The sequence below is a fragment of the Paraburkholderia lycopersici genome, from assembly GCF_900096975.1.
GTDB classification, from domain to species: domain Bacteria; phylum Pseudomonadota; class Gammaproteobacteria; order Burkholderiales; family Burkholderiaceae; genus Paraburkholderia; species Paraburkholderia lycopersici.
This window is the reverse complement of the sequence record NZ_FMYQ01000001.1, coordinates 569,407-625,713: the sequence shown is the minus strand read 5'-3', so window position 1 is coordinate 625,713 and position 56,307 is coordinate 569,407. Positions and strand designations below refer to the sequence as shown.

Genomic DNA, 56,307 nt, shown 5'->3' with positions numbered 1-56,307 from the left:
TGGCTGCGCCGCGAAAGCGACATCGCCGCGCTCGCCGCCGAACAGCGCCGCATTGCCGACGCGCTGTGGCCGCTGCTCAAGCCCGGCGGCGAGCTGCTCTACGTGACCTGCTCGATCTTCCCCGAGGAAGGCGAGGCGCAGGCGCGCTGGTTTGAAAGCACCCACGCGGATGCGGTACGATTGGACGCCCCGGGGCAACTGCTGCCCACGGCGGACGGCGCGCCGGCCGGGGGGCCAGAATGCGGCGCAGCCAGCGAGGCGCGGCAGGATGCCGAAGTCAAGGCCACAGCGACGGCAAATGCCTGCCCCGTTCCCGATCGCACCGCAGATCACGACGGATTCTTCTACGCGCGCTTTCAGAAACGGTGACCATCAAACGTTTTTTCACGCTGCGGCTCGCGGCCCTGATCTGGCTGGTGCTGGCCATCGTCGGCCTCGTGGCCGCTGCGCCGGCGCGCGCGGATTCGATTTCGGTGCAGCGCGCGTCACTGCAGGCCGACGGCAACGGCTGGAGCCTCGACGCGCGCTTCGACTTCGAGCTCAACAGCAGCCTGGAAGACGCCGTCAACAAGGGCATTCCGCTTTACTTCACCACCGACTTCCAGCTCACGCGTCCGCGCTGGTACTGGTTCGACGAGCAGCCGGTGAGCGTTTCGCAGAGCATTCGCCTGTCGTTCCAGCCGCTCACGCGCGAGTACCGCGTATCGAGCGGCGGCCTGCAGCTCGGTTTCTCCACGCTCGCCGAAGCGCTCGCGGTCATCAAGCACGTTACGTCGTGGCACGTGATCGACCGCAACGACGTGCACCCGGGCGAAACCTACACGGCGTCGGTGCGCATGCAGCTCGACGTCGCGTTGATGCCCAAGCCCTTCCAGATCGACGCGGTCAACAACCGCGACTGGAACCTCGCTTCCGACTGGAAGCGCTTTAACTTCACGGTGACCGAACGTGCTAGATAAAGTACGCCGCGCCACCAGCTTCAGCAGCGTCGTCGTCAAGCTGCTCGTTTCGACCGTCGCGTTCACGGCGACGTTGCTGCTCGTGCTGCTCGCCGCCGCGAGCGCGAACACCGAGTTCTTCGACCGCTACTATGGCTGGCTCTACGCCGCCAATATCGTCGTCGCGCTGATCTTCATGTCGGTGGTCACGGCGCTCGTGATCGTGATCGCCGTGCGCCTGAGGCGCGGCAAGTTCGGCACGCGGCTGCTCGCCAAGCTCGCGTTCTTCTTTGCGCTCGTGGGCGTGGTGCCGGGCGGCATCATCTACATCGTCTCGTATCAGTTCGTGTCGCGCTCGATCGAGTCGTGGTTCGACGTGAACGTGGAAACCGCGCTCACGGCGGGCCTGAACCTCGGGCGCGGCATGCTCGACGCGTCGCTTTCCGACTTGCAGACCAAGGCGCGCCTCATGGCCGAGCAGATCGCAAGCGGCGACGCCGCGGGCACCACGCTCACGCTCCTGCGCGCGCGCGATCAGTTCGGCGTGCAGGACGCGATGATCGTCGAGCCCGTGCGCAGCATGTCGGGCGCGGCGCCGGACATGCACGTGGTGGCGCAGGCATCGAGCAACTTCTCGTCGCTCATGCCCGGCGATATGCCCACGGCGCTCATGCTCGATCAGGCGCGCGGGCGCGGTTTTGCCGCGATCGAAGGCGAGGTCGACGGCGACCCGCATCTGCATGGTCCGAAGGGCGCGCTGCGACTGCGCGTGGTCACGCGCATCCCCGACGCGAACACCACGGACCTGCAACCGGCCGAGCGCTTCCTGCAACTGGAGCAGCCCGTGCCGGCCGCGCTCGCGCGCAACGCCGACGCCGTGCAGCGCGCCTATCGCGAGTATCAGGAGAAGGCGCTCGGCCGCACGGGCCTGCGCAAGATGTATATCGGCACGCTCACGCTCGCGCTCTTTCTCGCCACCTTCGTCGCGATGATGCTGGCGCTCGCGCTCGGCAACCAGCTTGCGAGGCCGCTCTTCCTGCTCGCGCAGGGCACGAAGGAAGTGACCGAGGGCGACTACACGCCCAAGCGCGAGATCAAGTCGCGCGACGAGCTGGGCTTTCTCACGCAGTCGTTCAACGCGATGACGCGCCAGCTTTCGGAAGCGCGTCAGGCCGTGGAGAAGAACCGCATCGCGCTCGAGCATTCGAAGGCGTATCTGGAGAGCATTCTCGCGAACCTCACGGCGGGCGTGTTCGTGTTCGACCGGCAGTTCCGGCTCACGACGGCGAACCCCGGCGCGGAACGCATTTTCCGTCAGCCGTTCCAGACCCAGCTTGGCGTGTCGCTCGATCACATCGGCGCGCTCACGGAGTTCGGCGCGATGGTGCGCAAGGCGTTCGCCGACCAGGAAGCGTCGCGTGGCGACGGCGACCACGATCGCGGCCACTGGCAGCAGCAGTTCTCGGTGCCGATGCCCGGCGAGACCGAACCGCTCACGCTGCTCGTGCGCGGCGCGCGTCTCGTTTCCGACACGGGCCGCGACGCGGGCGACATGCAGACGTCGGGCTACGTGGTCGTGTTCGACGACATCTCCGACGTGATCTCGGCGCAGCGCTCGGTGGCGTGGGGCGAGGTCGCGCGGCGACTCGCGCACGAGATCAAGAATCCGCTCACGCCGATCCAGCTCTCGGCCGAACGCCTGCAGATGAAGCTCACCGACAAGCTCGCGCCTTCCGACGCCGAAGTGCTCAAGCGCGGCGCGACGACCATCGTGAACCAGGTCGCGGCGATGAAGCAGATGGTCGACGACTTCCGCGACTACGCGCGCACGCCGCCCGCGGTGCTCGCCAGTCTGCAGCTCAACGATCTCGTGAGCGAAGTGCTCACGCTCTATGGCGCGGAAGAAGGCAAGAGCGCGATCAAGGTCGAGCTCTCCGATTTGCCGGTGATACGCGGTGACGCCACGCAACTGCGTCAGGTGATCCACAACCTGCTGCAGAACGCGCAGGACGCGGTGGCCGACACGGAGAATCCCCGCGTGACGCTCGAAACGCGCGCCGTAGAATACGGAGACCCCGACGCGCAGGGCCGCACGCGCGTGGCGGTGCGTCTCACGGTGTCGGACAACGGTCCGGGGTTCCCGGCGCGCATCCTCACGCGCGCGTTCGAACCCTATGTGACGACCAAAGCCAAAGGAACAGGGCTCGGGCTTGCGATGGTCAAGAAGATCGTCGACGAGCACGGCGCGCGCATCGACATCCGCAATCGACTGAGAGCCGGCGATGTGATAGAAGGCGCGCAGATCTCGATTCTCTTTCTCCAGCTGGCGGGTGACGCCACCCCGGATGCCGCCGCTCCCGGAGCCGGCACATCGGGCGACGGGCATGCGCGCGCCGCAGCCGGGCGGGGATCAAAAGCAACAGTGCAGACAAGGGCAGCGTAAATGGCAACCATCCTGGTGGTAGATGATGAAATGGGCATCCGGGAATTGCTCTCGGAGATCCTGAGCGACGAGGGACACGTCGTGGAGCTGGCAGAAGATGCGCAGCAGGCGCGCGACTTCCGGCAGCGCCAGGTGCCCGACCTCGTGCTGCTCGATATCTGGATGCCGGACACCGATGGCGTGACGCTGCTCAAGGAGTGGGCGGCGCTCGGTCAGCTCACGATGCCGGTCATCATGATGTCGGGGCACGCGACCATCGACACCGCCGTCGAGGCGACCAAGATCGGCGCGCTCAACTTCCTCGAAAAGCCGATCGCGATGCAGAAGCTGCTCAAGGCGGTCGAACAGGGGCTCGCCCGCGGTACGGCCGCGCCGGTCACGCCGGCTGCATCCGCGAAACCCCCGGCGGGCGGACCGGCCGTGGTGGCTTCGGCGGCGGCGCTGCCCGTGCTGGGCGCCGACGGCGTGCACGGCATGCCGGGCGGCACACTGGCGGCGCAAACGGCTTCCATCTCGTTCGACATTCCGCTGCGCGACGCTCGCGACGCGTTCGAGCGCGCCTACTTCGAGTACCACCTCGCGCGCGAGAACGGCAGCATGACGCGTGTGGCGGAGAAAACGGGACTTGAGCGCACGCACCTGTACCGCAAGCTCAAGCAGCTCGGCGTGGATCTCGGCAAGAGCAAGGGCGAGTAAAGACGAACGAAGCGGACGAACGAAGCGCGGTCGCATCCAGTTTTTGCGAAAGCCACTTGCGCAAGTCCGTTATGCCCGCTATAATCTTCTTTCTTCGTTGGCCCGGTAGCTCAGTTGGTAGAGCAGCGGATTGAAAATCCGCGTGTCGGTGGTTCGATTCCGCCCCAGGCCACCAGAATGCAGCCCCAGGAGATCGTTCGATTCCTGGGGCTTTTTCGTTGTCTTGCGGATGCACTCAAGCGCGCAAGCCTGGTGTCGGCGCAGACCTCGGCGGTATCCAGGGTATAAGGCCGGCGCCGTGTCCGCACAGGGCCCCCGGCCTATACTGCATGAGTCGGCGCGCGGGTTGTCCGCGCCGGTCCGCCTGGGCGTGTCGAGCAGCGAAAGCGTCCGCGCGGAAACCTCATTCACGGAGTTTCACGGTGACTCGAACAGAAGCCAAGGGCGCGCTCGTGTTGTTTTCCGGCGGCCAGGACTCGGCCACGTGCCTCGCATGGGCACTCGACCGCTACGAGAGCGTCGAGACGCTCGGCTTCGATTACGGCCAGCGTCATCGCGTCGAGCTGGAGTGCCGCGAGAGCTTTCGCGCGGCGATCGCGCGCACGTTCCCCGCATGGGGCGAGCGTCTAGGCGACGATCACATGATCGACCTCTCGGTGCTCGGCTCGATCAGCGACACGGCCATGACGCGCGAGATCGAGATCGAAACGGCCGCGAGCGGCCTGCCGAACACGTTCGTGCCTGGCCGCAATCTGATGTTCATGCAGATCGCTGCGGCGATCGCCTATCGTCGCGGGCTCAAGGTGCTCGTCGGCGGCATGTGCGAAACCGACTTCTCGGGCTACCCCGACTGCCGCGACGACACCATGAAGGCGCTGCAGGTCGCGCTCAATCTCGGCATGGACACGCGCTTCCTGCTGGAAACGCCGCTCATGTGGCTCGACAAGGCCGACACGTGGCGGCTCGCGGAAAAACTGGGCGGCGAGGCGCTGGTGGACATGGTGCGCGTCGAAACGCACACCTGCTACGTGGGCGAGCGCGCGGAGCTTCACGCATGGGGCTTCGGCTGCGGCGGGTGTCCGGCCTGCAAGTTGCGCAAGCGTGGCTATGAAGCGTATCTCGCGGGCGAGAACGTGACGGAAGCGCCGCTCTGAGCAGGCTGGCCACAGTGACGATCGTCGGGACCGCGCACGGGCGGCGCGCCCCGCTGGGACGATGAATCCGCGCCCGGGACCAACCGGCTTTCCATGAGCCAAAATCAGGCAGCAGCATGACTTACGCGGTTAAGGAAATTTTCTACACGTTGCAGGGCGAGGGCGCGAACGCCGGGCGTCCGGCCGTGTTCTGCCGGTTTGCCGGCTGCAATCTGTGGTCGGGCCGCGAGGAAGATCGCGCCGAGGCCGTCTGCCGCTTCTGCGATACCGACTTCGTCGGCACTGACGGGGAGAACGGCGGAAAGTACCGCACGCCCGAAGAACTCGTCGCGAAGGTCGCGTCGCTGTGGCCCGAAGGCGAGGTCAACCGCTTCGTGGTCTGCACGGGCGGAGAGCCGATGCTGCAGATCGACCCGCCCTTTATCGACGCGCTGCACGCCGCAGGCTTCGAGGTCGCCATCGAAACGAACGGCTCGCTGCCGGTGCCCGAAACCATCGACTGGATCTGCGTGAGCCCGAAGGCCGGCGCGCCGCTCGTCGTCACGAAGGGCAACGAGCTCAAGGTCGTCGTGCCGCAGGAAAACCAGCGTCTTGCCGACTATGCGAAGCTCGATTTCGAGTATTTTCTCGTGCAGCCCATGGACGGCCCGTCGCGGGACCTGAACACGAAACTGGCCATCGACTGGTGCAAGCGCCATCCGCAGTGGCGCCTGTCGATGCAGACCCACAAGTACCTGAACATTCCCTGATTCCGAAGAAGCGCCGTGCTGACGATCACCCGAAAACTCGAATTCGACGCGGGCCACCGCATTCCCGACCACCGCAGCCAGTGCCGCAACCTGCACGGCCATCGCTACGTGCTCGAAATCACGCTGCAAGGCGACCTCGTCGAGACCGAGGGCGCGCCCGACCGCGGCATGGTGATGGACTTCGCGGACGTGAAGTCGCTCGCGAACCAGCACCTCGTCGACCTGTGGGATCACGCGTTCCTCGTGTTCGAGGGCGACACGCAGGTACGCGGTTTTCTCGAAACGCTGCCGGGTCACAAGACGGTCGTGATCGACCGCATCCCGACCGTGGAGAATCTCGCGGCCATCGCGTTCGACATTCTCGCGAACGTGTACGACGCGCATTACGGCGTGAATCTGCGCCTGCACAAGTTGCGCCTTTACGAGACGCCGAACTGCTGGGCCGAAGTCACGCACGACTGACGACTGACGCGCGAAAGACCCGTCACATCCGCCTCACCCTCGCTTCGCCGCACCGCGCAAGACCGGGTTTTCCGTGTCGGCCCGCAAACTTTTGTCGCGGTATGATCGTCCCCGCAAGGTCAGCGCACTCTCGCGCGCGGCCCGACAACTCATAACGGAGCGAGACATGCCGGCTGCCGCGTCGCCGGGCGAAACCGCCCGCGCATCCCGCGCGCGCCCTGCAGCCTCGCCGGGAGCACGGCGATGAGCACCTTCACCAACCCACTCAAGGAACGCCTCAAGGAGGCGGAGCCGCTGTTCGGCCTATGGCTTTCGATGAGCAGCGAAACCGCCGCCGAGGCGCTCGCCCACGCCGGCTTCGACTGGCTGCTGATCGACATGGAGCACACGCCCAACGACGGCGCCGACACCCTCGCGCAACTGCGCGCGATCGCTGCCGCCCATCTGCCCACCGAGCCCGTGGTGCGCATTCCCGACAGCGAGCCCTGGCTCGTCAAGCACGTGCTCGACGCGGGCGCGCGCACCGTGATGTTCCCCAACGTGAGCTCCGCCGAAGAAGCCGCGCGCGCTGTGAGCCTCACGCAGTATCCCGATGCGCGCATGCCGGGCGGCCAGCGCGGCGTGGCCGGCGTGGTGCGGGCGGCGGCTTACGGCATGCGGCGCGACTACCTCCAGAGCGCGAATGCGCAGATCGCGACGATTGTGCAGATCGAATCGGCGGCGGCGCTCGCCGAAGTCGAGAAAATCGCGGCGGTGCCGGGCGTCGATTGCCTCTTCGTGGGGCCCGCCGATCTGGCCGCGAGCCTTGGTCACCTCGGCGACTCGAAGCATCCCGAGGTGCTCGCCGCCGTGCAGCGCATCGTCGCGGCTGCGCGCAACGCGGGCGTCGCGGTGGGCATTTTCGCGATGGATGCAGCCGGCGCGAAGCAGTATCGCGAGATGGGCTTCAGCTTCATCGCGCTCGCCGCCGACGTGATCTGGCTCGTGCGCGCGACACGCCAGGCGCTCCAGGAGGCGAGATCATGAGGCGTTCGAAAGCGCTTTTGGCGCGAGTTCCCGGGCAGGTCGCGCGCGCGGCGGCGGTCGCCTGCCTCGCGGGCGCGGCGCTTTGCGCGAGCGCGGTTGCCGCGGCGACCGGCGCCGGCAGCGCCGCCGCAGGCGCGCAACCGGATCCGCAGACGGCCAACGCCGTCGCCGACTACAACGCCGGCAACCTCGGGGCGGCGCGCTCGGAATTCCAGGCGGCTGCCGAGCGCGGCAACTGCCTGGCGGAATTCAACTACGCGATGATGCTCGTGAACGGCGAGGGCGGTGCCGCCGACGTGGGCGAGGGCCGCAAGTGGCTGCGCAAGGCCGCCGACGCGAACATGTCGCATGCGCAATACGTCTACGGCAAGATGTACGACGATGGCGATTTCGTCGAGCGCGATCCGGTGCAGGCGCACCAGTGGTTTCTCAAGGCGGCGAAGCAGGGCCACGTGCAGGCCGAACTCGCGCTCGCGAACCAGTACCTCGACGGGCGCGGCACCACGCGCGACAACAAGCAGGCGTTCTACTGGTACAAGAAGGCCGCCGAGGGCGGCGACATGACCGCGCAATACGTGACCGGCTCGTTCTACGAGCGCGGCGGCGACGGCGTGCCGAAGAACCTCAACGTCGCGCGCGCGTACTATGCGGCGGCGGCCGCGCAGGGCGATCCGGTGGCGAGGCTCAAATACCAGCAGTTGAGCGCGCAACTGATGAAGTCGGCGCCCACGCAGTGACGGGACACGGCCGCGCAGTGCGGTCCAAAAGCGCAAACGCGCCGGACCATGCCGGCGCGTTTTTCATGGCGCATCGATAAGGGCGGATATCGCCGCCCGGCTGCGTCGCTAACTCTGCATCAGCCGCTTCTGGCGTCCAACGCTCATGATGAGCCCGATCGCCACACCGAGCGTGGTGAGCGCCGTGCCGCCGTAGCTCATGAACGGCAGCGGCACGCCCACCACCGGCAGGATGCCGCTCACCATCCCGATATTGACGAACGCGTAGGTGAAGAACGCCATGGTGAGCGAACCGGCCAGTAATCGCCCGAAGAGCGTCGCGCCGTTCGCGGCGATATACAGGCCGCGCGCGATCAGGCACATGTAGAGCGTGAGCAGCACGAGGCCGCCCGCCATGCCGAACTCCTCGGAGAACACCGCGAAAATGAAGTCGGTGTGCTTCTCGGGGATGAACTCCAGGTGCGACTGCGTGCCCTTGAGCCAGCCCTTGCCAAGCGGACCGCCGGAGCCGATCGCGATCACGGCCTGGATCGTATGGAAACCCTTGCCGAGCGGATCGGAGGTCGGGTCGAGCAGCGTGCAGATGCGGTGCTTCTGGTAGTCGTGCATGAGCGGCCAGTTCACCTGCGGCTGGCAGATCTTGTCCTGGAACGCCGCGATCGACGCCACCGCGATCACGCCCGCGATCAGCACGGGCACGATCAGCTTGAACGAGAGCCCCGCGAAATAGATCACGAAGAGCCCGGACGCGAACACGAGCACGGCGGTGCCGAGATCGGGCTGCTTGGCGATCAGGCCCACCGGCACGAGCAGGATCACGAAGCCCACGACGAAGTCGTACCAGCGCATCACGCCTTCGCGGCGCTGGTAGTACCACGCGAGCATGAGCGGCGTGGCGATCTTGAGAATTTCCGAAGGCTGGATCACGACGCCCACGTTGATCCAGCGCTTCGCGCCCTTGCGCGTGAGGCCGAACAGCGCCACGGCAACGAGCAATGCGATGCCGAAGGTATAGACCGGTACCGCGAAACGCATGAGCGTGTTGGGCGGCACATTGGCGAGCCCCCACATCAGCACGAAGGTGAGCATGATGTTGCGCAACTGGTCTTCCACGCGGCCCGGCACGTCGAGGCTTGCGCTGTACAGCGTGACGATACCCACGCACAGCAGCAGGAACACCGTGAGCGCGAGCGGGCGGTCGAAGCCTAGAAACATCTTGCGCAGCGTGTCGAGTACCGCGCGCTTGTCGATCTTGTCGAACTGGAAGAAAGGCATGGTGGATCCTTACTCGTCGATGCCGCCTGTTGCGGGCCTGGGCGGCGGCGCGAGCGTGGCCGCATCGGGCGCGCTCGCGGGCCGACGCGGACGATGGGGGCCCGGGCCGAAGTGGCGGGGCACGGAGGCGGGGGCCGGGCGGGCGGCGCCCGTGTCGGGCGCGCCGGCCGTGCTGGCGGCGGCGCCGTTCACGGCGTCGGTGCGGGCGGGTGCTTCGGAACCGGCCGGCTGGCGGCGCGGCTCGCTGGCCGTTGCATGGGGCGCGGCGGGCGCAGCGGCGCTCGCGGGCGCGGGCCGGACGGCTGTGCCGGCAACTGGCGCGGCCGCGGAGGCCGCGGTCGCCGCCGCCGCGCCCGACGTACCCGAAGCTGCCGCCGAGGCAGCCGAAGCCGCCTCGGCGGCCAGTGCCGCGCCGGGAACCGGCAGCGGCGTGAAGCCCGCGGCGACCCGCACTGGCTGCGCGGCGGCCGTGCCCGATGCCGTCAGCGGGGCCGGCGCGCCGATGACCGGCGCGGAAGCGTCTTCCGTCGCCGACGCCGCAGCGCTCACGGCCGCTTGTTCGACGCCCGGCTTGAGCCGGTCGGTGAGGTAGTAATCGAGCACGCGGCGCGCGATCGGGCCCGCGGCCTGTGCGCCCCAGCCGCCGTTTTCGACGATCAGCGCGAGCGCGATCTGCGGCTTCTCGGCAGGCGCGAACGCGATGAAGAGCGCGTGGTCGCGCAGATTCTCGGCCAGCGCGTGCGCCTTGTACTTGCCGCCCTGCAGCGAGAAGACCTGCGCCGTGCCGGTCTTGCCCGCCGACGTGTAGGGCGCGTTGCGGAACACCTGATACGCCGTGCCCGACGGATTCATCGTCACGTTTTCCATGCCGCGCTTCACGACGTCGATGTCGGACTGCGACACGTTCAGGCGGCCGCTTTCGCTCGGCACCGTCAGGCGCTCCTGCTTCGTGATCGGGTTTTCGATTTCCTTCACGAGGTGCGGCTTCATGAGCACGCCGTTGTCGGCGAGCGTGGCGGTGGCGTGCGCGAGCTGCAGGATCGTGAACGAGTTGTAGCCCTGGCCGATGCCGAGGCTGATCGTCTCGCCCTCGTACCAGCGCTGCTGCTCGGGCTTGCGGTAGGCCTTGCGCTTCCATTCCGTGGACGGCAGGATGCCGCGCGCCTCGCCCGCGATGTCGATGCCGGTGATCTGGCCGAAGCCGAGCGGCTTCATGAAGCCCGCGATGGCGTCCACGCCGAGGTCGTGCGCGAGCATGAAGAAGTAGGTGTCGTTGGACACCATGATCGCGCGGTTCATGTCGATCCAGCCCTGGCCCGAGCGCACGTCGTTGTTGAAGCGGTGGCCGCCGAACATGTAGTAGCCGGGGTCCGAGAAGCCCCACTGCGGCGTGCGCTTGTGCAGCGTGAGCGCGGCGAGCGCCATGAACGGCTTGTAGGTCGAGCCCGGCGGATAGGTGCCGTGCAGCGGACGGTTCAGCAGCGGGTGATCGGGCGAGTTGTTGAGGTCGTCCCAGGTTTGCTGGTCGATGCCGTCGACGAATGCGTTCGGGTCGAAGCTCGGCGCCGAAACGAACGCGAGAATGTCGCCCGTGGACGGCTCGATCGCGACGAGCGCGCCGCGCTTGCCCGCGAAGGCCTGCTCCGCGACCTGCTGCAGGCCGATGTCGATCGAGAGCACGAGATTGTTGCCCGGCGTGGCCTGGGTGCGCGAGAGCGTGCGCACGGGCCGCCCGCCCGCCGTGACTTCGACTTCCTCGAAGCCCGTCAGGCCATGCAGCTCGGTTTCGTAGCTCTGCTCGACGCCGATCTTGCCGATGTAGTCGGTGCCGTTGTAGTTGTTCGCATCGAGACGCGGATCGTAGTGCTCGGGATCGCTGTCGTTCTGGTCGCTCATGTCGTCGATGCGTTCCTGGTCGCGCTGCGAGATACGGCCGATATAGCCGATCACATGCGCGGCCGTCGGACCGAGCGGGTACTGGCGGAACAGGCGCGCGCGCACCTCCACGCCGGGAAAGCGGAAGCGCTGCGCGGTGAAGCGCGCGACTTCGTCGTCGGTCAGGCGCGTGCGGATCGGCAGGCTCTCGAAATTCTTCGAGTCTTCGAGCAGCTTCTTGAAGCGGCGGCGGTCGCGCTGGTCGATCGGGATCACGGTCGAAAGCGCGTCGATCGTGTTGTCGAGCGTGTCGGTGAGCTTCGAGGGCGTGATTTCGAGCGTGTACGCCGAGTAGTTCTTCGCGAGCACGACACCGTTGCGGTCGGTGATGATGCCGCGGTTCGGTACGATCGGCGCGACCGAAATGCGGTTTTCGTCGGCCTGCAGCGAGTACTTGCTGTGGTTCCAGACCTGCAGGTAGAGGAAGCGGAACGCGATCAGCCCGAAGCAGACGAACACGAACAGCCCCGCCGCCGCGACGCGCAGGCGGAATTTCGAGAGCTGCTGCTGGGTGTCCTTGAATTCGGTCATGCTGTCAGACCCCGGCCCGTTCACGAGGAACGGGCGGCCGGGGTGCGTAAGAAGGAACAGGCGGCGTAGTCAAGCGAGTCTTCCAGCGACGGGCGGCGCGCGCCGCTCAAATGGGCCGGGTGTCGTCGGGATCGACGGGGCGCCGCTGCGGCAGCAGCAGCAGCACGGTCGCGACCGGCCAGAGAATGGTCTCGACGAAGCCGCCGATGAGATAACCCCAGCCGGGAAACGAAGCGCCCATCAGCAGGCGGATCACGAACGGCACGACCTGCGCGCCGACCAGCATCGGCATGACGGCGAACATCTGCAGCCCGATCGACATCCACAGCACGCGGCGGTGAATGGTGATCGCGCCGTACGAGAGCAGCGTGTACGCGAGCGCGTGCTCGCCGAGCAGGTTCGCGTTGTGGACGTCCATGAGGAGCCCGAGAAAGAACGCGACGCCCATGCCGACCTTGCGCGGCTGGTGAATGTTCCAGAACAGCAGCACGAGCGCGACGAAGTCCGGCACGCCGGGCAGCTTGCCCCAGGGCAGCAGGTTCAGGAGGAACGCCGCCGCGAGACTGAAAACGATGAAGTACGGGTTGACCGGCTGCAGGATGTATTGCGGACGCGGCATCAATGGCCCCCTTGCTCGACGGCCTTCGCCGCCTCTTCCCGAAGGCTCTCCCTGGCCTTTTTCCCGGGCTGCTTTTTATCCGCCGCCGGAGTTTGTTGGGCCGCTGCCGGCGGGTTCGCAGCCGGTTTCGCCTGTGCAGGAGCCGCCGCCGCTGACGCCGGGGCGCCCGCCGGCTTCGCTTTCGCGTCGTCGGCTTTTTTGTCGCCCTTCTTTTCGGCGCCCCTGGCGGGCTTCTTCTTCGCGTCCTTCGCTTCGGCCGCCGCCGCGGCCTCTTCCGCCGCGACCGGGTTGGGCGGCACCTGCGCGACATAGTGCAGCACGAGCACCTGGCGCGCGCCGCGCACCGCCGCGAGCGGCAGACACACCACGCGCGCAAAGGCCGTGTCGGCCTGCTTGTCCACGCGCAGCACCTTCGCGACCGGCAGCCCTTGCGGATAGACGCCGTCGAGCCCGCTCGTCACGAGTTCGTCGCCGGCCTGCACGTCGGCGCTGATCGGCACGAAGCGCAGGTCGAGCAGGTCGCCTTTCGCGGTGCCATAGATCACGCTGCGCAGGCCGGTGCGCACGACTTCGACCGGCACGGCCTGGTCCTTGTCGGTGACGAGCGTGACTTCGGACTGCATGGGAAAGACACGGGTGACCTGGCCGATCACGCCGTCCTCGCTCAGCACCGGCGAGCCGTTCTGAATGCCCTGCTGCGAGCCGCCGCCGATCACGACCTTCTGCGTAAACGGGTCGCGCGTGTCGTACTCGATGTCGGCGGGCGTGGTCTGCGCGCCGATGCGCTGCGAGAGCTGCAGCAGCGCGCGCAGATGCGCGTTTTCGGCCGCGAGCGAAGCGGCTTCGTTCGCCTGCTGCGAAAGCTGGAGATTGTGCGCGTGCAACTGCGTGTTCTCGGCGCGCAGCGTGGAGCTCGTCACGGCCAGATCGGCGACGCCCATGAAGAAGTCGCGCGGCACGAGGGCCGCCCGTTGCAGCGGATAGAGCCCCGCGCCCAGCACGCCACGCACGACCTCGAGCGTCTTGAAACGCGCGTCGGAGATCAGGAGCGCGAGCGACAGCACGACGAAGAAAATCAGCCGTGCCAGTGCCGACGGGCCTTGCTTAAAGAGGGGCGGCGGACTGTATTCCATGGTCGGCGCCGGGGGCGTGTGCGGTTCGGTGAAACGGAGGGTAAAACTGCGGCGTCCCGAAGGACGCCTTGTTGCGGGCGGCGCGGTGACGCAGGCGCCGCCTTGCCTTCATTGGCGCGCCAGCGCCGAAACCGCGCCGCGCGCGAGCGCCGCGGCGCGCGATGCGCTTACTCGTACGAGAAGATGCTGCCAAGCTTGTCCATGCGCTCGAGCGCCATGCCCGAGCCACGCACGACGCAGGTGAGCGGGTCTTCGGCGACGAGCACCGGCAGGCCGGTTTCTTCGGCGAGCAGGCGGTCGAGGTCGCGCAGCAGCGCGCCGCCGCCCGTGAGCATCATGCCGCGCTCGGCGATGTCGGCGCCCAGTTCCGGCGGCGTTTGTTCGAGCGCGATCTTCACCGACGAGACGATCTGGTTCAGCGGGTCGGTCAGCGCTTCGAGGATTTCGTTGCTGGAGATCGTGAAGCTGCGCGGAATGCCCTCGGAGAGGTTGCGGCCCTTCACTTCCATTTCCTTGACTTCGGAGCCCGGGAACGCCGAGCCGATTTCCTTCTTGATGGCTTCGGCGGTCTGCTCGCCGATCAACATGCCGTAGTTGCGGCGGATGTAGTTGACGATGGCTTCGTCGAACTTGTCGCCGCCCACGCGCACGGAGCCCTTGTAGACGATGCCGCCGAGCGAGATCACGCCCACCTCGGTCGTGCCGCCGCCGATGTCGACGACCATCGAGCCCGTGGCTTCCGACACCGGCAGGCCGGCGCCGATCGCGGCGGCCATCGGCTCTTCGATGAGGTAGACCTGCGAGGCGCCCGCGCCGTGCGCGGCTTCCTTGATCGCGCGGCGCTCGACCTGGGTCGAACCGCACGGCACGCAGATGATGATGCGCGGCGACGGCGAGAACATGCGCGACTCGTGCGCGGTCTTGATGAACTGCTTGATCATCTGCTCGGTGACGGTGAAGTCGGCGATCACGCCGTCCTTCATCGGGCGGATGGCTTCGATGTTGCCCGGCACCTTGCCGAGCATCTGCTTGGCTTCCTTGCCGACCGCCTGAATGGTCTTCTTGCCGTTCGGGCCGCCTTCCTGGCGGATGGAAACCACCGAGGGTTCGTCGAGGACGATGCCCTTGCCTCGCATGTAGATCAGGGTGTTGGCGGTGCCGAGGTCGATCGCGAGGTCGTTGGAGAAGTAGCTACGCAGAAAACCGAACATTCAAAAATCCTGTCTCGCTTGTGGCCGTCCTTCCAGCTTCATGGGCGAGGGCGGCAGCGGAAAAATTAATAACAGCCTCAGGGCGCCAGGCGCCGCCACGAGAGCACTGTGAAGGCGACGCGAGGGGTGCCACAAGGGGCCTGAGACTGCGGGGATGGTTACCGGAGGCAGCCTGGCTGCGCGCCGTCTGGCCGCATCATGTTGCGTACAGAACTGAAAGGCGGGTGCAAGGCGGTCCGGGTTTGGGTCGAACGCGTAATGATACCTTATAATTTTGCCTGTTTTGCAGGATCCGGACGGCAGTTTTTGACCTCGTCGAAGCTTTCCTCCAGAGCCGGATCCGGAGCGATAAACCGCTGTTGCAGCACCGATTTTCCGCACTGCCGCAGCCCCTTTTCCGGTGACCGCATGGCCCTGACCCTGAACGATGTGAAGCGCATCGCGCATCTCGCGCGCCTCGAACTGGCCGACGCCGAAGCCGGCAATACGCTTGACCGCCTGAACGACTTCTTCGGCCTCGTCGAGCAGATGCAGGCCGTGGACACGACCGGCATCGCGCCGCTCGCGCACCCGATCGAGCAGATCGAGGACGTTGCGCTGCGCCTGCGCGCGGACGCCGTGACCGAAATCGTGGACCGCGAGGCGCTGCAGCGGCCCGCGCCCGCGGTGCAGGACGGACTCTACCTCGTACCGCGCGTGATCGAGTAAGCACGCAACTTTTTTCGCCGTTTTCGAAATCCATCCTGTTGTCGGAACTGTTCGAAAAGGCACGGACTCCCGAGTTTTCCGGGTTTTCCGGAGCGCGGCCAACACGTTTGCTAACGTGGATCAAACCGCTTTCCGGATGGCGCATCGATTCGATTTCGACCACGCCGTGACGTTCTTCCAGGAATCACGCAATGCATGACAAAAGCTTGACCGAACTGCGCGCCGCGCTGGCTGCGAAGGAGTGCTCCGCAGTCGAGCTGGCCCAGCACTTTCTGGGCCGGATCGAGGCGCATCGAGACCTGAACGCCTTCGTCGACGTCAATCCCGACTTGACGCTCGCGCAGGCCAAAGCCGCCGACGCGCTCCTGCACTCGGGCCACGCGGGCCCGCTCGCGGGCGTTCCGCTCGCGCACAAGGACGTGTTCGTCACGCGCGGCTGGCGCTCGACCGCTGGTTCGAAGATGCTTGCCGACTACGTGAGCCCGTTCGACGCGACCGTCGTCGAGCGGCTCGAGCGCGCGGGCATGGTCTGCCTCGGCAAGACCAACATGGACGAATTCGCGATGGGTTCGTCCAACGAGAACTCGCATTTCGGCGCCGTGAAGAACCCGTGGGACACGAAGGCCGTGCCGGGCGGCTCGTCGGGCGGCTCGGCCGCGGCCGTCGCCGCGCGCCTCGCGCCCGCCGCCACCGGCACCGACACGGGCGGCTCGATTCGCCAGCCGGCGTCGTTCACCGGCGTGACCGGCATCAAGCCCACGTATGGCCGCGTGTCGCGCTACGGCATGATCGCGTTCGCCTCGTCGCTCGACCAGGGCGGCCCGTTCGCGCAAAACGCGGCCGACTGCGCGCTGCTGCTCAACGGCATGGGCGGTTTCGACGAGCGCGACTCGACGAGCCTCACGCACGAGCACGAGGACTACACGCGCTTTCTCGGCCAGACGTGGAGCGCCGGCGCCGACAAGCCGCTCGCGGGCCTGCGCATCGGCTTGCCGAAGGAATACTTCGGCGCGGGCCTCGCCGACGACGTGCGCGCCGCCATCGACGCCGCGCTCAAGACGTACGAATCGCTCGGCGCGACGCTCGTGGAGGTCACGCTGCCGAAAACCGAGCTGTCGATCCCCGTCTACTACGTGATCGCGCCGGCGGAAGCCTCGTCGAACCTCTCGCGCTTCGACGGCGTGCGCTACGGCCACCGCGCGGCCGAATACCGCGATCTGCTCGACATGTACAAGAAGTCGCGCGCCGAGGGCTTCGGCCCCGAGGTGAAGCGCCGCATTCTGGTGGGCACCTACGTGCTGTCGCACGGCTACTACGACGCGTACTACCTGCAGGCGCAGAAGATTCGCCGCATCATCGCGCAGGACTTCCAGGAGGCGTTCAAGCAGTGCGACGTCATCATGGGCCCGGTGAGCCCGAGCGTGGCGTGGGACCTCGGCGCGAAGGGCGACGATCCGCTGCAGATGTACCTCGCGGACATCTACACGCTCTCGACGAGCCTCGCGGGCCTGCCCGGCATGAGCGTGCCGTGCGGCTTCGGCGCGGGGGCGAACGCGCAACGACCCGTCGGTCTGCAGATCGTCGGCAACTATTTCAACGAGGCCCGCATGCTGCAGGTCGCCGACGCCTTCCAGCGCGCGACCGACTGGCATCGCAAGGCGCCGGCAGGGGTGTAAGGCATGAGCACGCAATGGGAAGTCGTTATCGGTCTCGAAACGCACGCGCAGTTGTCGACGGCGTCGAAGATCTTCTCGGGCGCATCGACGCAGTTCGGCGCGGCCCCGAATACTCAGGCCTGCCCCGTCGATCTCGCGCTGCCCGGCGTGCTGCCGGTGATGAACCGCGGCGCCGTGGAGCGCGCGATCCAGTTCGGCCTCTCCATCAACGCGACGATCGCGCCGCGCAGCATCTTCGCGCGCAAGAACTACTTCTACCCGGACCTGCCGAAGGGCTACCAGATCAGCCAGTACGAGATTCCGGTCGTACAGGGCGGACAGATCACGATCCAGGTTCCCGCCAACGAAAAGGCCGGCAAGGAAGCCTACGAAAAGACCATTAACCTCACGCGCGCGCATCTGGAAGAAGACGCGGGCAAGTCGCTGCACGAAGACTTCGCGGGCATGACGGGCATCGACCTGAACCGCGCGGGCACGCCGCTGCTCGAAATCGTCACGGAACCCGAAATGCGCAGCGCCGCGGAAGCCGTGGCCTACGCGAAGGCGCTGCATACGCTCGTGGTATGGCTCGGCATCTGCGACGGCAACATGCAGGAAGGCTCGTTCCGCTGCGACGCGAACGTGTCGGTGCGTCCGGTCGGCCAGAAGGAATTCGGCACGCGCGCCGAGATCAAGAACCTGAACTCGTTCCGCTTCCTCGAAGAGGCGATCCAGTACGAAGTGCGCCGCCAGATCGAGCTGATCGAGGACGGCGGCACGGTGGTGCAGGAAACGCGCCTCTACGACCCGGACAAGCGCGAGACGCGCTCGATGCGCAGCAAGGAAGACGCGCACGACTACCGCTACTTCCCCGACCCCGACCTCATGCCGCTCGTGATCGACGCCGCGTGGGTCGAGCGCGTGAAGGGCGAGATGCCCGAGCTGCCGGCGACGATGCAAACGCGCTTTGCCGGGCAATACGGCGTGACGCCGTATGACGCGAACGTGCTCACGTCGTCGAAGGCGATGGCCGCGTACTTCGAAGCCGTGGTGGCGAAGGCCGGCGCGGCGCAAGCCAAGGCCGCCGCCAACTGGCTGATGGGCGAAGTCTCGTCGCAACTGAACCGCGAAGGGCTCGACATCGACGCCTCGCCGGTTTCGGCCGCGCAGCTCGCGCTGCTGCTCGCGCGTATCGCCGACGGCACGATCTCGAACAAGATCGCGAAGGAAGTGTTCCAGGCGATGTGGGACGAGAAGGCCGCTGACGAAGGCGCCGCCGACCGCATCGTCGAAGCCCGCGGCCTCAAGCAGATATCGGACACCGGCGCGCTCGAAGCGATCATCGACGAGGTGCTCGCCGCGAACCAGAAGTCGGTGGAGGAATTCCGCGCGGGCAAGGAAAAGGCGTTCAACGCGCTGATCGGTCAGGCGATGAAGGCCACGAAGGGCAAGGCGAACCCGCAGCAGGTCAACGAACTGCTGAAAAAGAAGCTCGGCTGATCCCGCCTGATTCGGGCATGCTTGCGAGGCGGCGTCGTGCGTAGCAGTGCGGCGCCGCCTTGCCGCTTCAGGCGGACGCAACGGCGTTTGCCGCGCGTTGCCGCAGCCGTAACCATGAGAGGAGAACATCGCATGTCCAAACCCCCGAGTCTCGACGATTACCGCGTGCCGTATTTCAGCGAAAAGAAAGCGGAGAAGTTCTCGCTCGACGCGCTCGACCCCGCCGCGAAACCGTTCTCGGCCGGCACCAAGGACGGCGACCGCGACCGGCTCTCGGAGATCGGCAACAAGCTCGACGTGCAACAGGAACGCCTGCATGCGCAGCGCCACCAGCGCGTGCTGCTCGTGCTGCAGGGCATGGACACGAGCGGCAAGGACGGCACCATACGCGGCGTCTTTCACGAGGTCGATCCGCTTGGCCTGCGCATCGTGCCGTTTCGCGCGCCCACGCCCGCCGAGGCCGCGCGCGACTTTCTCTGGCGCGTGCATTTGCAGGTGCCCGGGGCGGGCGAACTGACCATCTTCAACCGCAGCCACTACGAAGACGTGCTCGTGCCGCGCGTAATGGGCCATATCGACCCCGCCGAGTGCGAGCGCCGCTACCGGCAGATCCGCGACTTCGAGCGGCTGCTCGCCGAGAGCGGCACGTCGATCATCAAGTGCATGCTGCACATTTCGAAGGACGAGCAGAGGAGCCGCATCCAGGCGCGCATCGACGACCCCAGCAAGCACTGGAAGTTCGATGTCTCCGATCTGGAAGCGCGCAAGCTCTGGGATGCCTATCAGGCCGCATACCGGGACGCGCTCGCGGCCACCTCGACCGAATATGCGCCGTGGTATGTGATTCCCGCCAATTCGAAGTCGCACCGCAACGTCATGGTGGGCGAACTGCTGCTGCGGCTGATGGAGAGCCTGAAGCTCGAATATCCGCCGGCCAAGGCCGAGCTCAAGGGTCTCAAGATCGAGTGAGACCGACCCTGTCCCTTCGCGCCGCGTCATGCCGCGCCGCGAGGCAACGCAAATCAGGAGGAAAGAAGACATGTTGCGCGTGATCACCGCGAATCTGAATGGCATCCGCTCGGCGGCGAAGAAGGGGTTTTTCGAATGGTTCGGCCGGCAGAATGCCGATGTGCTCTGCGTGCAGGAAATCAAGTGCTCGCAGGACGATATGACGCCCGAATTTCTCGCGCCGCACGACTTCACGGGCTATTTCCAGCACGCGGTGAAGAAGGGCTATAGCGGCGCGGGCGTGTACACGCGCCACGAACCCGACGAGGTCATCATCGGTTTCGGCAGCAAGGAGTTCGATCCGGAAGGCCGCTATGTGGAAACGCGCTATGGCGACCTTTCGGTGGTTTCGGTGTACGTGCCTTCGGGCTCGAGCGGCGACGAGCGCCAGGCCGCGAAGTACCGCTTCATGGACGAATTCATGCCGCACCTCAGGGAACTGAGGCGCGAGCGCGAAGTGATCGTGTGCGGCGACGTGAACATCGTCCACAAGGAAATCGACATCAAGAACTGGAAGGGCAACCAGAAGAACTCGGGTTGCCTGCCCGAGGAGCGCGCGTGGCTCACGAGTCTTTTCGACGACGTGGGCTACGTAGACGTGTTCCGCACGCTCGACCCGCGTCCCGAGCAATACACCTGGTGGAGCAACCGCGGCCAGGCTTATGCGAAGAACGTGGGGTGGCGCATCGACTATCAGATCGCGACGCCCGGCATTGCGCACAAGGCGAAGCGCACGTCGATCTTCAAGGACATCAAGTTCAGCGATCACGCGCCGCTGACCGTCGATTACGACTACGAGGTCAAGAGCTGACGGGTCGGCGCGGCGCGCGCCGGGTGCGGGCTCAAGGTCCGGCCAGCTTGCGCCGCTGCGGCACCGGCATGCCTTCGTAGTCGGGCAGCGCGTCGAGCGGCTTGCCGATGGCCTTGGCGTAGAGCGGCATCATGTCCGCGAGGCGCTTGGCGATATCCGCGCGCCGCGCGGGCGTGTACGGATGCACGTAGATGAAGCCCTGGTCGCGGTCCGCGCGCGTGGCCTGCGCGAGCTTGTCCCAGAGCGTGAGCGCGGCGCGCGGATCGAAGCCCGCGCGAGCGGCGATGTCGCTGCCGATCACGTCGGCTTCGGTTTCGTCGGCGCGGCCGTAGTGCATCTCCACGAGCTGCGAGCCGATGCCGAGCGGAAACACGCCGAGATCCGCGAGCCCGAAAAGCTGCGGCACGCTGCCCGATTCGATCTGCGCCGCCTGCTGCTCGCCAAGGCGCTCGCGCACGTGTTCGCGCACCGCATGCGCGATCTCGTGGCCGAGCAGGATGCCGAACTCGTTGTCGTTGAGCTTCACGCGGTCGAGCAGGCCGCCGTACACGACGATCTTGCCGCCGGGCAGGCAATACATGCGGATGTCGTTCGAGCGGATCACCGCTATTTCCCACTTCCAGTTCTTGACGCGATCGCTCCACTTCACCGAATAAGGCGCGAGCCGGTCGACGAACGCGCGCACGCGCTGCACGTGCGGGTCGCTATCGGCATAGAGGCGGTTCGAGTGCGCCGCGCCGCGCACGATCTCGTTGAATTCGGAGGCGGCCTGCGCTTCGAGCATCGGCGAGGGAATCAGGTTGCGGTACACCGCGGCGTTGCCGAAGCGCACCACGCGGCCCGTGTTCGGCGCAGTGGCCGCCAGGTTGCCGGAGGTGGCGTTCGCGGGCGCGCCGTTGCCTGCCGCACTATTGCCCGCTGCACTATTGCCCGCTGCACTATTGCCCGCTGCATTATTGGCCGCCGCGGCATTGGCGCCGCTGCTTGCGTTTGCGCCGCTGACCGCCGCCGCCGTGGCGCCGCCGGGTTGCGCGAGCGCCGCGCTCGTGGCCGCGGGGCTCTCGGCGCCCCGGGCGTTCCACGCGGGCAAGGCCGCAGCGGCGGCCAGCGCCAGCGCACGAGCACGCACGCCGCTGCGGCGCGCCCGATGCTGCGGCGTGCGCGGGCTTTGCACGTCGATCTCATGCGGGCTCACGACCGGACTCTCCAGGGGGCGATACGAATGAGCAGGAGCATACCCGGTACCGCGAGCAAGGTGCAGACGAAGAAGTAGTCGAACCAGCCGATCCGCGCGACCACATACCCGCTCGCGGCCGAGGCCAGGGTGCGCGGCACGGAGGCGAGGCTCGTGAAGAGCGCGAACTGCGTGGCGGTATAGCGCGGGTCGGTCGTGCTCGCGATATAGGCGGTGAACGCGGCGAGCGTGAGGCCGGTGGCGAAGGTCTCGAAGCCGTACACCAACGCGAGCGCCACGGCGCGCGGATCGAGCGTGAACTGCACGCTCGCGCCGAAGAGGCCCGCGACCGACGCCACCGCGTGGCTCATGGCGAGCACCGCGTCGTAGATCGCCGCGAGCGAGGGCGAACCCGCGCCGAGCTGGGCGAGCCACGCGAAGCCGAGCGTCGAGACCATCTGCAGGAATCCGAAGATCCATAACCCGCGTCCGATGCCGATCTTCACGAGCGCCACGCCGCCGATGATGCCGCCCGCGAGGCTTGCGCCGAACGCCGTCATCTTGGCGATCACGCCGATCTCGGTGCGCGAGTAGCCGATGTCGAGGAAGAACGACGTCGAGAGCGTGGTCGCCATCGTGTCGCCGAGCTTGTAGAGGAAGATGAACGCGAGCACGAACAGCGCGGCGGCGAGGCCGTCGCGGCGCACGAATTCCGCGAACGGCTGCACGATCGCCTCGCGCAGGTTTTTCGGCGGCGCGCCGTGCACCTCGGGCTCGCTCACCACGAGCGTCATGATCATGCCGGGAATCATGAATGCGGCCGTGACGACGAACACGGTGCTCCACGGCAGGTGGTCGGAGAGGATCAGCGCGAGCGAACCGGGCACGAGCGCCGCGATCTTGTAGGCGTTCACGTGGACTGCGTTGCCGAGGCCCTGCTGCGTATCGGTGAGCAGTTCGCGGCGATAGGCGTCGATGGAGATGTCCTGGCTCGCGCCGAAGAACGCCACGAGCGCGGTGAGCGCGGCCACGGTCCAGATCGACTCTTTTGGCGAGACGTAGCCGAGCGTGCCGATGGCGAGCGCGACCAGGATCTGCGTGACGAGCATCCAGCCGCGGCGGCGCCCCGGACGCCAGCCCGGCAGGCGCGGCACATAGCGGTCCATCAGCGGCGCCCAGACGAACTTCCACGTATAGGGGAACTGGATCAGCGCGAAGAGGCCGATTTCCTTGAGATTGACGCCCTCGGAGCGTAGCCACGCCTGCACGAGATAGACGAGCGTGAAAAGCGGCAGCCCCGACGTGAAGCCGAGGAACACGCAGATCAGCATGTGCGTATTCAGGTACGCACGCCAGCCGGGATGGGATTCGTGAGCGGTAAGAGCGGGTGCCTCGGGGGGCGGATTCTGCATGTCGTCGTTAGCGGCGGCGGTGTCTGGTGATTCGGTCGGGCAGAAAAACACGCGACGCCGCGCACGGCGTCATTTTTTTCTCACGCGATAGACCGCAAGACTACCACGCCAGTTCACGCCCCAACGCACGGTCTGACCGCCGTGCAGCACGGCGCGGTCGAGAATTTCGATGCCCACTTCGGGCGCGAGCGCCTCGAAGTCCTTCACGGTGAGAACGCGCACGTTCGGCGTGTTGTGCCACTGGTAGGGCAGCGATTTCGACACCGGCATCCGTCCGCGCAGCACCGAGAGCCGGTGCGGCCAGTAGCCGAAGTTCGGGAACGAGACGATGCATTCCTTGCCCACGCGCGCCGTCTCGCGCAGGATCGCGGCGGTTTGATGGATGGTCTGCAAGGTCTGCGAGAGGATCGCGAAGTCGAAGCTCGCGTCCTCGAAAAGGCGCAGGCCGTCTTCCAGGTTCTGCTGGATCACGTTGATGCCGTTCTTCACCGAGGCGAGCACGCCCGCGTCGTTGATCTCGATGCCGTAGCCCGAGCATTCGAGCTCTTCGCAGAGCAGCGCGAGCAGCGCGCCGTCGCCGCAGCCGAGGTCGAGCACGGTCGCGCGCGGCTCGATCCAGCGCGCGATGGTGCGAAAGTCGGGACGGGCGGAAAGACTGTCGAAAGCGCTCTGGTTCATGCGCCCACCTCGCTGGCAATGCGTTCGTAGTAGGCGCGCACGACGTTGTGGTAGCGCGCGTCGTCGAGCAGGAATGCGTCGTGGCCGTGCGGCGCGTCGATTTCGGCGTAGCTCACCTGGCGCTTGTGGTCGAGCAGCGCTTTCACGAGCTCGCGCGAGCGCGCGGGCGCGAAGCGCCAGTCGGTCGTGAAGCTCGCCACGAGGTACTTCGCCTTCGTGTGTGCGAGCGCGCGCGTGAGGTCGCCCTCGTAGGCCTTGGCGGGATCGAAGTAGTCGAGCGCGCGCGTGATGAGCAGGTAGGTGTTCGCGTCGAAGTAGTCGGCGAACTTGTCGCCCTGATAGCGCAGATACGACTCCACTTCGAATTCCACGTCGAAGTTGAAGTTGTATTCGTCGACGGCGCCTTCCGCGCGCCGCAGCGCCCGGCCGAATTTCTCGGCCATGTCGTCGTCGGAAAGATAGGTGATGTGGCCGATCATGCGTGCCACGCGCAGGCCGCGCTTCGGCTTCACGCCGTGCGCGTAGTAGTCGCCGCCGTGGAAGTCGGGGTCCGAAAGGATCGCCGAGCGCGCCACTTCGTTGAATGCGATGTTCTGCGCCGAGAGCTTGGGCGTCGAGGCGACCACGATGCAGTGGCAAAGACGCTCCGGATAACGCAGGCTCCATGCGAGCGCCTGCATGCCGCCGAGGCTGCCGCCCATCACCGCGGCGAACTTCCCGATGCCGAAGCGGTCGGCCACGCGCGCCTGCGCGTCCACCCAGTCCTCGACGGTCACGACCGGAAACTTCGCGCCGTAGGGCCGGCCCGTGGCGGGGTCGAGGCTCATCGGGCCGGTCGAGCCGAAGCACGAGCCGAGATTGTTCACGCCGATCACGAAGAAGCGGTTGGTGTCGAGCGGCTTGCCGGGGCCGACCATGTTGTCCCACCACCCGACGTTCTTCGGGTCGCCTTCGTAGACGCCCGCCACGTGGTGCGAGGCGTTGAGCGCGTGACAGACGAGCACCGCGTTGCTGCGGGCGGCGTTGAGCGTGCCGTAGGTTTCGACCACGAGGTCGTACCCGGCCAGCGCCGTGCCGTTCTGCAGTTGCAGGGGCTCGTCGAAATGCAGTGTTTGAGGAGCGACGATGCCGATCGATTCCATTCGTTCCGCCTTGGTTTTTCGGGCGGCTAAACGGTGTCGGCGGGCGCGGAGTGCGGGAGATTGGCGCGGCTGACGACCTCTTTAGCCGCATTTATATCGAACGCCGGGCTTGAGGTCCCGGCGTTCACGCGCCCGCAATCGAGTCAGCAAATCGGCGCGTGGGTATTGCAAAAGGAACGCAGAGTATATCGGAAAAAATGCAAAGCGATGCGGCGCGGGGGAAGACGCCTGGGCGGCACGGTGTCGCCGTCCGGGGCGTCTTCGCTCGCGCGCGCCGCGCGAGGCCGCCCATGCCTGTCACTTGCCCGGATGCGCGTTGTGCCAGCGCCGCAGCTGGAAGGCCGCGACGATCATCAGGAAGCCGTAGAGCACCGCATAGGCGGCGATCACCCAGATCAGCGAGAGCGCGCCCGCGCCCGGGAACAGCGCGAGGAAAAAGCCCACTGCGGCCGAGAGCAGCCCTGAAATGCCCACCGCCCACGGATGCGCGATGGCGTGCCGGTACTGGATCGCGTAGATGATCTCGAAGATGCCCGTGAAGAACGCCCAGACGCCGATGATCATCACGAGGACGATGGCCGTCTCTCCGGGCCAGAAGAACGCCACGAGCCCGGCGATCACGCCGATCAGGCCCACGACGATGTAGGTCCAGCGCCGCGTGCCGCCACCGCGCGCCCCGTAGATGAGCGCGAACGCGCCATCGACGATGGCGTAGGCGCCCCAGACGATGGCGAGCGTGAGCACGGTGAGGCCGGGCAGCGTGAAGGCGAGGATGCCGAAGACGATGGCGGCGATGCCGCGCGCGATGAGCCAGCCCCAATGTGCGGAGAGGCTGGCGAGGATGGGGGGCAGGCCAATGGGAGGCAGGGGGCGGTTCATGCGGCGGTTCTCCTGTCGATCCGAGGTCAGGGGTTTGGGGCCGTGCTCCAGTCACATGCGGGGCATGGTCGTCGCGACGTTGGCGGCCCGGGCGGCGAAAACGGCCGCAACTGCGGCCGCGCTACTGGAGAATGATGCGAATCTGCTCGTCTGCGTGCTCGCTCGGCGAACGCGTGAAGCCGCTTTGCGCATAGCGATGCCAGCAACCTATCACGTAGCGGATGACCAGATTCGCACGGATGGCCGGATCGTACCCCTTCGGCACGGGCGTTGCGCGCGCATGGTCCGTCCCCGGAACGGTTTGGCGCTCGGCGTGCTGGGCGAGATCGACGCGCAGGCACTGGCGCAAGGACGCCTCGACGCGGTCGAGCATCTGGTTCACGCGTTCGGCGAGCCGCTCGTGCTCGCCCACGAGCGCTTCGCAGGTCAACACGCGGGTCATGCCCGCGTTGCGCGTCGAGAAGTTGACGAGCATCAGCGCGATTGCGCGCGCCTGCAGGACGCCGCTCGGCTCCTTTTCGACGATCTGGTTGATGAGCCCGAAGAGCGTCTGTTCGATGAAGTCGATCAAGCCCTCGTACATCTGGGCCTTGCTCGCGAAATGGCGGTACAGCGCCGCCTCGGAAACGCCGAGGCGCGCGGCCAGCGCGGCGGTAGTGATCTTCTCGCCGCGCGGCGCCTCGAGCAGGGTGGCGAGCGTCTGGAGAATGTGGATACGGCGTTCGCCCGGCTTCGGGCGAGGAGCGCGGCGGGCCGCGCCCGGCGATTCTGCTGCTTCGACTGCTTCGCGCGTTTGTGTCGGCTGCATGGATATCGTCCCTGGCGTAGGCCTCTGGTGATCGCTCCCCCGTTTACTTCGAGCGCCCCGATTGCAGGCCTGGTTTCAGGGATTTTAGCGAACGAATGCGACGATCGACATAGTGGGGCCGGCCGGTGCCTGGCAGGTGCGCCGGTAAATGCCCGGTGATCCACACGGTGCGGATGCCGAGCCGCCGATAGTGCTTGAGGTGGCTGCGCGTGTCCTCGATGAGGATCGCGTCGGCAAGCGCGACGCCTGCCCGGCGCAGCGTGCCGCGCAGCATCGCGCGGTCGGGCTTGGCGCGCCAGCGGCCGCGCGCGCGCATGCCCTCGATGGCGATCACGCGCTCGAAGAGCCGCTCGATGCCGAGCGCCGCAAGCACCGCGTGCGCGTACGCCTCGGGGCCGTTGGTGAGCACGATCTTGCGGCCGGGCAGCGCGGCGAGCATGCGGGCGAGGCCGCGCTCGGCGTGCAGCATGGCGCGCAGATCGTCGAAGGTGTGCACGACCTTGAGGAAGTCGTGCGGATCGATCGGGTGATGGCGCGCGAGGCCGAGCAGCGTCGCGCCGTAGCGGTGCGTGTAGCTCGTGCGCAGGTGGTTGGCCTCGTCGCGGCTCACGCCCAGCGCGTCGATGATGTATTGCGTCATCGCCGCGTTGATGGCCGGGAAGATCGCGCGCGACGCGCCGTGCAGCGTGTTGTCGAGATCGAACAGCCAGACGGGGGCGCCATGGACCGGCGTGCCCGGCCGGCGGGCGACGCGGCGCGGCCGGCGCCGGGCGCGCCTCGCATGGGTGCGGGAGTCGGTCATCGTGGACAGGAGGCCCGGCGGCGTGCGCCGCCGTTGGAGGCGCGCTTCAGTGCGAGCGGATCATCGTGCCGAACGGCTGTTCGGTCAGGATTTCGAGCAGCACCGAGTGCTCGATGCGGCCGTCGATGATGTGGACCGAGCGCACGCCGCTCTTGGCCGCGTCGAGCGCCGACGAGATTTTCGGCAGCATGCCGCCCGAGATCGTGCCGTCTTCGAACAGCGCGTCGATCTCGCGCGCCGAGAGGTCGGTGAGCAGGTTGCCTTCCTTGTCCATCACGCCGGGGATGTTCGTCATCATCACGAGCTTCTCGGCGTTGAGCACCACCGCGAGCTTGCCCGCCACGAGGTCGGCGTTGATGTTGTACGAGAGGCCGTCCTCGCCGAAGCCGATCGGCGAGATCACCGGAATGAACGCGTCGTCCTGGAGCGCCTTCACGACCGCCGGGTTGATCGCCTCGACCTCGCCCACCTGGCCGATGTCGACGTACTGGCCGGGGTTGTCGCGGTCCGGCATCATCAGCTTGCGCGCGTGGATCAGGCCGCCGTCCTTGCCGGTCAGGCCGACCGCATGGCCGCCGAAGTGATTGATGAGCGTGACGATGTCCTGCTGCACCTCGCCGCCGAGCACCCACTCGACGACTTCCATGGTTTCCTCGTCGGTCACGCGCATGCCCTGGATGAAGGTGCCCTGCTTGCCGATCTTCTTGAGCGCCGTGTCGATCTGCGGGCCGCCGCCGTGCACGATGACCGGATTGATGCCGACGAGCTTGAGCAGGATCACGTCGCGCGCGAAGCCCTGCTTGAGCCGTTCCTCGGTCATGGCGTTGCCGCCGTACTTGATGACGACGGTCTTGCCGTGATACTGGCGAATGTAAGGCAGCGCCTCGGCCAGGATTTCGGCTTTCAGGGTGGGCGCGATCTGCGAGAGGTCGATGGGCTCGGACATGGCGGCGGGGACTGGACGTGAATCGGACATGACTCGCGGACGAAATCCGCAGGCCGGACGCGCGGACAAGGTGCGCATCGGGCGAAAAACGGTTGAAACAGGCCGGATTGTACAGGACTGGCGCGGTGCAACAGGGAAAACGAAACGCGTCTGGGCGCGTGCGCAACACGGCGACGGCGTGGGCGGGACACGGCGGATGACCGGGCGGCGAAAAAGACCGGAGTGGGCGGCCGGGGCGCGGCGGCCGGGCTGTGGCATCATTTCCCTGTCGCCGACGCTTGGCTTCGAGAGGAGGGCGCGCCATGACCGCCTCCGCCGTTCCCGCCACTGGCATGAAAAGCGCCCGCTGCCCGCGCTGCGGCAACAGCTTCGATTGCGGCAGGAACACCGAACCCTTCGATTGCTGGTGCAAGTCGCTGCCCGCCTTGCCCGCGAACGAAATCGACCCGCGCGGGCGATGCCTGTGCCCCGAATGTCTCGTGGCGGCGGCCGCGCCGGCAGCGGGCGCCCCACCGAAAGGCGGGAACCTCCTCCGCTGAGTCAACCCGCGATTTGCGCGCCGGGCGCCTTTGCGGGCATCGGCTTTCGCTGCCTGAACGAGGCTTGCCGCTGCAACCTGGCATCGGATATCGCGGGCTGTCGCGCCGCGCCGGTTTCCAGGCCCGATGCGGATTCACGTCGAGCAATGCCGAGGCGCGCTTGCCGAATGCGCCGGCAACGTGGGGCCTCGACGAGTCCATGGAAATGACGGGATCGAGCGAGTCGACGAACGCGGCGGTGGCATCGAGCGGGCGGCGCGGCGGGCTTTCGACAGCACCATTCGCGCAGCGACGCGCCATCGGCAGGTTCACGCGTACCGACACGCCATTGGGCGCATACTGGCAGGCGGTGCGCGCCGGTCGCTATCGACCGGGAAGACGCGGCCTGGGTTGATCCAGGTATTAACAACGTTGTCGGGCTCCCCGGCGACCGTTTCTTCGAGCTGCCGCGCGTCTGACTGTTGCATAAATTGATCTGCATCAATGCCGCGGCGAGATTGTTCCGCAGATTAGGAAACGTTCGCGAAATTGCCAATGCGCGCGGTAAGGTTCCACGGCTTGCGCCCGGCGTTTTGCAAACGGCGGCGCGAGACCGGCTGGGAACCATGCGGCGGCCCGCGCCGATGCGAGCTTGGCCATCGCGGCGCTCAGGCGCATGGCTTCGCTCGCCAGTGCGCTTTCCCGAACACGAGCGGCGACGGGCGTGAGCGCGTCGTCGCCGAGGCCGCGCAGCGCGTGCGCGGGGCGGCCAGCCGTTCGTGTGCGGACGCATCGGTCGCCTCACTGTCACCGTGCCGACGAATCAAAAAAGGATTGCGCGCGGGGTGAAGCGCGTGGGCTGGCGAGGCCTGCCGTTATCCTTCAGGCTTGTCGGAAAGCGCCGGTTTAAATGTGGTCGGCGGATGACATAGATTGAAGCAAACCTTTTCAAGATGATGAATCAGGCAAGTCTTAACCGGTAAACTGGCGCCATGCATCGCATAACAGTCAGTGCTCGCGTCAATCTCAGCCATTTATTCTGGCTGCGCAGTCTCGCCATCATCGGCCAGCTCTGCACGATCGCGTTCGTGCAACTCTTCATCGGCGTGCAGTTGCCGCTACCCGCCATGCTGTTCGTGATCGCCATGGAAGTGGCGTTCAACGGCGTGACCTGGCTGCGCGTCACGCAGGATCGTCCCGAGTCGAATCTCGAACTGTTCGGCCAGCTCTGGGTCGATCTCGGCGCTCTTTCGGCGCTGCTTTTTCTTTCGGGCGGCACGACCAATCCGTTCGTCTCGCTGTATCTGCCGTCGCTCGCCATCGCGGCCGCCGTGTTGCCCTGGTACCTCACGGCGTGGCTCGCGGCCTTCGCCGTGGCCTGCTACGTGCTGCTCGGCTTCGACAACGTACCGCTCAATCTCGACAATCCCGCCAACCTGTTCGATTACTACCGCGCGGGCATGTGGGTGAACTTCATGGTGAGCGTGTGCCTGATCGTGTGGTTCGTCGCGCGGATGTCGCGCGCGCTGCGCCAGCGCGACACCGCGCTCGGCGACGCGCAGCAGCGCCTGCTGCGCGACGAGCGCGCCGTCGCGCTCGGCGTGCAGGCGGCTACCGTGGCGCATGAGATCGGCACGCCGCTCTCGACCATCGCCATGCTCACCGAGGAGTTGCGCGACATCGCGCACACGGACAAGGGCCTTGCGCCCTACGCCGCCGACCTCGAACTGCTCGACAGGCAAATCTCGCTTTGCACCTCGGCGCTCGCGCGCCTGCGCAGCCGCGCCTCGTCCACCGGCAGCCGCCAGGTCGTGAGCGAATGGCTCGGACCGTTCGTCGAGCAATGGCGCTTGCGTCATCCGCACGTGAAGTTCGAACTCTTCGACAACGGGCCGGGCGACCTCGCTCTCGACGACACCGTCGCGGTCGGCCAGATCCTCACCATCCTGCTCGACAACGCGGCTCGCGCGAGCCACGATTTCGTGACCCTGCGCGCCGACCCTGCCGTGCGTGCCGGTTACGTCGATTTCGAAGTCTGCGATGCGGGGCCCGGCATTCCGGCGTCGCTGCGCGCCTCGCTGGGCGCCGCGCCCGTGGACAGCACGCAGGGCGGCCACGGCGTGGGGCTGTATCTGGCATTTTCATCGGCGGCGCGGCTTGGCGGCTCGATCGAGCTTGCCGACGTCGCGCCGCCCGGCAGCGCGTCGGGCGAACTGAGCGGCGCGGACGACGAGGCGTCGCCAGGCGCCGGCGTCGGCGGCAGCGTCCGGGTGCGCAAGGCGCGCGGCACGCGCGCTGTGCTGCGTTTGCCGGCGAAGCAGCTCAAGGCGGGTGAGGCGAATCCGGCGACGCGCGAGGGCGCTGCGTCTGTGGGTTCGGAGACTGGATCAGGCGAGGGGCCGGCCCGGCCCGACGCCGCCTAACAATACGGAGAAATAGGCATGAGCGATATGAGTTTTCTGGTCATCGACGATGACGAAGTGTTCTCCGACATCCTGACGCGCGGCCTCACGCGGCGCGGTTTCGAGGTGAAGCAGGCACACAACGCGGACGAGGCGATCCGCTTCGCGAACCAGCAGAAGTTCGCGCAGATCACCGTGGACCTGCATCTCGGCAACGATTCGGGCCTGTCGCTCATCGCCCCGCTGCGCGAACTGCAGCCCGACGCCCGCATGCTCGTGCTGACGGGCTACGCGAGCATCGCAACGGCGGTGCAGGCCGTGAAGGACGGCGCAGACAACTATCTGGCCAAGCCTGCGAACGTCGAGATGATTCTCTCGGCACTGCAAAGCGATGCGAGCGCGCTGCAGGCCGAGGAGGCCATCGAGCACCCGGCGCCCCTCTCGGTCGCGCGGCTCGAATGGGAGCACATCCAGCGCGTGCTCGCCGAGCACAACGGCAACATCTCGGCCACCGCGCGCGCGCTCAACATGCACCGGCGCACGCTGCAGCGCAAGCTCGCGAAGCGCCCCGTGCGCCAGTAAGTGCGCCAAACGAAAAGGGACCCTGCGGGGTCCCTTTTTCATGCGCGTCGCGGTGCGCTCAGAGAACGTACCGCGACAGGTCTTCGTCCTGCGCCACTTCGCCGAGCGCCTTGTCGACGTAGGCCGCATCGATGGTCACACTCTGGCCCGCATGATTGCCGGCCGCGAACGAGACGTCTTCAAGCAGCTTTTCGATGACCGTGTAGAGACGGCGCGCACCGATATTCTCGGTCTTTTCGTTGACGGAGAAGGCGATTTCCGCGAGGCGGCGAATGCCGTCTTCGGCGAAATCGAGCTGCACGTCTTCCGTGGCGAGCAGCGCCTGATACTGCTTGACGAGACTCGCGTCGGTGGCGACCAGAATCGCTTCGAAGTCCTTCACGGAGAGCGAATCGAGTTCCACGCGAATCGGGAAGCGGCCCTGCAGTTCGGGAATCAGGTCGCTGGGCTTCGAAAGATGGAACGCGCCGCTCGCGATGAACAGCACGTGATCGGTCTTCACCATGCCGTACTTTGTGTTGATGGTCGTGCCTTCCACGAGCGGGAGCAGGTCGCGCTGCACGCCCTGGCGCGAGACTTCGCCGCCGCTGCCTTCGTTGTTGCGCGAAGCGATCTTGTCGATTTCGTCGAGGAACACGATGCCGTTCTGCTCGACGTTCTGTACAGCCTTCTGCTTGACCTCTTCGTCGTTGAGCATCTTCGCCGCTTCTTCGTCCGTGAGGAGCTTCAGCGCTTCCTTGACCTTCACCTTGCGGCGCGTTTTCTTGCCGCCGCCGAGGTTCGCGAACATCGAGCGAATCTGCTCGGTCATGTCTTCCATGCCCGGGGGGCCCATGATGTCCATGCCCACTTGCGGCAGTTCGACGTCGAGCTCGATTTCCTTGTCGTCGAGCTGGCCTTCGCGCAAGCGCTTGCGGAAGGTCTGACGCGTGGCATTGTCGCTCTCGCCATGATGGTCCGAGGCATCGGACGAGCCGAAGCCGACCGGACGCGCGCTCGGCAGCAGAATGTCGAGGATGCGGTCCTCAGCCTGGTCGGTGGCCTTGCTGCGCACCTTGCGCATTTCCGTTTCGCGCGTTTGCTTCACCGAGATTTCGATGAGGTCGCGCACGATGCTGTCCACGTCGCGGCCCACGTAGCCCACTTCGGTGAACTTGGTCGCTTCGATCTTGATGAAGGGGGCGTCGGCGAGCTTCGCGAGACGCCGCGCGATTTCGGTCTTGCCGACGCCCGTCGGCCCGATCATGAGGATGTTCTTCGGCGTGATTTCCTGGCGCAGCGGCTCGGCGACCTGCTGACGGCGCCAGCGGTTGCGCAGCGCGACGGCCACGGCCTTCTTCGCGTTCGCCTGGCCGATGATGTGCTTGTCGAGTTCCGAGACGATCTCGGCGGGGGTCATGGTGCTCATCCTGATTCCTTCTCGGTCTTTGCGACGGGTTACTCGATGGTTTCGATCACGCGATTGTGATTCGTGTAGATGCACATGTCGCCCGCGATTTCGAGCGACTTTTCGACGATCTCGCGCGGCGAAAGCTCGGTGTTCTCCAGGAGCGCGCGGGCCGCGGCCTGCGCATACGCGCCGCCCGAGCCGATCGCGCAGATGCCGCCTTCCGGGTCGAGCACGTCGCCGTTGCCGGTGAGGACGAGCGTGGTGCTGGCGTCGGCGGCGATCAGCATGGCTTCGAGGCGGCGCAGCATGCGGTCGGTGCGCCAGTCCTTGGCGAGCTCGACGGCCGCGCGCGTGAGATTGCCCTGATGCTTTTCGAGCTTGGCTTCGAAGCGGTCGAGCAGCGAGAAGGCGTCGGCCGTGCCGCCGGCGAAGCCGACCATCACCTTGCCGCCGTAAATGCGCCGGACCTTCTTCGCGCCACCCTTCATGACGATGTTGCCGAGGGTGACCTGGCCGTCGCCGCCGAGCGCGACCTTGTCGCCGCGTCGCACGGATACGATCGTCGTGCCGTGAAATTGCTCCATGTGCGTTCCTTTTTACCGTTGATGCCGGGTTGGGTGCGGGGTGGAATGCCTGCCGCTTTCGGGAGGGCGCGGGGCGCTTGCGCGCAGCGGGCGCCGCCGCCCTGGATCCGGGTGCCTTGCGCGCGCCAGGGGCGCGCTGCGAGCGCATGTCGGTTCAAGTTTAGGGCGGCGCTGGGCATATCAAGGGCCGCGGGCGCAGAAAACGGCCGGGGGAGGAAGGCGGGAAACGGCGCTCGCGGGCGCGGCGAAGGAACCGCGCAAAAAAGAAAAAGCGCACGGTACTCCGTGCGCTTCGACAAGGAAGGCAGATCGCGGGCCGCGAAAGCAGGGCTTCGCGGCCGGGAAAAAGCTCAGTCGCCGAACAGTTTCTGACGCAGCTCGCGGCGTTCCTGCGCTTCCAGCGAGAGCGTGGCGGTCGGCCGCGCGAGCAGGCGGGGGATGCCGATCGGCTCGCCCGTTTCCTCGCACCAGCCGTATTCGCCGGATTCGATGCGCGCGAGCGACTGCTGCACTTTCTTGAGCAGCTTGCGCTCGCGATCGCGCGTGCGAAGCTCGAGCGCGTGTTCTTCTTCGATCGTCGCGCGGTCGGCCGGGTCGGGAACGATCACGGTTTCGCGCAGATTCTCGGTGGTCTGGCCCGCATTGCGGAGGATTTCCGCCTGCAGCTGTTCGAGCCGGTTCTTGAAGAAGGCGAGCTGATCCTCGTTCATGTAATCCTTGTCGCTCATCTTCAGGATTTCGGCTTCGGTCAAGAGTCGTTTCGTCGTCATCTGGCTTGCTTCTTCAATGAGTGAGGCAAAACTGGCACATCTTGCCTGCACTTTGGTGTTGCCCGCAGTGGCCGCGGTGGCTTTTACCACCTTGCCAGGCGCATTCACCGCGCCGATTTGCGCGCTGGCGGGCACGGACGCTGAACTGTCGTGACGCCGAAGCGCCGCTGCGGGGCCGAACTCCTCTGGAAACCGGTCTTCAGATGCTCCTGAGGCACATATCGTACCGGCTGCGCGCTGCGACGCGATGCGCTGCCGGCGGGGCGACCCTCGGCGATTTCCGGGGTGCCTCTCTTCCGGTGGGGCCGTATTGTAACCGAACCGCAAACTCGGGCCGCAAGCGGGAAATCCCTGCGGTGGTTCGCCTCGCGGCTTACCTTTTACCGCCCCGTTTGCGAACCGGTCGATATCCAGAAAATATAACGCGCCAATCATGAAAAAGCGATGGTCGGGTACGTTATTTGGCGCGCGAGCGGGAAAGACGCTGTTACGCAGCGCGAAAAGGCGGCGCCGCGCCTTGCTGCACGCGGTGGAATTGCGCAGACAAAAACGCCCGGCGAAAGGGCCGGGCGCATCTGCGTAACCGTGCGGTGCGGACAAACGCCGAAGCGCGTCAGGCGAGGCAGGCGTCCAGGCCGTCGGTGATGAGGTCCTGCGGCAATTCGATGCCGATGAACACCATCTTGCTGGTCTTCTTCTCGATCGGCAGCCATTTGGCGGCCAGATCGCTGCCCATCATCTGGTGCACGCCCTGGAACACCACCTTGCGGTCCACGCCCTTCATGTAGAGCACGCCCTTGTAGCGCAGCAGGCGTTCGCCGTAGATCTGCAGGATGCCGCCGAGGAAGTCCTCGAGGCGGTTCGGGTCGAACGGACGGTCGCTGCGGTAGACGAACGACTTGATCTTGTCGTCGTGGTGCGCGTGATGATGATGGTGGTGGCCGTGATCGTGGCCTTCGTGGCTGCACTGGCCGTGATCGTGGTCGCAGCCGGCGTGGTCGTGCGCGTGGTCGTGGTCGTGATGCGCGTGGTCGTGATCGTGCTCGTCTTCGGCGAGGAAGTCCGGGTCGATCTCGAGCTTGGCGTTGAGGTTGAAACCGCGCAGGTCGAACACTTCCTTGATGTCGGCCTCGCCGAAATTCACCTGGCGAATCTGCGCCTTCGGGTTCATGTGCAGCAGGCGGTGGCGCAGGTCCGCGAGTTCCTTCTCGTCGACGAGGTCGGCCTTCGTGATGAACAGGCGGTCGGCGAAACCGACCTGGCGCTGCACCACTTCGTGCTCGTCGAGCTGGTGGTTGCCGTGCTTCGCGTCGACGAGCGTGATGATCGCGTCGAGCAGGTATTCGTCGGCGATCTCGTTGTCCATGAAGAACGTCTGCGCGACCGGACCCGGATTCGCGAGGCCCGTAGTCTCGATCACGACGCGGTCGAAATCGAGCTTGCCGTCGCGCTTTTGCTGCGCGAGGTCGCCGAGCACGCGCGCGAGGTCGCCGCGGATCGTGCAGCAGATGCAGCCGTTGCTCATCTGGATGATCTGCTCGGTGCTGTCCTGCACGAGGATTTCGTTGTCGATGTTCTCTTCGCCGAACTCGTTCTCGATCACGGCGATTTTCATGCCGTGGTTTTCGTTCAGGATGCGCTTGAGCAGCGTGGTTTTGCCGCTGCCGAGAAAGCCGGTCAGGATGGTGACGGGAATCATGGTTGCCATGCTGTCTGCCTGGAAGATGTGCATTCGGGGGCGCGCCTCGTCGTGCCGGCGCGCCGATGGGTGTTCTGGACGGGCGGTTGCGGGGCGCGGGCACCTCGCACGCCGGGTGTTACAACATAACTTCCTATTGAAACATATCTGCGCCGCGCCCGCATGAGACGGCCGGGCGCGATCGGGGGACGGGACATGCGGCGCGCAAGGCGCTCCGGCGCGGCCGAAAACAACCAGATAAGGCCGCCTCAGGGGATTTGCAACAGCAGGCCTTTCAGATACTCGCCTTCCGGGAACGCCGTGAGCAGCGGGTGATCGACGCCCGCGCCGAGGCGTTTCAGGATGCGCGCATCGACTTTCGCGTCGGCGGCCGCGCCCGCGACGATCTTCTGGAACAGCGCCGAATCGATCGCGCCCGAGCACGAGTACGTGAACAGCAGGCCGCCCGGACGCAGCAGCTTGAGACCCGTGAGATTGATGTCCTTGTACGCGCGCGCGGCGCGGTCCACGTGCTCGCGCGAGGCCGCGAACTTGGGCGGGTCGAGCACGACGAGGTCGAAGCGCTCGCCTTCGTCGTAGAGACGGCGCAGCGTCTTGAAGGCGTCGGCGTCTAGCCAGGTGGCGCGCTGCGCGTCGAAGCCGTTCGCGTCGACGTTCTTCTGCGCCGTGGCGAGCGCCTCGCCCGACGAGTCGACCGATACCACGCGCTTGGCGCCGCCCTTCATCGCCGCGAGCGAGAAGCCGCCCGTGTAGCAGAAGCAGTTGAGCACCTCGCGCTCGCTCGCATAGGTTTGCACGAGCGCGCGGTTGTCGCGCTGGTCGACGTAGAAGCCGGTCTTGTGGCCGTTGCGCACGTCCACGTGATAGCGCACGCCGTTCTCGTTCGTGACGATGGTTTCGGGCGGCTCGTCGCCGGCGAGCAGGCCCGTGACCTGTTCGAGCCCTTCCTTCTCGCGGATCGATACGTCCGAGCGCTCGTACACGTTCGGACAACCCGTTGCCGACGTCAGCGCCGCGACGATCGCCTCCTTCCATGCCTCGACGCCCGCCGCCATGAACTGGCACACGAGCTGCCCGCGACCGTTCCCGGCGTCCTCGGCGTAGTGATCGACGATCAGGCCCGGCAGCCCGTCGGCCTCGCCAAAGATGAGGCGCACGGCGCCCGTGCCGCTCACCATGGCGCGGCGGTCGGCCACGGCGCGCTGCACGCGGCGCTTGAAGAATGCGTGGTCGATCGGCTCGTTCTCGTCGAAGCTCCATACGCGCGCGCGGATCTGCGAATGCGGGCTGTAGGCGGCGCGCCCGAGAAAGCGGCCGTCGGCCGCGCGCACGATGACGGTCGCGCCGGGCGCGGGCTTGCCTTCCACGCGGTCGATCGCGTTCGCGTAGACCCACGGATGGCGGCGCAGCAGGGATTTTTCTTTCGACGGTTTGAGCGTGACGATATTCATGATGGCTTCGATACTGGGTGACGGCGCACGCCGCAAGGCGTTGCAGGCCGCGAATGCGGCATGCGCGCTTTCAGTCGCGCTTCTTCGCGCGCGGGTGCGCTGTGTCGTAGACCTTCGCGAGATGCTGAAAGTCGAGCGACGTATAGACCTGGGTGGCCGAAATGCTCGCGTGGCCGAGCAGTTCCTGCACGGCGCGCAGGTCGCCGCTCGACTGCAGCAGGTGAGTGGCGAACGAGTGGCGCAGCACGTGCGGGTGGACGTTCGCCGGAATGCCGGCGGCGATGGCGGCACGTTTCACACGCTCGCGCACCACGCCCGGCGCCATGCGGTTGCCGCGCACGGAAAGAAAGAGCGGGGCGTCGTCGTGTTTCACGAACGCGCCGCGGGCGGCGAGCCAGGCGTCGAGCGCGTCGAGCGCCTTGCGTCCGACCGGCACGGCGCGACGGCGGCTGCCTTTGCCGCGCACCTCGACTTCGGCGGCGTCGCGCTTGAACCAGCCCGCCGATTCGTAGCCGTCGCGCTTCACGTAACGCACGTCGAGTCCGACCAGTTCCGCGAGACGCAGCCCCGACGAGTAGAACAGTTCGAGCATCGCGCGATCGCGCAGCGCCTCGGGGCCGCCCTCCTGGGCGCCGGCAACGGCAGGGGCCTCCATGAGCTGCGCGGCGTCGTCCACGGAGAGCGCTTTCGGCAGCGTTTTCGCACGCTTGGGCGCCCGCACGGCGGCGACCGGATTCGCGTCCAGCTCGAAGCGGCCCGCGAGCCAGCGGTAGAACGCGCGCCACGCGGAAAGCCGGTGCGCGATCGAACGCGCCGAGAGGCCGCCCGCGTGCGCGCGCGCCACCGCGCCGCGCACCTGTGCCGCCGTGACCGTTTCGAGCGGCTTGCCGTCGGCGAGCTTCTTCAGCTCGTCGAGTTCGTGCGTGTACCCGCGCAGCGTGTGCGCCGAGAGCCGCCGCTCGTGTTCGAGCATCGCGAGGTAGTCGGCGATCGGGTCGGTGGGGTTCACGGCTGGCGGCTTCGGCTAGTGAGGGCAGGCGCGCCGTCAGTGCGGCAGCAGGCGCGTGAGCGCCGCGCTCGCGAGCGCGCCGATCTGCGTGAGGAAGTCGGTGGCCATGCCTTCGTGGAAGCGGCGCGGGTCGGGCGAGCCCATCACCAGCAGGCCGAAGGCGTTGCCCTGGGGCGCGTCGTTCGACGCTTCCGAAGGGGCGCGCAGCGCGATGATCGCGACCGACTGCGCGGCGCCGTCTGCCGGATCGAGCCATTGAGCGGCCTCGAAGCCGGTGTTCGCGCCGCAATACGGCGTGTCGAGACTGTTTGCGAAGATCCGGACTTCTTCACCGGTAAGGCGTGCGAAATCGGCCTGGGCGTAGGCTTCGGCGACGTCCCACACGCGCAGCGCGGCTTGCGGCATGTCGAACACGTCGCGCAGATTCTGCGTGATCGAGCGCGGCAGCGCGTAGGGATCGCGCTCGGCGATCATGCGAGTGGTCCAGCGGTTGAACTTCGAGGCGATCGAATCGTTCTCGTGCCCGTAGCGCAGCAGCTCCGAAAGACGCCGCTCAAGATGCTTGTTTTTCTCGCGCAGCATTTCCATCTGGCGCTCCTGCAGCGACACGGCGGCCTTGCCGTGCGGATTGCCCAGCTTGACCGTCGCGAGCAGTTCGGCGTGCTCGACGAAAAAATCGGGATGGGCGATCAGATAGTCGGCAACTTCGCGATCGTTCATGTTGTGGACGCGTTGTAGTTGTGAGCCGCGCGCCGCGGCGCGCGGTTTGTCATGCGGTTGAATATTCCTGCGACGCGACGTTCTCTCGTTGCGTGCGCCGCGAGGCGCGCTAGACGGCCAGCTCGATTTCGCCTTCGAACACCGTCGTGGCCGGGCCTGCCATCGTGAGCGCGGCAGACTCGTCGCGCGCACCGTCCCAGGCGATGGTCAGCACGCCGCCGTGCGTGTGCACCTTCACGGGCGAGTCGAGCAGCCCGCGGCGAATGCCTGCCGCCACGGCCGCGCACGCGCCCGTGCCGCAGGCCAGCGTTTCGCCCGCGCCGCGCTCGAATACGCGCAGCTTCACTTCGTTGCGCGACACGATCTGCATGAAGCCGGCGTTCACCTTGTTGGGAAAGCGCGTGTGCGTTTCGATGAGCGCGCCTTCGGCCTTGACCGGGTACGCCTCGACGTCTTCCACCACCTGCACCGCGTGCGGGTTGCCCATCGAGACGACCGACACCCAGCGCGTCGCGCCGTTCACGTCGAGCGGCCAGAGCGTGTCGTTGCCCTCGCGGCGGCCTTCGAGGCCGTTGGCGTCGAACGGCACGCGCGCCGGTTCGAAGTCGGGCCGATCCATGTCGACGACGACCTCGCCGTTGTCCTGCACGACGAGCGTGATCGTGCCCTTCTGCACCTGCACGCGCACGCGGCGGGCGTCGGTGAGCCCGCGGTCGCGCACGAATTTCACGAAGCAGCGCGCGCCGTTGCCGCAGTGCTCGACCTCGCCGCCGTCGCAATTGAAGATGCGATAGCGGAAGTCCACGCCTTCCACGGTTGGCTTCTCGACGAGCAGCAACTGGTCCGCGCCGATGCCGAAATGGCGGTCGGCGAGCGCGCGCACGCGCTCGGGCGTGAGCGCGAGGTCCTGGCTATAGCCGTCGAGCACGACGAAGTCGTTGCCCGCGCCGTGCATCTTGGTGAATTTGAGTTTCATGCCGCTATTGTAAGCGAGGCCCGGGCGAAAACCCGGGCAGGGCCGTGGCGCGCGCCTCGGCCGTCGTCTATTTGTAGACGCTCGGCTCGCCGGGCGGACGCGTCTTGAAACGCTTGTGGACCCAGTAATACTGTTCCGGAATGCGCGGAATCTGTTCTTCGAGGAAGGCGTTCATGCGGCGTGCGTCGAGGTCGTCGTCGCCGGTCGGATAATTTTCCCAAGGTTTGAAGACTTTCAGCCGATAACCCTTGTAATTGGGCAGCACCTCGCCGATGAACGGCACGACCTGCGCATGACCCACCTTCGCAAGACGCCCGACGGCCGTGAGCGTGCACGCGGGCACGCCGAAGAAGGGCACGAACGTGGAGTTGCGCATGCCGTAGTCCATGTCGGCGCCGAGCATCACGGGCTTGCGGTCGCGCAGCCAGCGCAGCACGGCGCGCGCGCTGTCCGCGCGGCTCACCATCTCCGCGCCGAAGCGGCTGCGGCCCGCTTTGGCCGCGGCTTCGAACTCGGGGTTCGAGAACGGCTGGTAGAGCGAGCCGCACGGGCGATGCAGCGAGTAGTTGAGGAACATCGAGCCCGCTTCGATGCCCACGAAATGCAGGCCGAGGAACAGCGTGGGCGGCAAGTCGGGATCGGTGAGGTCGATTTCGCTGTCGAGCTGGACGATCTTTTCGAGCTTCTTCGCGGACGCGAACCATTGCACGCTGCGCTCCATGTAGCTGCGAATGGCGTGACGGAAGTGCAGGCCCGCGACTTCCTCGCGCTTTTCGTCGCTCCATTCGGGGAAGCACAGGCGCAGGTTGGTATGAACGACGCGCTTGCGGCTGCTCGGGATCTGGTAGAGCAGCCAGCCGAGCCCGTCACCGAGGCGCGCGACGAAGCCGTAGGGCAGGATCGCGAAGAGCTTGAGCAAGCCGATCGCGAAACGGGAGCCGAGTTTGCCTAGCATGCTGCGGCTCCGATGCGAGGCTTGCGAACTGTGGGGAAGGCGACGAACGGCACGCGGGAGGACTCTGCGACAATTTAAGGAAGTCGCTATAATAAGGGCTTCGCCGAGTTAATAGACAACTTGCGGGGCGAAGCCGGGTGTCGGTCGTCAACGGCAACCGGGCAGCAAATCCGCTAAAGCGTCGCCGCTTCAAGCTCCCGAAGCTGGCTACGTGAAATTCAACCGTCACCAGCTACAAGGAGCCTTACACGTGGCAAACGACTACTTCTTCACTTCCGAATCCGTTTCCGAAGGCCATCCGGACAAGGTCGCCGACCAGATCTCGGACGCGATTCTCGACGCCATCCTCACGCAGGACAAATACTCGCGCGTTGCCGCGGAAACGCTGTGCAACACGGGCCTCGTCGTGCTCGCCGGCGAAATCACCACGACCGCGAACGTCGACTACATCCAGGTCGCGCGCGACACGATCAAGCGCATCGGCTACGACAACACCGACTACGGCATCGACTACCGCGGCTGCGCGGTGCTCGTCGCCTACGACAAGCAGTCGCCGGACATCGCCCAGGGCGTGGACCGCGCGCACGACAACAACCTCGACCAGGGCGCCGGCGACCAGGGCCTGATGTTCGGCTACGCGTGCGACGAAACGCCCGAGCTGATGCCGCTGCCGATCCACCTCTCGCACCGTCTCGTCGAGCGCCAGTCGAACCTGCGCCGCGACGGCCGCCTGCCCTGGCTGCGCCCGGACGCGAAGTCGCAGGTCACGATCCGCTATGTGGACGGCAAGCCGCACGCCATCGACACCGTCGTGCTCTCCACGCAGCACTCGCCGGACATCGACCTCGGCACGCTGCGCGAAGCCGTGATCGAGGAAGTCATCAAGCCGGTGCTGCCGGCCGAGCTCATCAAGGGCGACATCAAGTTCCTCGTGAACCCGACCGGCCGGTTCGTGATCGGCGGCCCGCAGGGCGATTGCGGTCTCACGGGCCGCAAGATCATCGTCGACACGTACGGCGGCGCGGCTCCGCACGGCGGCGGCGCGTTCTCGGGCAAGGACCCGTCGAAGGTCGACCGCTCGGCAGCCTATGCCGGCCGTTACGTCGCGAAGAACATCGTGGCCGCAGGCCTCGCGTCGCGCTGCCTGATCCAGGTGTCGTACGCGATCGGCGTGGCGCAGCCCACCTCGGTCATGGTCAACACGTTCGGCACCGGCAAGGTTTCGGACGCGACGATTACCCAGCTCGTGCGCGAGCACTTCGACCTGCGTCCGAAGGGCATCATCCAGATGCTCGATCTGCTGCGTCCGGTCTATGAGAAGACCGCGGCTTACGGCCACTTCGGCCGCGAAGAGCCGGAATTCTCGTGGGAAGCAACGGACAAGGCGCTCGTGCTGGCCGAAGCCGCCGGCACGGAGCCGGTGAGCGCGGTGGCGTAAGCCGCGTTTGCCAGCACGCATCGCGCTGGCCGCCGGCAACGCCGGTGAGCGCGAAGAAAAACCCCGCAGGGCGCGAGCCCGTGCGGGGTTTTTGTTTTTGCGGACTGCGCCGCGCGTTAACGCATCGCGAAGCCGAACCAGCCCGTGCTGCTTGCCGCCATGCGGCGCGGCTTGCGCGTGTTGCGCGCCACATGAACCGTGCCGGGCGCGGCGAGCGTGCGCAGCGGCGCGTTCGGACGATAGAGCAGCGTGCGCAGCGAAAAGTGGCGCGTGCCCGAGCGCATGCGCAGCACGGCGAAGAACGAGTGGAACCAGGCGCGCATGCTGTCGACAGGCTTCGTCTCGCGCACCTGCTGCGCGAGCGCGCGCGTGCGTGCGGCGTGGTGGCGCAGCGCGCGCACCACATGACGACGGGCGGGACGAGCCGCCTTCAGGGCTGTGTGGGCGGCATGGGTCATGCGGTGGGTATCGAAAAGGGTATGCATGGCGGTTGCGGAATCGGGTTCGAGGTGCGCCTTGCGCGACGCTTCGCGTCGAGCAGCAAACGTGCCTGTCTTCGAGGTCGTCACGATCCGGGCGGACGGCAGACGGGCCGCATGGCGCGGCGTTTGACACGACGCGACGGATGCTTTTGCCGGCGCGCCTTGTGCGGCAAGGCGTTCGCGGCGATCCGTCCGTGCACTGGGGGGGCGGCGACTGGGAACAACATGCGCGACAGACTACACGCGAAACATGACGGCAGAAAGTCGGTTAATACCCGCCCCTGCGCGTCTTTGATGCAACGATTGCGCCCTTTGTCTTCATGACGGTGCGTGCGCGCCATTCGCGTGCGAGTCCGGGCGCAGCGCGCCAAACCGGGCATGGAGCCACGCCGCGCGGCGCCGTGGCGCTTCCGGCCGTCCCGGCACGCTTTACAATCGAACCGTCGGCGCGCGCCGACGCCGCTGCCCGGACCTCGAACGCAGGCTGCGGCCCCAGCAGGCATTGCATAACGGAAGTCCCATGTCAGTCCAGTCGAAGAAAGAACAGGTGCAGGCGCTGCGTGAGCGCGGTTTCGTGATCGTGCGGGGGCTCGTCTCGCCCGAGCGCTGCGCGGCGATCAAACAGGTTGCCGAACAACAGTTGCATGCGGCCGAAGCGCCGCTCGAATTCGAAGCCGATTTGCGCTACCCGGGCGCGCCGGAGTCGAAGGACGCCCCCGGCGGCCACACGGTCCGGCGCCTGCTCGACGCCTACGCGCGCCACGCGCTGTATCGCGAGTGGGCCACGTCGCCGGAGATCGCGGGCTGGATGGAGCTGTATTTCGGCGAGGAGCCGGTCCTCTCCCGCGCGCATCACAACTGCGTGATGACGAAGCATCCGCGCTACGGCAGCCTCACGGGCTGGCACCGCGATGTGCGCTACTGGTCGTTCGAGCGCGACGACCTCGTTTCGGTGTGGCTCGCGCTCGGGCCGGAGACCCCCGAAAACGGCGGCCTGTGGTTCGTGCCCGGCTCGCACGACGCGCCGTTCACCTCGGACCGCTTCGATGCCGCGAAATTCTTCCGCGCGGACCTGCCCGACAACAAGACGTGGATCGACCGCGCGATCTCACCGACGCTCCAGGCCGGCGACGTCGTGTTCTTTCACTGCAACACGCTGCATTCGGCGGGGCAGAACCAGAGCGAGCAGGTGAAGTTTTCGCTCGTGTACACCTATCACGGCGCGAGCAACGTGCCGCTGCCCGGCACACGCTCGGCGTCGAAGCCCGAGGTGAAGCTCTGAGTTGCGCGTTCAGCGTCGCCGGCTCGACAAGGCGAGGCCGGTGATGCCGGCGAGCGTCGCCGCGACGCCGCCCACGATCAGCAGGATCGTGCGGTTGGTGGGCGCGCCGGTGAACAGGCGCGACATGTCGTTCGCGAACGAATGAAACGACTGGCCGCCGAAGTACAGCAGGACGACGCCGCAGGCGATGAGCGCGATCGAAACCGCTTTGGCCATGAACGACCTCTCGCAAAGGGGGGACGCCGCAGTGTAGGCGAGTGGCCGCGGCGCGTCGAGGGGCCGCTTTCGCCGTGATTCCGCCGTCATTTCCCCGGCCGTTTCCCGCATAGTGGACATCTGCACGGCGAGGGCAGATTGGCTAACATAGCTGCCTCGCGCGGCGGCGCGACGGCAGCGCGCCGGATCGCCGCCGCATTCCCCAGCTCACCAGCCCGTTTTTTTGCCGAGGATCCAGACCATGGCCTACGAAGCAGCCTCTGAACGCTATTCGGACATGCAGTACCGCTTTTGCGGCAAGTCGGGGCTCAAGCTGCCCGCGCTGTCGCTCGGCCTGTGGCACAACTTCGGCGACACGACGCCGATTTCCACCCAGCGCGAGATCCTGCGCACCGCATTCGACCTGGGCATCACGCATTTCGATCTCGCGAACAACTACGGGCCGCCGTACGGCAGCGCCGAAACCAATTTCGGCCGCCTCTTCAAGGACGATTTCCGTCCTTACCGCGACGAACTGCTGATCTCGTCGAAGGCGGGCTGGGACATGTGGCCGGGTCCGTACGGCCAGGGCGGCGGCTCGCGCAAGTACGTGCTCGCGAGCCTCGACCAGAGCCTGCAGCGCATGGGCCTCGACTACGTCGATATCTTCTATTCGCATCGCTTCGACGTGGAAACGCCGCTCGAGGAAACGGCGGGCGCGCTCGCCACGGCCGTACAGCAGGGCAAGGCGCTCTATGTGGGCATTTCGTCGTATTCGCCTGCGAAAACGCGGGAAATGGCGAAGCTGCTCGCCGAGCACAAGGTGCCGCTGCTCATTCACCAGCCGTCGTACAACATGCTCAATCGCTGGGTCGAGCACGAACTGCTCGACACGCTCGACGAAGTGGGCGCCGGCAGCATCGCGTTCACGCCGCTCGCGCAGGGCCTGCTCACGAACAAGTACCTCAATGGCGTGCCCCAGGACGCGCGCGTGAACCGTCCGGGCGGCGGCTCGCTGAAGGCCGAGCATCTGAACGAGCAGAACATCGGGCACGTGCGCAAGCTCAACGAACTCGCGCTGCGCCGTGGCCAGAGTCTCGCGCAAATGGCGATTGCCTGGACGCTGCGCGGCGGCCGCGTGACCTCGGCGCTGATCGGCGCGAGCCACGCGGAGCAGGTGCGCGAGAACGTCGGCGCGTTGAAGAATCTCGAATTCTCGGCCGAAGAGCTTGCGGAGATCGACCGTTACGCGACCGAGGGCGGCGTGAACCTGTGGGAGAAGCCGTCGACCGATCAGCACATCTGAGCGGCTCGCTTTCCGGCCGGACCGCCTCCTCGAGAGGCGGTTTTTTTTGCGCGCGGTGGCGCCGCGCCGTTCTTCGCTTTGTCATGTGGCCCTGCTAACGTCGCGGCAGCCTTTGCAGCGAGGAATCAGCATGGAGTCCGTAAGCGCCGAACATGAAGCGCTTTCCCTGTCCGCCATGCGGGCGCAGGGGGCGGCACGGCCGCCGCAGCCGGCGTCGGCCGCCCGCACGAACGCCGCGCTGATCGCCTTCGCGGTCACGGCGCTGGGCTATGAACTCGTCGGACTGCCGCTCCTGCTGCACGCGGCGGGCGGCCCGACGCTCGCGCTGCTGGCGACGCTCGCGCCCGTCGTGCTCGCCACGCCGATCCATTGGGGCCTCATCCACGAAGGCATACACGGACAGCTTGCGCGCGACAGGCGCGTGAACGAGTGGCTGGCTCGCGCGCTCTCGATCGGACTCGCGATGCCATTCGACGCCGTGCGTTTCGGACACCTGATGCATCACCGTTTCACGCGCGAGCCGTTCGACCGGCCCGACGTCCACGACTCGCCCGGCCCGCGCTGGCGCAGGCGCGTGGCGTATTACGCGCGGCTCATGGGCGGTCTGTACCTTGTCGAATGTCTGCTGCCGCTCGTGGCGTTCCTTCCGGCGCGGCTTGCGCGCGCCATCATCGCGCACGGCGTGGGCGCGCATGGCCGCGAGGGCGTGCAGGTGCAGCGGCTCTTCGCGAACCATGCCGCCGATCCCGTGAGGCGCCGCCGCGCGCGGCGCGACTGGCTCGCCTCGATCGCGCTTTACGCCGCTTCGTTCGCGCTGTACGGCAAGGCCTGGACGGTGCTGGCCCTCGCGATGTATCTGCGCGGCCTGTGGCTTTCGGTCGCCGATAACCTGCCGCACTACGGTGTCGCGCTCGAAGAACCGGGGCGCGCGCGCGATTTTCGCGTGCCGCGCGTTCTAGGCGTATTGCTGATGAATCACCACCTGCATCGCCAGCATCATCTGCACCCGACGCTGCCATGGACGGCGCTGCCCGCGCTTGCGCGCGCTGCGCAGGCCGCGGGCGCGCCCCCTCGCACAGGCTATCTTGCCGCTGCGTTGCGGCAGTTCGGCGGATTGCAGGCTGGCGTCGAGGCCAGGTGAGGGAAGGGGAAGGCCGAAGGGGCGGACGCACGGCGCAAGCCGCGCCGGACGCCGCCTCGCGCCGACGGCCCGCGCCCGCCGGGCGCGCGGCACGAATACGAACGCTACAGATGAACGCTACATCAGCGCGGGCAGCGTTTCGACGAGCGCGACGGCCGCGAGCGCGCCGATCAGCGCGCCGACCACGCGCAGCGTGTTGTGCCTGAATTCGGTGGCGCACGGCACTGCGCCGAGAAAGAGCGCCCCGGCGAGGGCCATCGGAATGATCATCACGAAATCGCCGATCGTGAAATAACCTGCCATGCTCGTCTCCTTATCGTAGTGGCGACGAAGGCTCGCAGCGGTTCTTGTTTTCGTCCGTCATGCCGATTCCATGGCGCTGCGGCCCAAGGCCTGAAATCGAGTATAGGTGAGGCCGGCAAGCAAAGTGGCGCACGCGCGCGCCGCCGGCGTCACTGTAAAGCTCGTGCCTCGCCGCGAATGCCCGCCAGTGGCGGCCCTTCGCAACCGGGCGATGCGCGCGGCCGTCGCAACGCCAGTCGTCCTAACATTACGGATGCCTTTCCATTGTGGCGGCGTGCGGCACCTCAGCCTTGCGAGCACGTTGCATGCCTTATGGCGGTGCCTTGCGCGCTCAGGCCGCTCCGGCGCGCTCCCGGGCGCGCAATCTCAGGGCGAGTGCGAGACCCACGGCCAGCAGTGCGATCACGAGTCCGGCCACACCGCTCCAGCCCGCGCCGGCCCAGAAGTGTCCGCCGACCGACCCCATCACGCTGGAACCGAGGTAATAGGCGAGCAGATAGAGCGCGGCGGCCTGGCCCTTCGCTTCGCGCGCGAGCCGGCCGACCCAGCCGCTCGCCACCGCGTGCCCCGCGAAGAAGCCGATCGTGAGGCAGGCGATGCCGGCCGCAATGGCGCCGAGCGGCGGGAACAGCGTGAGCACGACGCCCGCGAGCATCATCGCGAGGCTCGCGATCAGCACGCGGCCGCGGCCGAAGGTGTCCGCCATGCGGCCCGACCACGGCGAGGCGACCACGCCCGTCAGGTAGACGAGAAAGATCGCGCCGATCGCCGCCTGGCTCATGTGATAAGGCGCGGCGATCAGCCGGTAGCCGATGTAGTTGTATAGCGTGACGAAGCCGCCCATCAGCACGAAGCCCATTGCGAACAGCATGGGCAGGCCCGGCTGCGCGAAATGGCGCAGCAGCGCCGCGCGGTGATGCGCGAAGCCAAGGCCGCTCTTCGGCGCGAAGTGGCGCGAAGGCGGCAGGAGCGAGCGGAACGCGAACATCGAGGCGAGGCCAAGTATGCCGATCACGGCCACCGCCGCGCGCCAGCCGAGCAGATCGGTGACGATGCCCGTGATTACGCGCCCCGCCATCCCGCCGATGGCCGTGCCGCCCACGTAAAGGCCCATCGAAAGGCCGAGGCCGTCGGGGTGCATTTCCTCGGCGAGCCAGGCCATGGCCACGGCGGGTACGCCGCCAAGCGCGATGCCCTGGAGCGTGCGCAGCACGAGCAGTTCATGCCAGTGCGGCACGAAGGCCGTGGCGAGCGTGAGCATCGACGAGACGCACAGCGAGGCCGTCATCATGCCGCGCCGGCTCCAGCCTTCGGAGACGAAGCCCGCGACGAAGATCGCGATGGCGAGCGCGGCCGTGGTGAAGGAGAGCGAGAGACTGCTTTGCGCGGGGCTCACTCCGAAGGTTTGCGAGAACGCGGGCAGCAGCGGCTGCACGCAGTAGAGGAGCGAGAAGGTGGCGTAGCCGGCGAACAGCAGCGCGAGGCTCGCGCGCCAGAATTCGCGGGTGCCGCGTTCGATGTACGGAACGGCGGCGGGCGCGGATTTGCGCGTGGCGCCCGGTGATGCAGTCACGACAGGATCTCCCGGTTATGGCAAAGCCGCAACGATACCCGTGTTGGGCGATCGGCGTGGGCGAGCGCCGCAGATGAACGGCGTGCGGCGCTCAGCCCGGCGTACGCAAGGTGCCCGGCGCGCCCTGCGGAGCGCTGGCCGGCTGCGCGCCTTGCACCTCGTCGGGATGCACGAGCGCGGCATCGCCCGGCAGGTCGGCGGCGCTCCAGCCGCCACCCAGCGCCTTCACGAGCGCGACGCTCGCCGCCATGCGCCGCCGCGAGATGGCCACGGCCTGGCGTTCGTTCGTGAGCGCGGTGGTCTGGGCGACGACCACCTCGAGATACGTGATCGCGCCGCTGCGATAACGGCTCTCGATGGTCGCAAGCGTGCGCTGCGCGGCGTCCACCGCGCGGTCCTGGGCGCTCGCCTCCTGTTCCAGCACGCGCAGCGCCGCGAGGTTGTCCTCGACCTCGCCGAACGCGTCGAGCACGGTTTCGCGGTATTGCGCGACGCTCTCGTCGTACTGGGCGCGCGCCTCGTTGCGCACGGCCTCCCGGCCGCCGAAGTCGAGCAGCGTGCCCGCGAGCGCCGGCCCGAGCGACCAGAAGCGCGCGGGCGCGACGAGCCACTGGCTATAGTTGGTCGCCTCCAGGCCGCCCGTCACCGCAAGCACGAGGCTCGGAAAAAACGCCGCCGTCGCCACGCCCACCTGCGCGTTCGCGGCGGCCACGCGGCGCTCGGCCCCGGCGATGTCGGGGCGCCGTTCGAGCAACGCGGAGGGCACGCCCGGCGGGCTCGCGATCGCGCGCACCGTGTAGGCCGCCTTCGGTTCGACCGGCAGCGTGAACGTCGAGGGCGACTGCCCGATGAGGATCGCGATCGCGTGTTCGAGCTGCGCGCGCTGCACGCCGAGATCGATCGCCTGCGCTTCGGTGGTCTGCAGTTGCGTTTGCGCCTGGCCGACGTCGGCGTCGGTGGCGATGCCGCCGTCATAGCGATGCTGCGTGAGTTCGAGCGACTCGCGATACGCCTTGATGGTGTCGTCGAGCAACTGGCGCTCGCGGTCTATGCCGCGCAGCGCGAAGTAGTCGGTGGCGAGTTCCGCCTGCATCGACAGCAGAACGGCCTGCATGTCGGCGGCGCTCGCCTGTGCGCTGGCCTTGGCGGCCTCGACGTTGCGCGCGACGCGTCCCCAGATGTCGGGTTCCCACGTGGCGTCGACGCCGGCGGCGTAGTCGTTGATCGTGCGTCCCGCCTTCGACGTGAGAACCAGGTTCTCCGACGTGCGCGTGCGCGAGAAGTCGCCGCTCGCCGTCACGAGCGGGAAATAGCTCGAGCGCTGCTGCGCGACGTTCGCGCGCGCCGCGCGAAAATGCGCCTGCGCGGCCTGCACGTTCTGGTTCGCGCCAGCGACCTGAGGCGCGAGCGCGTCGAGTGTGGCGTCGCCGTAGATCGTCCACCATGCGCCGCGCGGCGCGTGGTCCGCGGGCTGCGCCACCGTCCAGCCCGTGCCCTCGAGCTCCTTGAACGTCGCGGCGACCGGCATGGCCGGGCGCACGTAGTCGGGCCCGAGCGTGCAGCCGCCGAGCGCCGTGAGCGCGCCGAGCGCAGCCAGTGTGGCGAGTGCGGGCAGTCGAACGCATGCGTGCTTCATCATTCGCCCTGCGTCTGCGTCTGCGTCTGCGTCTGCGTCTGCGTCTGCGCGGCGCTCGCGCCGTGCGCCGCGCCGGCCTCGCGCGCGCCGCGCGGCGCCACGATGCGCACCGGCGTGCCGTCGACGATCGAGTCCTGCGGATTGACGATCACGCGCTCGCCGCCAGTGAGCCCCGCCGCCACCGCGACGCGGGTGCCGAAGTCGGTGCCGAGCGCGACCTTCACGAGCTTTACGCGGTTTTGCGCGTCGACGGTCGCCACCTTCACGCCGTCGGGGCGGAACAGGAAGGCGTTGCCGGGCAGCGTGAGCGGCGTGGTCGACCCGTCCAGCGCGAAGTGGACCTGCGCATACGCGCCGGGCAGCAGTTCGCCGCCGCGGTTGTCGACGTCGACTTCGACGAGCATCGTGCGCTGCTGCGGATCGACGGCGCCCGCGGTGCGCGCGACGACGCCCGCGAAGCGCTTGCCCCGCGCTTCGTTGAGCGTGAGATCGGCGCGCTGCTGCACGCGGATCTGTTGCGCGTAGGCTTGCGGCACGTTCGCGTAGACGCGCAGCCGGTCGGCCTGCGCGAGGTGGAACAACTCCTTTTGCGAGGTGCCGCCGTTGCCCGCGTCGATGAGCGCGCCGACGTCCACGTTGCGCGCCGTGACGATGCCGTCGAAAGGCGCGGTCACGCGTTCGTACGACTGCAGTTGCGACAGCCGCGAAACGTTGAAGCGCGCGGCATCGAGCGTGGCTTTTTTCGCGAGCATGTCGCCGACTTTTTCGTCGGTGTCCTGCTTCGCCACCGAGCGGGTTTGCAGCATTTGCGTCCAGCGATCGGCGGTGGTTTTCGCGAGCGCGTAATTCGCTTCGGCGTTCGCGAGATCGGCGCGCGCGGCGCGCAACTGGTCGTCCACTTCGGGGGCCTCGATTTCGGCGAGAAGCTGGCCCGCCTTCACGTGCGCGCCGATGTCGAAGTACCACTTGCGCAGATAGCCGCTCGTGCGCGCGTAGATCGGCGTGTCGAGAAAGGCTTGCACGTTGCCGGGCAGCACGAGGTCGAGCGCGCGCGCCGAGCGTTGCGGCGCGACTACCTGCACGGAGAGCGTGCTCGCGGCTTTCGCGTCGCGTTCGAGCGCGGCGTGCGCGCTGTGGCGCGACCAGATGCCCTGTGCCGCGAGCCCGAGCACCACGAGCGCGGCGACGACGGCAGGCCAGCGGCGCGCTTTGGGCGGCGTCGGGGGTGGCGTATGCCGGTCTTGCGGCGGGGGCGCTTCGGAATGAGTCGTCATGTGCGTTTTTTCATGATTTGGGCACCACGTTTTCGCCGGCGCGCTGGCGGCGCTCGCCGAGCTTGCGGTAGACGAGCGAGAACACCACCGGCACGAAGATCAGCGTGGCGAGCGTGCCCACGGCGAGGCCGCCGATCACGGCGCGCCCGAGCGGCGCGTTCTGCTCGCCGCCTTCGCCGAGGCCGATGGCCATCGGCACCATGCCGATCACCATGGCGAGCGCCGTCATGAGCACCGGGCGAAAACGCGTGAAGCCCGCCTCGATCGCGGCGCGCGCGGCGTCGCCGTGCTCGCGCAACTGCTCGCGCGCGAAGCTGATGACGAGAATGGAGTTCGCCGTGGCGATGCCGATACACATGATCGCGCCGGTGAGCGCGGGAATGGAGAGCGTGGTGTGCGTGAGGAACAGCATCCACACGATGCCCGCGAGCGCGCCCGGCAGCGCGGTGATGATGATGAACGGATCGAGCCACGACTGGAAATTCACGACGATCAGCAGATACACGAGCACGATCGCGAACACGAGGCCGCCCAACAATCCGGAGAACGAATCGTTCATCGTCTGCACCTGGCCGCGCAGCTTGATGCTCGACGTTTTCGGCAGCTCGCCGCGGGTCTCGTCGATGATCTTCGCGATGTCGTCGGAGACGGCGCCGAGATCGCGTCCGTCCGCGGTGCCGTAGATGTCGATGGTGGTCTGCGCGTTGTAGTGCGTGACGACCGCGTTGCCCGACACGCGCTGCATGCTCGCCAGCGAGCCGAGAATATTGCTGCGCCCGTTCGCCGTGAGCGGAATGTTGGCGAGCGACTGCAGCGAATCGATCGTGTACTGCGGCGCTTCGGTAACGACGTTGTAGCTCACGCCGTTGACCGGGTTGAGCCAGAACGTGGGCGTGGTCTGCTGGCTGCCCGAGAGCGTGATGAGCAGGTCGCTCGCCACGTCCTTCTGCGTGAAGCCGGCCTGCTGCGCGCGCGTGCGGTCCACGTCGATGAAGATGCGCGGCAGGTCGGCGGGCTGCTGGATGCGCGCGTCGGCGAAACCGGGCACGCCGCGCAGGCGCGCGAGCAGCTTCGCCGCGAACGCGCGGTTGCCGGCCGCGTCGCGGCCCACGATCTGCACGTCGATGGGCGAGGGCATGCCGAAGTTCAGCGTCTGGCTCACGATGTCGGCGGGCAGGAAGGCGAACTCGGCGCCGGGGAACTCGTCGTTGAGCGTGCGGCGCAGGAGGCGCACATAGCCGGCGGTGGGGCGGTGGTCCTCGTTCAGCGAGATCAGCACGTCGGCGTCCGAGGTGCCGATCGTGCCCGTGTTGCTGTACGAGAGGTTGATGCCCGAGACCGGCAGGCCGATGTTGTCGATGATCGAATGGAGCTCGCGAGCGGGAATTAGTTCGCGAATGCGCTTGTCGATGCGGTCGACGAGCACGGCGGTTTCTTCCACGCGCATGCCGGTCTTCGCGCGCACGTGCAGCGCGATCGTGCCCGCGTCGACCTGCGGAAAGAAGTCGCGCCCGAGAAACGGCATGAGCAGCAGCGACGCGCCGCAGCACACGAGAAAGGCGGCGACGAACCGCACGGGATGCTTCACGCGCGCTTCGAGAAACACGCGATAGCGCGCGCGCAGCCGCTCGAAGCCGCGCTCGAAGGCGAGGTGAACGCGCATGAACGGATTGCGCGTGGCGCTGTGCGCATGATGCAGGTCGGCGGCCTTGTGATGATGGCGCATCAGGTACTTCGCGAGCGTGGGCACGAGCGTGCGCGAGAAGAAGTATGACGCCAGCATTGCAAAGACCACGGCCTCCGCGAGCGGTATGAAGAGATAGTGCGCCACGCCCGAGAGCAGGAACATCGGCACGAACACGATGCAGATGGAAAGCGTCGAGACGAGCGTGGGAATCGCGATCTGGTGCGCGCCGTCGAGAATCGCCTGCTCGAGCGTCTTGCCCTGTTCGAGCTGCTGGCTGATGTTCTCGATCGCGACCGTTGCGTCGTCAACGAGAATGCCCACCGCGAGCGCGAGGCCGCCGAGCGTCATGATGTTGATGGTCTCGCCGAGCGCCGCGAGCGCGATGATCGAGGCGATCATGGAAAGCGGAATCGAGACCGCGATGATGAGCGTGGCGCGCCAGTTGCCGAGAAAGAGCAGGATCATGAGCGCCGTGAGCGCGGCGGCGATGAGCGCTTCGCGCAGCACGCCCTGCACCGAGGCGCGCACGAACAGCGACTGGTCCGCGACGGGGTCGATGTTCAGCGACGGCGGCACGAGGTTGTGCAGCGTCGGCATCATGTCCTTGATGCGGTCGACGATTTCGAGCGTGGACGTGTTGCCGCTCTTGTTGATGGTGAGGAGCGAGGCGCGCTGACCGTCCACGCGCACGATGTTGGTTTGCGGCACGTAGCCGTCGCGCACGTGCGCCACGTCGCGGATGTAGATCGTGCCGCTGTCCGTGGTTTTCACGGGAATGTCATTGAGGCCCGCCAGGCTGTCGGGGCTTGCATTCATCGTCACCGAGTACTCGGTCGCGCCTATTTTTGCCGTGCCCGACGGCAGGATGAGATTCTGCGCGCTGATCGCGTTGACCACGTCCATGGGCGAGAGGTTGTGCTGCTGCAGCGCGCGCTGGTCGATGTCGACCATGATCTGCCGCTGCTTGCCGCCATAGGGCAGCGGTGCGGAGGCGCCCGGTACCGTCGCGAGCTGCGTCTTCAGGAAGTTGTTGCCGTAGTCGAACAGCTCCTGCTCGGTGAGCTGGGACGAGGAAAGCGCGAGGCGCAGGATCGGCACCGTCGAGGCGTTGTAGCGCAGGATGTTCGGCGGCGTGATGCCGGGCGGCAGCGAGCGCAGTTGCGTTTGCGAGAGCGCGGTGACCTCGGCGAGCGCTTCCTGGATATTGGCATGCGGCTGGAAGAAGATCTTCACGACCGCAATGCCGTTGAGCGACGTCGATTCGGTATGCTCGATATCGTTCACGGCCACCGAAAGCCCGCGCTCGTAATTGAGCACGACGCGCCGCTCCATTTCGTCGGCGGGCAGGCCCGTGTAGGTCCAGATTACCGAAAGCACCGGAATGTCGATGTTCGGGAAGATGTCCGTGGGCGTGCGCAGGATTGTCAGCGGCCCGACGATCAGGAGCAGCAGGGCGAGCACGACGAACGTGTACGGGCGCTTGAGCGCGAGTCGGACTATCCACATGGAACGGTGGGTTCCTTCGCTGGTGTCGGGATGTGGCTCGCGCGGCTGGTCTGGCCGCAGCGGCGAGCATTTCGGTTATCGGTATCGTGGCCGGCTGTGGCGGCGCGCGCGAGGTCTCTTGCCTGCGCTGCGACGCGCCCCGATGGTACCCGGATCGTGCCGGGATGGGACAGGACTATAGCGCCAGTCGCCGTGCATCTGCGGACTTTTTAGGGGGGTGCATTCGCTGGCGCGTAAAGTGCGGGGTTTACCATCTGTTACAGTCAGCGTTTCGTAAGTCGCGCGAGCAAGAGGGGCCTGGATTTGGCGGCGCACGGCGTCGTGCCGACACAGCCAGTGATACACCCCCCTATTTTTTTGCTTTGCTCGCGCGCGCAAAAAGGCAACAATGGGTAAGCCTCGGGTCCGGCCGCGCAGGGCGCGTGAAAATCACCGGGTCGCCCGAGGCGGGTTTGGATGCGCGCGCAACCGACGGTGCGCATCGGTTTTTTTCAGCATGCCGACCGGTCTTCCTTCGAGGGAGCCGGCGAAGGTAACGGGGAAACATCATGCAAATCGGTTCTATCGTCCGTTCGGTTCATATCGCGGTGCCGCAGGGCGCGCGCGGCATCGTGATGCGCATTCTCGGCGACATGGCGATGGTGACCTGGTACGCTGGGGAGCCCGGCGCGTCGGCGCAGCTCAACACCGAGCCCTTTTTTCTGGAAGACCTGATCGACACGGGCGAGCACGTCATGCCCGCCGGCGCGAAGATTCACTGAGTCCGCATCGCCCGCAACAGGCACAATTGCGGGTATGAATCACGATCTCACTTCTATCCCGGGCGAGCCTTCCGGTCCCGGCGACCAGCAGGCCGCGCCCTACGCGCGTCTCACTCCCGAATGCGTGCTCGACGCGCTCGACAGCGTGCTGATACCGGCCGGACGCCGCACGGATGGCCGCATGCTCGCGCTCAACAGTTACGAGAACCGCGTCTATCAGGTGGGCGTCGAAGAC

Annotated in this window: 52 protein-coding genes and 1 tRNA gene (2 of these 53 cut by a window edge); 24 read left to right on the top strand and 29 right to left on the bottom strand. The window is 66.8% G+C overall.

Annotated features, from left to right (window positions below):
• From rsmB to BLU17_RS02735, 10 genes are all read left to right on the top strand, one after another.
• A protein-coding gene (gene rsmB, locus BLU17_RS02780) for a 16S rRNA (cytosine(967)-C(5))-methyltransferase RsmB (RefSeq protein WP_091994217.1) crosses the window boundary here: on the top strand, positions 1–369 show its final stretch. Its footprint begins 1,167 nt before the window's first position; only the last 369 of its 1,536 coding nucleotides appear in the window; its start codon lies beyond the left edge, outside the window; its stop codon occupies positions 367–369.
• Entirely contained in the window at positions 366–959 is a 594-nt protein-coding gene (locus tag BLU17_RS02775) for a DUF4390 domain-containing protein (protein WP_091994057.1), read from the top strand. Before rsmB ends, BLU17_RS02775 begins: the two co-directional genes overlap by 4 nt.
• Positions 949–3,381, top strand: coding sequence for a sensor histidine kinase (locus BLU17_RS02770; RefSeq protein WP_091994055.1), 2,433 nt, complete (start codon positions 949–951; stop codon positions 3,379–3,381). The genes BLU17_RS02775 and BLU17_RS02770 overlap by 11 nt, the downstream gene beginning before the upstream one ends.
• Positions 3,382–4,077: a response regulator transcription factor EsaR gene (gene esaR, locus BLU17_RS02765; protein WP_091994052.1), complete on the top strand. Its 696-nt coding sequence runs from the start codon at positions 3,382–3,384 to the stop codon at positions 4,075–4,077.
• A 99-nt stretch (positions 4,078–4,176) separates the two neighbouring features.
• Positions 4,177–4,252, top strand: a tRNA-Phe gene (locus BLU17_RS02760).
• Between the two features lie 247 nt (positions 4,253–4,499).
• Complete coding sequence (gene queC, locus BLU17_RS02755; protein ID WP_091994049.1) at positions 4,500–5,231, top strand: 7-cyano-7-deazaguanine synthase QueC; 732 nt, start codon at positions 4,500–4,502, stop codon at positions 5,229–5,231.
• Positions 5,232–5,347: 116 nt separating this feature from the next.
• Positions 5,348–5,980 (top strand): 7-carboxy-7-deazaguanine synthase, encoded by a 633-nt coding sequence (gene queE / locus BLU17_RS02750; protein ID WP_091994046.1) that lies wholly within the window; start codon positions 5,348–5,350, stop codon positions 5,978–5,980.
• An 18-nt stretch (positions 5,981–5,998) separates the two neighbouring features.
• Positions 5,999–6,442 (top strand): 6-carboxytetrahydropterin synthase QueD, encoded by a 444-nt coding sequence (gene queD / locus BLU17_RS02745; protein WP_091994214.1) that lies wholly within the window; start codon positions 5,999–6,001, stop codon positions 6,440–6,442.
• A 243-nt stretch (positions 6,443–6,685) separates the two neighbouring features.
• Positions 6,686–7,468, top strand: a complete 783-nt coding sequence (locus BLU17_RS02740; RefSeq protein ID WP_091994043.1) for an HpcH/HpaI aldolase family protein — start codon at positions 6,686–6,688, stop codon at positions 7,466–7,468.
• Positions 7,465–8,205: a tetratricopeptide repeat protein gene (locus BLU17_RS02735; RefSeq protein ID WP_091994040.1), complete on the top strand. Its 741-nt coding sequence runs from the start codon at positions 7,465–7,467 to the stop codon at positions 8,203–8,205. Before BLU17_RS02740 ends, BLU17_RS02735 begins: the two co-directional genes overlap by 4 nt.
• Positions 8,206–8,313: 108 nt before the next feature.
• On the opposite strand, the gene rodA is transcribed toward BLU17_RS02735, so the two are convergent.
• The 5 genes from rodA to BLU17_RS02710 all read right to left on the bottom strand — a co-directional run bounded on the left by rodA (position 8,314) and on the right by BLU17_RS02710 (position 14,909).
• Positions 8,314–9,480 carry a rod shape-determining protein RodA gene (rodA, locus tag BLU17_RS02730; RefSeq protein WP_091994037.1) on the bottom strand — a complete coding sequence of 389 codons (1,167 nt, stop codon included), beginning with the start codon at positions 9,478–9,480 and terminating at the stop codon, positions 8,314–8,316.
• A gap of 9 nt (positions 9,481–9,489) precedes the next feature.
• Entirely contained in the window at positions 9,490–11,946 is a 2,457-nt protein-coding gene (gene mrdA / locus BLU17_RS02725) for a penicillin-binding protein 2 (RefSeq protein ID WP_091994035.1), read from the bottom strand.
• A 106-nt stretch (positions 11,947–12,052) separates the two neighbouring features.
• On the bottom strand, positions 12,053–12,565 hold the full coding sequence (gene mreD / locus BLU17_RS02720) for a rod shape-determining protein MreD (protein WP_091994033.1): 513 nt from the start codon (positions 12,563–12,565) through the stop codon (positions 12,053–12,055).
• Positions 12,565–13,698, bottom strand: a complete 1,134-nt coding sequence (gene mreC / locus BLU17_RS02715; RefSeq protein ID WP_091994031.1) for a rod shape-determining protein MreC — start codon at positions 13,696–13,698, stop codon at positions 12,565–12,567. Before mreC ends, mreD begins: the two co-directional genes overlap by 1 nt.
• Before the next feature lie 167 nt (positions 13,699–13,865).
• Positions 13,866–14,909 carry a rod shape-determining protein gene (locus tag BLU17_RS02710; RefSeq protein WP_004189550.1) on the bottom strand — a complete coding sequence of 348 codons (1,044 nt, stop codon included), beginning with the start codon at positions 14,907–14,909 and terminating at the stop codon, positions 13,866–13,868.
• A gap of 408 nt (positions 14,910–15,317) precedes the next feature.
• Here BLU17_RS02710 and gatC point away from each other — a divergent pair, with 408 nt between their 5' ends.
• The 5 genes from gatC (at position 15,318) to BLU17_RS02685 (ending at position 20,591) form a co-directional block, all read left to right on the top strand.
• Positions 15,318–15,617: an Asp-tRNA(Asn)/Glu-tRNA(Gln) amidotransferase subunit GatC gene (gene gatC / locus BLU17_RS02705; protein WP_091994029.1), complete on the top strand. Its 300-nt coding sequence runs from the start codon at positions 15,318–15,320 to the stop codon at positions 15,615–15,617.
• A 191-nt stretch (positions 15,618–15,808) separates the two neighbouring features.
• Positions 15,809–17,293 (top strand): Asp-tRNA(Asn)/Glu-tRNA(Gln) amidotransferase subunit GatA, encoded by a 1,485-nt coding sequence (gatA, locus tag BLU17_RS02700; RefSeq protein ID WP_091994027.1) that lies wholly within the window; start codon positions 15,809–15,811, stop codon positions 17,291–17,293.
• 3 nt (positions 17,294–17,296) lie between these two features.
• Positions 17,297–18,772, top strand: coding sequence for an Asp-tRNA(Asn)/Glu-tRNA(Gln) amidotransferase subunit GatB (gene gatB, locus BLU17_RS02695; RefSeq protein WP_091994024.1), 1,476 nt, complete (start codon positions 17,297–17,299; stop codon positions 18,770–18,772).
• Positions 18,773–18,904: 132 nt separating this feature from the next.
• Positions 18,905–19,741: a PPK2 family polyphosphate kinase gene (locus BLU17_RS02690; RefSeq protein ID WP_091994022.1), complete on the top strand. Its 837-nt coding sequence runs from the start codon at positions 18,905–18,907 to the stop codon at positions 19,739–19,741.
• A gap of 70 nt (positions 19,742–19,811) precedes the next feature.
• Positions 19,812–20,591, top strand: a complete 780-nt coding sequence (locus tag BLU17_RS02685) for an exodeoxyribonuclease III (protein ID WP_091994020.1) — start codon at positions 19,812–19,814, stop codon at positions 20,589–20,591.
• A gap of 31 nt (positions 20,592–20,622) precedes the next feature.
• Here the strand turns inward: BLU17_RS02685 and BLU17_RS02680 are convergent, their stop codons facing one another.
• The 8 genes from BLU17_RS02680 to argB form a co-directional block, all read right to left on the bottom strand.
• On the bottom strand, positions 20,623–21,786 hold the full coding sequence (locus tag BLU17_RS02680; RefSeq protein ID WP_091994018.1) for a M48 family metallopeptidase: 1,164 nt from the start codon (positions 21,784–21,786) through the stop codon (positions 20,623–20,625).
• On the bottom strand, positions 21,783–23,177 hold the full coding sequence (locus BLU17_RS02675; RefSeq protein WP_091994016.1) for an AmpG family muropeptide MFS transporter: 1,395 nt from the start codon (positions 23,175–23,177) through the stop codon (positions 21,783–21,785). Before BLU17_RS02675 ends, BLU17_RS02680 begins: the two co-directional genes overlap by 4 nt.
• A 69-nt stretch (positions 23,178–23,246) precedes the next feature.
• On the bottom strand, positions 23,247–23,855 hold the full coding sequence (metW, locus tag BLU17_RS02670) for a methionine biosynthesis protein MetW (RefSeq protein WP_091994014.1): 609 nt from the start codon (positions 23,853–23,855) through the stop codon (positions 23,247–23,249).
• Positions 23,852–24,997: a homoserine O-succinyltransferase MetX gene (gene metX / locus BLU17_RS02665; RefSeq protein ID WP_091994011.1), complete on the bottom strand. Its 1,146-nt coding sequence runs from the start codon at positions 24,995–24,997 to the stop codon at positions 23,852–23,854. Before metX ends, metW begins: the two co-directional genes overlap by 4 nt.
• 297 nt (positions 24,998–25,294) lie before the next feature.
• Positions 25,295–25,876, bottom strand: a complete 582-nt coding sequence (locus BLU17_RS02660) for an HdeD family acid-resistance protein (protein WP_091994008.1) — start codon at positions 25,874–25,876, stop codon at positions 25,295–25,297.
• A 121-nt stretch (positions 25,877–25,997) separates the two neighbouring features.
• The gene (gene slmA / locus BLU17_RS02655) at positions 25,998–26,684 is read right to left on the bottom strand and encodes a nucleoid occlusion factor SlmA (protein ID WP_091994005.1); all 687 of its coding nucleotides are present in this window, start codon (positions 26,682–26,684) and stop codon (positions 25,998–26,000) included.
• Between the two features lie 43 nt (positions 26,685–26,727).
• Positions 26,728–27,486, bottom strand: coding sequence for a pyrimidine 5'-nucleotidase (locus tag BLU17_RS02650; protein ID WP_091994002.1), 759 nt, complete (start codon positions 27,484–27,486; stop codon positions 26,728–26,730).
• Between the two features lie 46 nt (positions 27,487–27,532).
• The gene (gene argB / locus BLU17_RS02645) at positions 27,533–28,432 is read right to left on the bottom strand and encodes an acetylglutamate kinase (RefSeq protein ID WP_091993999.1); all 900 of its coding nucleotides are present in this window, start codon (positions 28,430–28,432) and stop codon (positions 27,533–27,535) included.
• Between the two features lie 302 nt (positions 28,433–28,734).
• On the opposite strand from argB, the gene BLU17_RS02640 reads away from it, so the two are divergent.
• The 3 genes from BLU17_RS02640 to BLU17_RS02625 all read left to right on the top strand — a co-directional run bounded on the left by BLU17_RS02640 (position 28,735) and on the right by BLU17_RS02625 (position 31,934).
• Positions 28,735–28,971: a cysteine-rich CWC family protein gene (locus tag BLU17_RS02640; RefSeq protein WP_091993997.1), complete on the top strand. Its 237-nt coding sequence runs from the start codon at positions 28,735–28,737 to the stop codon at positions 28,969–28,971.
• Between the two features lie 971 nt (positions 28,972–29,942).
• Positions 29,943–31,373 carry an ATP-binding protein gene (locus BLU17_RS02630; RefSeq protein WP_091993991.1) on the top strand — a complete coding sequence of 477 codons (1,431 nt, stop codon included), beginning with the start codon at positions 29,943–29,945 and terminating at the stop codon, positions 31,371–31,373.
• Between the two features lie 18 nt (positions 31,374–31,391).
• Positions 31,392–31,934 carry a response regulator transcription factor gene (locus BLU17_RS02625; protein WP_091993988.1) on the top strand — a complete coding sequence of 181 codons (543 nt, stop codon included), beginning with the start codon at positions 31,392–31,394 and terminating at the stop codon, positions 31,932–31,934.
• 58 nt (positions 31,935–31,992) lie between these two features.
• On the opposite strand, the gene hslU is transcribed toward BLU17_RS02625, so the two are convergent.
• The 9 genes from hslU to BLU17_RS02580 form a co-directional block, all read right to left on the bottom strand.
• Positions 31,993–33,342 (bottom strand): ATP-dependent protease ATPase subunit HslU, encoded by a 1,350-nt coding sequence (gene hslU, locus BLU17_RS02620; protein WP_091993985.1) that lies wholly within the window; start codon positions 33,340–33,342, stop codon positions 31,993–31,995.
• A 29-nt stretch (positions 33,343–33,371) separates the two neighbouring features.
• Positions 33,372–33,908 carry an ATP-dependent protease subunit HslV gene (gene hslV, locus BLU17_RS02615; protein ID WP_091993982.1) on the bottom strand — a complete coding sequence of 179 codons (537 nt, stop codon included), beginning with the start codon at positions 33,906–33,908 and terminating at the stop codon, positions 33,372–33,374.
• A 350-nt stretch (positions 33,909–34,258) separates the two neighbouring features.
• Positions 34,259–34,678 carry an RNA polymerase-binding protein DksA gene (gene dksA, locus BLU17_RS02610; protein ID WP_085228454.1) on the bottom strand — a complete coding sequence of 140 codons (420 nt, stop codon included), beginning with the start codon at positions 34,676–34,678 and terminating at the stop codon, positions 34,259–34,261.
• A 613-nt stretch (positions 34,679–35,291) separates the two neighbouring features.
• On the bottom strand, positions 35,292–36,377 hold the full coding sequence (locus BLU17_RS02605; protein WP_483874356.1) for a CobW family GTP-binding protein: 1,086 nt from the start codon (positions 36,375–36,377) through the stop codon (positions 35,292–35,294).
• A 248-nt stretch (positions 36,378–36,625) separates the two neighbouring features.
• Positions 36,626–37,828: a class I SAM-dependent rRNA methyltransferase gene (locus BLU17_RS02600; RefSeq protein WP_091993979.1), complete on the bottom strand. Its 1,203-nt coding sequence runs from the start codon at positions 37,826–37,828 to the stop codon at positions 36,626–36,628.
• 70 nt (positions 37,829–37,898) lie between these two features.
• Positions 37,899–38,801, bottom strand: coding sequence for a tyrosine recombinase XerC (xerC, locus tag BLU17_RS02595; protein WP_245746703.1), 903 nt, complete (start codon positions 38,799–38,801; stop codon positions 37,899–37,901).
• 72 nt (positions 38,802–38,873) lie between these two features.
• Positions 38,874–39,557 (bottom strand): DUF484 family protein, encoded by a 684-nt coding sequence (locus tag BLU17_RS02590; RefSeq protein WP_091993973.1) that lies wholly within the window; start codon positions 39,555–39,557, stop codon positions 38,874–38,876.
• A 109-nt stretch (positions 39,558–39,666) separates the two neighbouring features.
• Positions 39,667–40,533, bottom strand: a complete 867-nt coding sequence (gene dapF, locus BLU17_RS02585) for a diaminopimelate epimerase (RefSeq protein ID WP_091993970.1) — start codon at positions 40,531–40,533, stop codon at positions 39,667–39,669.
• A gap of 67 nt (positions 40,534–40,600) precedes the next feature.
• On the bottom strand, positions 40,601–41,488 hold the full coding sequence (locus BLU17_RS02580; RefSeq protein ID WP_091993967.1) for a lipid A biosynthesis lauroyl acyltransferase: 888 nt from the start codon (positions 41,486–41,488) through the stop codon (positions 40,601–40,603).
• 250 nt (positions 41,489–41,738) lie between these two features.
• On the opposite strand from BLU17_RS02580, the gene metK reads away from it, so the two are divergent.
• Positions 41,739–42,926: a methionine adenosyltransferase gene (gene metK / locus BLU17_RS02575; protein ID WP_091993964.1), complete on the top strand. Its 1,188-nt coding sequence runs from the start codon at positions 41,739–41,741 to the stop codon at positions 42,924–42,926.
• A 116-nt stretch (positions 42,927–43,042) separates the two neighbouring features.
• On the opposite strand, the gene BLU17_RS02570 is transcribed toward metK, so the two are convergent.
• A complete protein-coding gene (locus BLU17_RS02570) occupies positions 43,043–43,411 on the bottom strand; it encodes a hypothetical protein (RefSeq protein ID WP_091994210.1) in 369 nt (122 codons plus the stop codon).
• 517 nt (positions 43,412–43,928) lie between these two features.
• Here BLU17_RS02570 and BLU17_RS02565 point away from each other — a divergent pair.
• Positions 43,929–44,690 carry a phytanoyl-CoA dioxygenase family protein gene (locus BLU17_RS02565; RefSeq protein WP_091993961.1) on the top strand — a complete coding sequence of 254 codons (762 nt, stop codon included), beginning with the start codon at positions 43,929–43,931 and terminating at the stop codon, positions 44,688–44,690.
• A 9-nt stretch (positions 44,691–44,699) separates the two neighbouring features.
• Here BLU17_RS02565 and BLU17_RS02560 read toward each other — a convergent pair whose 3' ends face one another.
• Positions 44,700–44,906, bottom strand: a complete 207-nt coding sequence (locus BLU17_RS02560) for a DUF3185 family protein (protein ID WP_091993957.1) — start codon at positions 44,904–44,906, stop codon at positions 44,700–44,702.
• 241 nt (positions 44,907–45,147) lie between these two features.
• Here BLU17_RS02560 and mgrA point away from each other — a divergent pair, with 241 nt between their 5' ends.
• Positions 45,148–46,191, top strand: coding sequence for an L-glyceraldehyde 3-phosphate reductase (gene mgrA / locus BLU17_RS02555; RefSeq protein WP_091993955.1), 1,044 nt, complete (start codon positions 45,148–45,150; stop codon positions 46,189–46,191).
• 130 nt (positions 46,192–46,321) lie between these two features.
• Entirely contained in the window at positions 46,322–47,332 is a 1,011-nt protein-coding gene (locus BLU17_RS02550) for a fatty acid desaturase family protein (protein ID WP_245746689.1), read from the top strand.
• A 117-nt stretch (positions 47,333–47,449) separates the two neighbouring features.
• On the opposite strand, the gene BLU17_RS02545 is transcribed toward BLU17_RS02550, so the two are convergent.
• The 5 genes from BLU17_RS02545 to BLU17_RS02525 all read right to left on the bottom strand — a co-directional run bounded on the left by BLU17_RS02545 (position 47,450) and on the right by BLU17_RS02525 (position 55,311).
• Positions 47,450–47,635 carry a hypothetical protein gene (locus tag BLU17_RS02545; RefSeq protein ID WP_091993953.1) on the bottom strand — a complete coding sequence of 62 codons (186 nt, stop codon included), beginning with the start codon at positions 47,633–47,635 and terminating at the stop codon, positions 47,450–47,452.
• A 331-nt stretch (positions 47,636–47,966) separates the two neighbouring features.
• Positions 47,967–49,208 carry an MFS transporter gene (locus tag BLU17_RS02540; protein WP_091993951.1) on the bottom strand — a complete coding sequence of 414 codons (1,242 nt, stop codon included), beginning with the start codon at positions 49,206–49,208 and terminating at the stop codon, positions 47,967–47,969.
• A gap of 91 nt (positions 49,209–49,299) precedes the next feature.
• Positions 49,300–50,847, bottom strand: coding sequence for an efflux transporter outer membrane subunit (locus BLU17_RS02535; RefSeq protein WP_091993949.1), 1,548 nt, complete (start codon positions 50,845–50,847; stop codon positions 49,300–49,302).
• Positions 50,844–52,118, bottom strand: coding sequence for an efflux RND transporter periplasmic adaptor subunit (locus BLU17_RS02530; protein WP_091993946.1), 1,275 nt, complete (start codon positions 52,116–52,118; stop codon positions 50,844–50,846). The genes BLU17_RS02535 and BLU17_RS02530 overlap by 4 nt, the downstream gene beginning before the upstream one ends.
• Positions 52,119–52,128: 10 nt before the next feature.
• Positions 52,129–55,311 carry an efflux RND transporter permease subunit gene (locus BLU17_RS02525; RefSeq protein ID WP_091993943.1) on the bottom strand — a complete coding sequence of 1,061 codons (3,183 nt, stop codon included), beginning with the start codon at positions 55,309–55,311 and terminating at the stop codon, positions 52,129–52,131.
• A gap of 548 nt (positions 55,312–55,859) precedes the next feature.
• On the opposite strand from BLU17_RS02525, the gene BLU17_RS02520 reads away from it, so the two are divergent.
• Entirely contained in the window at positions 55,860–56,072 is a 213-nt protein-coding gene (locus BLU17_RS02520) for a hypothetical protein (RefSeq protein ID WP_091993940.1), read from the top strand.
• 34 nt (positions 56,073–56,106) lie between these two features.
• Positions 56,107–56,307 carry the 5' portion of a serine/threonine protein kinase gene (locus BLU17_RS02515; RefSeq protein ID WP_091993937.1) on the top strand. It continues 843 nt past the right edge of the window, so 201 of the gene's 1,044 nt are visible here — the first part of the coding sequence; its start codon is at positions 56,107–56,109; its stop codon lies beyond the right edge, outside the window.

Excerpts from the sequence above, each read along its gene's own strand:
- esaR (WP_091994052.1), top strand. The coding sequence starts at position 3,382 with ATGGCAACCATCCTGGTGGTAGATGATGAAATGGGCATCCGGGAATTG.
- queE (WP_091994046.1), top strand. The coding sequence starts at position 5,348 with ATGACTTACGCGGTTAAGGAAATTTTCTACACGTTGCAGGGCGAGGGC.
- BLU17_RS02740 (WP_091994043.1), top strand. The coding sequence starts at position 6,686 with ATGAGCACCTTCACCAACCCACTCAAGGAACGCCTCAAGGAGGCGGAG.
- BLU17_RS02735 (WP_091994040.1), top strand. The coding sequence starts at position 7,465 with ATGAGGCGTTCGAAAGCGCTTTTGGCGCGAGTTCCCGGGCAGGTCGCG.
- rodA (WP_091994037.1), bottom strand. The coding sequence starts at position 9,480 with ATGCCTTTCTTCCAGTTCGACAAGATCGACAAGCGCGCGGTACTCGAC.
- mrdA (WP_091994035.1), bottom strand. The coding sequence starts at position 11,946 with ATGACCGAATTCAAGGACACCCAGCAGCAGCTCTCGAAATTCCGCCTG.
- mreD (WP_091994033.1), bottom strand. The coding sequence starts at position 12,565 with ATGCCGCGTCCGCAATACATCCTGCAGCCGGTCAACCCGTACTTCATC.
- mreC (WP_091994031.1), bottom strand. The coding sequence starts at position 13,698 with ATGGAATACAGTCCGCCGCCCCTCTTTAAGCAAGGCCCGTCGGCACTG.
- BLU17_RS02710 (WP_004189550.1), bottom strand. The coding sequence starts at position 14,909 with ATGTTCGGTTTTCTGCGTAGCTACTTCTCCAACGACCTCGCGATCGAC.
- gatC (WP_091994029.1), top strand. The coding sequence starts at position 15,318 with ATGGCCCTGACCCTGAACGATGTGAAGCGCATCGCGCATCTCGCGCGC.
- gatA (WP_091994027.1), top strand. The coding sequence starts at position 15,809 with ATGCATGACAAAAGCTTGACCGAACTGCGCGCCGCGCTGGCTGCGAAG.
- gatB (WP_091994024.1), top strand. The coding sequence starts at position 17,297 with ATGAGCACGCAATGGGAAGTCGTTATCGGTCTCGAAACGCACGCGCAG.
- BLU17_RS02690 (WP_091994022.1), top strand. The coding sequence starts at position 18,905 with ATGTCCAAACCCCCGAGTCTCGACGATTACCGCGTGCCGTATTTCAGC.
- BLU17_RS02685 (WP_091994020.1), top strand. The coding sequence starts at position 19,812 with ATGTTGCGCGTGATCACCGCGAATCTGAATGGCATCCGCTCGGCGGCG.
- BLU17_RS02675 (WP_091994016.1), bottom strand. The coding sequence starts at position 23,177 with ATGCAGAATCCGCCCCCCGAGGCACCCGCTCTTACCGCTCACGAATCC.
- metW (WP_091994014.1), bottom strand. The coding sequence starts at position 23,855 with ATGAACCAGAGCGCTTTCGACAGTCTTTCCGCCCGTCCCGACTTTCGC.
- metX (WP_091994011.1), bottom strand. The coding sequence starts at position 24,997 with ATGGAATCGATCGGCATCGTCGCTCCTCAAACACTGCATTTCGACGAG.
- BLU17_RS02660 (WP_091994008.1), bottom strand. The coding sequence starts at position 25,876 with ATGAACCGCCCCCTGCCTCCCATTGGCCTGCCCCCCATCCTCGCCAGC.
- slmA (WP_091994005.1), bottom strand. The coding sequence starts at position 26,684 with ATGCAGCCGACACAAACGCGCGAAGCAGTCGAAGCAGCAGAATCGCCG.
- BLU17_RS02650 (WP_091994002.1), bottom strand. The coding sequence starts at position 27,486 with ATGACCGACTCCCGCACCCATGCGAGGCGCGCCCGGCGCCGGCCGCGC.
- argB (WP_091993999.1), bottom strand. The coding sequence starts at position 28,432 with ATGTCCGAGCCCATCGACCTCTCGCAGATCGCGCCCACCCTGAAAGCC.
- BLU17_RS02640 (WP_091993997.1), top strand. The coding sequence starts at position 28,735 with ATGACCGCCTCCGCCGTTCCCGCCACTGGCATGAAAAGCGCCCGCTGC.
- BLU17_RS02630 (WP_091993991.1), top strand. The coding sequence starts at position 29,943 with ATGCATCGCATAACAGTCAGTGCTCGCGTCAATCTCAGCCATTTATTC.
- BLU17_RS02625 (WP_091993988.1), top strand. The coding sequence starts at position 31,392 with ATGAGCGATATGAGTTTTCTGGTCATCGACGATGACGAAGTGTTCTCC.
- hslU (WP_091993985.1), bottom strand. The coding sequence starts at position 33,342 with ATGAGCACCATGACCCCCGCCGAGATCGTCTCGGAACTCGACAAGCAC.
- hslV (WP_091993982.1), bottom strand. The coding sequence starts at position 33,908 with ATGGAGCAATTTCACGGCACGACGATCGTATCCGTGCGACGCGGCGAC.
- dksA (WP_085228454.1), bottom strand. The coding sequence starts at position 34,678 with ATGACGACGAAACGACTCTTGACCGAAGCCGAAATCCTGAAGATGAGC.
- BLU17_RS02605 (WP_483874356.1), bottom strand. The coding sequence starts at position 36,377 with ATGATTCCCGTCACCATCCTGACCGGCTTTCTCGGCAGCGGCAAAACC.
- BLU17_RS02600 (WP_091993979.1), bottom strand. The coding sequence starts at position 37,828 with ATGAATATCGTCACGCTCAAACCGTCGAAAGAAAAATCCCTGCTGCGC.
- xerC (WP_245746703.1), bottom strand. The coding sequence starts at position 38,801 with ATGCTCGAACACGAGCGGCGGCTCTCGGCGCACACGCTGCGCGGGTAC.
- BLU17_RS02590 (WP_091993973.1), bottom strand. The coding sequence starts at position 39,557 with ATGAACGATCGCGAAGTTGCCGACTATCTGATCGCCCATCCCGATTTT.
- dapF (WP_091993970.1), bottom strand. The coding sequence starts at position 40,533 with ATGAAACTCAAATTCACCAAGATGCACGGCGCGGGCAACGACTTCGTC.
- BLU17_RS02580 (WP_091993967.1), bottom strand. The coding sequence starts at position 41,488 with ATGCTAGGCAAACTCGGCTCCCGTTTCGCGATCGGCTTGCTCAAGCTC.
- BLU17_RS02570 (WP_091994210.1), bottom strand. The coding sequence starts at position 43,411 with ATGCATACCCTTTTCGATACCCACCGCATGACCCATGCCGCCCACACA.
- BLU17_RS02565 (WP_091993961.1), top strand. The coding sequence starts at position 43,929 with ATGTCAGTCCAGTCGAAGAAAGAACAGGTGCAGGCGCTGCGTGAGCGC.
- BLU17_RS02560 (WP_091993957.1), bottom strand. The coding sequence starts at position 44,906 with ATGGCCAAAGCGGTTTCGATCGCGCTCATCGCCTGCGGCGTCGTCCTG.
- mgrA (WP_091993955.1), top strand. The coding sequence starts at position 45,148 with ATGGCCTACGAAGCAGCCTCTGAACGCTATTCGGACATGCAGTACCGC.
- BLU17_RS02550 (WP_245746689.1), top strand. The coding sequence starts at position 46,322 with ATGGAGTCCGTAAGCGCCGAACATGAAGCGCTTTCCCTGTCCGCCATG.
- BLU17_RS02545 (WP_091993953.1), bottom strand. The coding sequence starts at position 47,635 with ATGGCAGGTTATTTCACGATCGGCGATTTCGTGATGATCATTCCGATG.
- BLU17_RS02535 (WP_091993949.1), bottom strand. The coding sequence starts at position 50,847 with ATGATGAAGCACGCATGCGTTCGACTGCCCGCACTCGCCACACTGGCT.
- BLU17_RS02530 (WP_091993946.1), bottom strand. The coding sequence starts at position 52,118 with ATGACGACTCATTCCGAAGCGCCCCCGCCGCAAGACCGGCATACGCCA.
- BLU17_RS02525 (WP_091993943.1), bottom strand. The coding sequence starts at position 55,311 with ATGTGGATAGTCCGACTCGCGCTCAAGCGCCCGTACACGTTCGTCGTG.
- BLU17_RS02520 (WP_091993940.1), top strand. The coding sequence starts at position 55,860 with ATGCAAATCGGTTCTATCGTCCGTTCGGTTCATATCGCGGTGCCGCAG.